This window comes from Ruegeria sp. HKCCD3925, from assembly GCF_057221175.1.
This window is the reverse complement of sequence record NZ_JBWVBI010000005.1, coordinates 391044-447145: the sequence shown is the minus strand read 5'-3', so window position 1 is coordinate 447145 and position 56102 is coordinate 391044. Positions and strand designations below refer to the sequence as shown.

At 55.7% G+C, this 56102-nt stretch carries 55 protein-coding genes and 2 tRNA genes (2 of these 57 cut by a window edge); 25 read left to right on the top strand and 32 right to left on the bottom strand.

Annotated features, from left to right (window positions below):
- Positions 1–341, top strand: partial view of a 5-oxoprolinase subunit PxpA gene (locus AC2TEM_RS14985; RefSeq protein ID WP_170423901.1) — the 3' end only. The gene continues 421 nt to the left of window position 1, outside the view; 341 of the gene's 762 nt are visible here — the last part of the coding sequence; its start codon lies beyond the left edge, outside the window; the stop codon is at positions 339–341.
- Positions 342–471: 130 nt separating this feature from the next.
- Positions 472–1719, top strand: coding sequence for a hypothetical protein (locus tag AC2TEM_RS14980; RefSeq protein WP_170408887.1), 1248 nt, complete (start codon positions 472–474; stop codon positions 1717–1719).
- A 66-nt stretch (positions 1720–1785) separates the two neighbouring features.
- Here AC2TEM_RS14980 and AC2TEM_RS14975 read toward each other — a convergent pair whose 3' ends face one another.
- Both AC2TEM_RS14975 and AC2TEM_RS14970 read right to left on the bottom strand, forming a co-directional pair.
- Positions 1786–3156, bottom strand: a complete 1371-nt coding sequence (locus AC2TEM_RS14975; protein WP_170423899.1) for a D-alanyl-D-alanine carboxypeptidase family protein — start codon at positions 3154–3156, stop codon at positions 1786–1788.
- A gap of 281 nt (positions 3157–3437) precedes the next feature.
- Positions 3438–4067: an HAD family hydrolase gene (locus AC2TEM_RS14970; protein WP_480856283.1), complete on the bottom strand. Its 630-nt coding sequence runs from the start codon at positions 4065–4067 to the stop codon at positions 3438–3440.
- On the opposite strand from AC2TEM_RS14970, the gene AC2TEM_RS14965 reads away from it, so the two are divergent.
- Genes AC2TEM_RS14965 through hemF form a run of 5 tightly spaced genes read left to right on the top strand, consistent with a single transcriptional unit; the run spans position 4014 to position 7275 of the window.
- Positions 4014–4208, top strand: coding sequence for a hypothetical protein (locus AC2TEM_RS14965; RefSeq protein WP_480856280.1), 195 nt, complete (start codon positions 4014–4016; stop codon positions 4206–4208). The two genes, AC2TEM_RS14970 and AC2TEM_RS14965, sit on opposite strands and share 54 nt — an antisense overlap.
- A gap of 25 nt (positions 4209–4233) precedes the next feature.
- The gene (clpS, locus tag AC2TEM_RS14960) at positions 4234–4575 is read left to right on the top strand and encodes an ATP-dependent Clp protease adapter ClpS (RefSeq protein WP_170396046.1); all 342 of its coding nucleotides are present in this window, start codon (positions 4234–4236) and stop codon (positions 4573–4575) included.
- A 9-nt stretch (positions 4576–4584) separates the two neighbouring features.
- Positions 4585–5547: a class I SAM-dependent methyltransferase gene (locus AC2TEM_RS14955; RefSeq protein ID WP_170423895.1), complete on the top strand. Its 963-nt coding sequence runs from the start codon at positions 4585–4587 to the stop codon at positions 5545–5547.
- Positions 5548–5584: 37 nt separating this feature from the next.
- Positions 5585–6385: an SDR family NAD(P)-dependent oxidoreductase gene (locus AC2TEM_RS14950; RefSeq protein WP_170408883.1), complete on the top strand. Its 801-nt coding sequence runs from the start codon at positions 5585–5587 to the stop codon at positions 6383–6385.
- A gap of 5 nt (positions 6386–6390) precedes the next feature.
- The gene (gene hemF, locus AC2TEM_RS14945; protein ID WP_170423893.1) at positions 6391–7275 is read left to right on the top strand and encodes an oxygen-dependent coproporphyrinogen oxidase; all 885 of its coding nucleotides are present in this window, start codon (positions 6391–6393) and stop codon (positions 7273–7275) included.
- Positions 7276–7278: 3 nt separating this feature from the next.
- On the opposite strand, the gene AC2TEM_RS14940 is transcribed toward hemF, so the two are convergent.
- Positions 7279–7695: a hypothetical protein gene (locus AC2TEM_RS14940; RefSeq protein ID WP_170396038.1), complete on the bottom strand. Its 417-nt coding sequence runs from the start codon at positions 7693–7695 to the stop codon at positions 7279–7281.
- Between the two features lie 188 nt (positions 7696–7883).
- Here AC2TEM_RS14940 and AC2TEM_RS14935 point away from each other — a divergent pair, with 188 nt between their 5' ends.
- Complete coding sequence (locus AC2TEM_RS14935) at positions 7884–8396, top strand: toxin-activating lysine-acyltransferase (protein ID WP_170423891.1); 513 nt, start codon at positions 7884–7886, stop codon at positions 8394–8396.
- Positions 8393–9316 carry a Hint domain-containing protein gene (locus AC2TEM_RS14930; protein ID WP_170423889.1) on the top strand — a complete coding sequence of 308 codons (924 nt, stop codon included), beginning with the start codon at positions 8393–8395 and terminating at the stop codon, positions 9314–9316. Before AC2TEM_RS14935 ends, AC2TEM_RS14930 begins: the two co-directional genes overlap by 4 nt.
- Positions 9317–9319: 3 nt before the next feature.
- Here the strand turns inward: AC2TEM_RS14930 and modC are convergent, their stop codons facing one another.
- The 3 genes from modC to modA are packed head-to-tail and all read right to left on the bottom strand — an operon-like array spanning position 9320 to position 11869.
- The gene (gene modC, locus AC2TEM_RS14925) at positions 9320–10411 is read right to left on the bottom strand and encodes a molybdenum ABC transporter ATP-binding protein (protein ID WP_170423887.1); all 1092 of its coding nucleotides are present in this window, start codon (positions 10409–10411) and stop codon (positions 9320–9322) included.
- On the bottom strand, positions 10408–11100 hold the full coding sequence (gene modB / locus AC2TEM_RS14920) for a molybdate ABC transporter permease subunit (protein ID WP_170423885.1): 693 nt from the start codon (positions 11098–11100) through the stop codon (positions 10408–10410). Before modB ends, modC begins: the two co-directional genes overlap by 4 nt.
- 4 nt (positions 11101–11104) lie before the next feature.
- A complete protein-coding gene (gene modA, locus AC2TEM_RS14915; RefSeq protein WP_170423883.1) occupies positions 11105–11869 on the bottom strand; it encodes a molybdate ABC transporter substrate-binding protein in 765 nt (254 codons plus the stop codon).
- A 408-nt stretch (positions 11870–12277) separates the two neighbouring features.
- On the opposite strand from modA, the gene AC2TEM_RS14910 reads away from it, so the two are divergent.
- Together AC2TEM_RS14910 and AC2TEM_RS14905 are read left to right on the top strand one after the other, a co-directional pair.
- A tRNA-Val gene (locus AC2TEM_RS14910) sits at positions 12278–12353 on the top strand.
- 89 nt (positions 12354–12442) lie between these two features.
- Positions 12443–14008, top strand: a complete 1566-nt coding sequence (locus AC2TEM_RS14905) for a DUF6538 domain-containing protein (RefSeq protein WP_170423880.1) — start codon at positions 12443–12445, stop codon at positions 14006–14008.
- 308 nt (positions 14009–14316) lie between these two features.
- On the opposite strand, the gene AC2TEM_RS14900 is transcribed toward AC2TEM_RS14905, so the two are convergent.
- Positions 14317–16689, bottom strand: a complete 2373-nt coding sequence (locus AC2TEM_RS14900; protein ID WP_170423878.1) for a 1-deoxy-D-xylulose-5-phosphate synthase N-terminal domain-containing protein — start codon at positions 16687–16689, stop codon at positions 14317–14319.
- Between the two features lie 14 nt (positions 16690–16703).
- On the bottom strand, positions 16704–17903 hold the full coding sequence (locus AC2TEM_RS14895; protein WP_170423876.1) for a methionine gamma-lyase: 1200 nt from the start codon (positions 17901–17903) through the stop codon (positions 16704–16706).
- Between the two features lie 115 nt (positions 17904–18018).
- Here AC2TEM_RS14895 and AC2TEM_RS14890 point away from each other — a divergent pair, with 115 nt between their 5' ends.
- Together AC2TEM_RS14890 and AC2TEM_RS14885 are read left to right on the top strand one after the other, a co-directional pair.
- The gene (locus AC2TEM_RS14890) at positions 18019–18474 is read left to right on the top strand and encodes an Lrp/AsnC family transcriptional regulator (RefSeq protein WP_170423874.1); all 456 of its coding nucleotides are present in this window, start codon (positions 18019–18021) and stop codon (positions 18472–18474) included.
- A gap of 140 nt (positions 18475–18614) precedes the next feature.
- On the top strand, positions 18615–19016 hold the full coding sequence (locus AC2TEM_RS14885; RefSeq protein ID WP_170423872.1) for an XRE family transcriptional regulator: 402 nt from the start codon (positions 18615–18617) through the stop codon (positions 19014–19016).
- Positions 19017–19255: 239 nt separating this feature from the next.
- Here the strand turns inward: AC2TEM_RS14885 and AC2TEM_RS14880 are convergent, their stop codons facing one another.
- Entirely contained in the window at positions 19256–24373 is a 5118-nt protein-coding gene (locus AC2TEM_RS14880) for a RecQ family ATP-dependent DNA helicase (RefSeq protein WP_480856279.1), read from the bottom strand.
- 1219 nt (positions 24374–25592) lie between these two features.
- Between AC2TEM_RS14880 and AC2TEM_RS14875 the strand changes: the two genes are divergently transcribed.
- The 3 genes from AC2TEM_RS14875 (at position 25593) to AC2TEM_RS14865 (ending at position 28165) form a co-directional block, all read left to right on the top strand.
- On the top strand, positions 25593–26480 hold the full coding sequence (locus AC2TEM_RS14875; protein ID WP_170423868.1) for a LysR family transcriptional regulator: 888 nt from the start codon (positions 25593–25595) through the stop codon (positions 26478–26480).
- Between the two features lie 106 nt (positions 26481–26586).
- Positions 26587–27210, top strand: a complete 624-nt coding sequence (wrbA, locus tag AC2TEM_RS14870) for an NAD(P)H:quinone oxidoreductase (RefSeq protein ID WP_170423866.1) — start codon at positions 26587–26589, stop codon at positions 27208–27210.
- A 58-nt stretch (positions 27211–27268) separates the two neighbouring features.
- The gene (locus AC2TEM_RS14865) at positions 27269–28165 is read left to right on the top strand and encodes a DMT family transporter (protein WP_170423864.1); all 897 of its coding nucleotides are present in this window, start codon (positions 27269–27271) and stop codon (positions 28163–28165) included.
- 1064 nt (positions 28166–29229) lie between these two features.
- Here the strand turns inward: AC2TEM_RS14865 and AC2TEM_RS14860 are convergent.
- Positions 29230–29535: a hypothetical protein gene (locus tag AC2TEM_RS14860; RefSeq protein ID WP_480790303.1), complete on the bottom strand. Its 306-nt coding sequence runs from the start codon at positions 29533–29535 to the stop codon at positions 29230–29232.
- Positions 29536–29793: 258 nt separating this feature from the next.
- Between AC2TEM_RS14860 and AC2TEM_RS14855 the strand changes: the two genes are divergently transcribed.
- Positions 29794–31068 carry a PIN-like domain-containing protein gene (locus AC2TEM_RS14855; RefSeq protein ID WP_480790304.1) on the top strand — a complete coding sequence of 425 codons (1275 nt, stop codon included), beginning with the start codon at positions 29794–29796 and terminating at the stop codon, positions 31066–31068.
- A 185-nt stretch (positions 31069–31253) separates the two neighbouring features.
- On the opposite strand, the gene AC2TEM_RS14850 is transcribed toward AC2TEM_RS14855, so the two are convergent.
- The 4 genes from AC2TEM_RS14850 to AC2TEM_RS14835 form a co-directional block, all read right to left on the bottom strand.
- A complete protein-coding gene (locus AC2TEM_RS14850; RefSeq protein ID WP_170423860.1) occupies positions 31254–33128 on the bottom strand; it encodes an amidohydrolase family protein in 1875 nt (624 codons plus the stop codon).
- Positions 33129–33197: 69 nt separating this feature from the next.
- Entirely contained in the window at positions 33198–34376 is a 1179-nt protein-coding gene (locus AC2TEM_RS14845) for a carbohydrate porin (RefSeq protein WP_170423858.1), read from the bottom strand.
- Positions 34373–35137, bottom strand: a complete 765-nt coding sequence (locus AC2TEM_RS14840; RefSeq protein ID WP_170423856.1) for a DUF3299 domain-containing protein — start codon at positions 35135–35137, stop codon at positions 34373–34375. Before AC2TEM_RS14840 ends, AC2TEM_RS14845 begins: the two co-directional genes overlap by 4 nt.
- 26 nt (positions 35138–35163) lie before the next feature.
- Positions 35164–36576, bottom strand: a complete 1413-nt coding sequence (locus tag AC2TEM_RS14835) for an amidohydrolase family protein (protein ID WP_480856278.1) — start codon at positions 36574–36576, stop codon at positions 35164–35166.
- 124 nt (positions 36577–36700) lie between these two features.
- On the opposite strand from AC2TEM_RS14835, the gene AC2TEM_RS14830 reads away from it, so the two are divergent.
- Positions 36701–37705, top strand: coding sequence for an AraC family transcriptional regulator (locus AC2TEM_RS14830; protein ID WP_170395978.1), 1005 nt, complete (start codon positions 36701–36703; stop codon positions 37703–37705).
- Between the two features lie 111 nt (positions 37706–37816).
- Here the strand turns inward: AC2TEM_RS14830 and AC2TEM_RS14825 are convergent, their stop codons facing one another.
- Positions 37817–38152: a hypothetical protein gene (locus tag AC2TEM_RS14825; RefSeq protein WP_170423854.1), complete on the bottom strand. Its 336-nt coding sequence runs from the start codon at positions 38150–38152 to the stop codon at positions 37817–37819.
- A 440-nt stretch (positions 38153–38592) separates the two neighbouring features.
- Here AC2TEM_RS14825 and AC2TEM_RS14820 point away from each other — a divergent pair, with 440 nt between their 5' ends.
- Positions 38593–38835, top strand: coding sequence for a zf-TFIIB domain-containing protein (locus tag AC2TEM_RS14820; RefSeq protein WP_170423852.1), 243 nt, complete (start codon positions 38593–38595; stop codon positions 38833–38835).
- A 94-nt stretch (positions 38836–38929) separates the two neighbouring features.
- On the opposite strand, the gene AC2TEM_RS14815 is transcribed toward AC2TEM_RS14820, so the two are convergent.
- The 4 genes from AC2TEM_RS14815 to AC2TEM_RS14800 all read right to left on the bottom strand — a co-directional run bounded on the left by AC2TEM_RS14815 (position 38930) and on the right by AC2TEM_RS14800 (position 42562).
- Complete coding sequence (locus tag AC2TEM_RS14815; RefSeq protein WP_480856277.1) at positions 38930–39496, bottom strand: hypothetical protein; 567 nt, start codon at positions 39494–39496, stop codon at positions 38930–38932.
- A 50-nt stretch (positions 39497–39546) separates the two neighbouring features.
- Positions 39547–39795, bottom strand: a complete 249-nt coding sequence (locus AC2TEM_RS14810) for a PDDEXK family nuclease (protein WP_170423848.1) — start codon at positions 39793–39795, stop codon at positions 39547–39549.
- A 32-nt stretch (positions 39796–39827) separates the two neighbouring features.
- Positions 39828–42014 (bottom strand): excinuclease ABC subunit UvrB, encoded by a 2187-nt coding sequence (gene uvrB, locus AC2TEM_RS14805; protein ID WP_170423846.1) that lies wholly within the window; start codon positions 42012–42014, stop codon positions 39828–39830.
- A gap of 77 nt (positions 42015–42091) precedes the next feature.
- On the bottom strand, positions 42092–42562 hold the full coding sequence (locus AC2TEM_RS14800; RefSeq protein WP_170423844.1) for an SRPBCC family protein: 471 nt from the start codon (positions 42560–42562) through the stop codon (positions 42092–42094).
- Positions 42563–42716: 154 nt separating this feature from the next.
- Between AC2TEM_RS14800 and AC2TEM_RS14795 the strand changes: the two genes are divergently transcribed.
- Both AC2TEM_RS14795 and AC2TEM_RS14790 read left to right on the top strand, forming a co-directional pair.
- Complete coding sequence (locus AC2TEM_RS14795; protein WP_010442452.1) at positions 42717–43028, top strand: ETC complex I subunit; 312 nt, start codon at positions 42717–42719, stop codon at positions 43026–43028.
- Positions 43029–43041: 13 nt separating this feature from the next.
- Positions 43042–43524: a GNAT family N-acetyltransferase gene (locus AC2TEM_RS14790; protein WP_480856276.1), complete on the top strand. Its 483-nt coding sequence runs from the start codon at positions 43042–43044 to the stop codon at positions 43522–43524.
- Between the two features lie 102 nt (positions 43525–43626).
- On the opposite strand, the gene AC2TEM_RS14785 is transcribed toward AC2TEM_RS14790, so the two are convergent.
- Positions 43627–43704 (bottom strand) — tRNA-Arg (locus AC2TEM_RS14785).
- A 214-nt stretch (positions 43705–43918) separates the two neighbouring features.
- Here AC2TEM_RS14785 and AC2TEM_RS14780 point away from each other — a divergent pair.
- Positions 43919–44626 carry an ORF6N domain-containing protein gene (locus AC2TEM_RS14780; RefSeq protein WP_170514072.1) on the top strand — a complete coding sequence of 236 codons (708 nt, stop codon included), beginning with the start codon at positions 43919–43921 and terminating at the stop codon, positions 44624–44626.
- A 5-nt stretch (positions 44627–44631) separates the two neighbouring features.
- Here AC2TEM_RS14780 and AC2TEM_RS14775 read toward each other — a convergent pair whose 3' ends face one another.
- Entirely contained in the window at positions 44632–44985 is a 354-nt protein-coding gene (locus AC2TEM_RS14775; RefSeq protein WP_170423840.1) for an MmcQ/YjbR family DNA-binding protein, read from the bottom strand.
- A gap of 100 nt (positions 44986–45085) precedes the next feature.
- Here AC2TEM_RS14775 and AC2TEM_RS14770 point away from each other — a divergent pair, with 100 nt between their 5' ends.
- Positions 45086–45316, top strand: a complete 231-nt coding sequence (locus AC2TEM_RS14770; protein ID WP_170396104.1) for an aspartate aminotransferase — start codon at positions 45086–45088, stop codon at positions 45314–45316.
- Positions 45317–45382: 66 nt separating this feature from the next.
- Here AC2TEM_RS14770 and AC2TEM_RS14765 read toward each other — a convergent pair whose 3' ends face one another.
- The 3 genes from AC2TEM_RS14765 to AC2TEM_RS14755 all read right to left on the bottom strand — a co-directional run bounded on the left by AC2TEM_RS14765 (position 45383) and on the right by AC2TEM_RS14755 (position 46698).
- The gene (locus AC2TEM_RS14765; protein ID WP_255612008.1) at positions 45383–45826 is read right to left on the bottom strand and encodes an excalibur calcium-binding domain-containing protein; all 444 of its coding nucleotides are present in this window, start codon (positions 45824–45826) and stop codon (positions 45383–45385) included.
- 72 nt (positions 45827–45898) lie between these two features.
- Positions 45899–46306, bottom strand: coding sequence for a universal stress protein (locus tag AC2TEM_RS14760; RefSeq protein ID WP_170395959.1), 408 nt, complete (start codon positions 46304–46306; stop codon positions 45899–45901).
- A gap of 65 nt (positions 46307–46371) precedes the next feature.
- On the bottom strand, positions 46372–46698 hold the full coding sequence (locus tag AC2TEM_RS14755; RefSeq protein ID WP_170395957.1) for an antibiotic biosynthesis monooxygenase family protein: 327 nt from the start codon (positions 46696–46698) through the stop codon (positions 46372–46374).
- A gap of 155 nt (positions 46699–46853) precedes the next feature.
- Here AC2TEM_RS14755 and AC2TEM_RS14750 point away from each other — a divergent pair, with 155 nt between their 5' ends.
- Positions 46854–47516 carry a hypothetical protein gene (locus AC2TEM_RS14750; protein ID WP_170408267.1) on the top strand — a complete coding sequence of 221 codons (663 nt, stop codon included), beginning with the start codon at positions 46854–46856 and terminating at the stop codon, positions 47514–47516.
- A 38-nt stretch (positions 47517–47554) separates the two neighbouring features.
- Here AC2TEM_RS14750 and AC2TEM_RS14745 read toward each other — a convergent pair whose 3' ends face one another.
- The 5 genes from AC2TEM_RS14745 to AC2TEM_RS14725 all read right to left on the bottom strand — a co-directional run bounded on the left by AC2TEM_RS14745 (position 47555) and on the right by AC2TEM_RS14725 (position 53040).
- Complete coding sequence (locus AC2TEM_RS14745; protein ID WP_170423838.1) at positions 47555–49840, bottom strand: glycosyl hydrolase family 28-related protein; 2286 nt, start codon at positions 49838–49840, stop codon at positions 47555–47557.
- A 136-nt stretch (positions 49841–49976) separates the two neighbouring features.
- Entirely contained in the window at positions 49977–50378 is a 402-nt protein-coding gene (locus tag AC2TEM_RS14740; protein WP_010442463.1) for a DUF4864 domain-containing protein, read from the bottom strand.
- 48 nt (positions 50379–50426) lie between these two features.
- Positions 50427–52001 (bottom strand): lysine--tRNA ligase, encoded by a 1575-nt coding sequence (locus AC2TEM_RS14735; protein WP_170423836.1) that lies wholly within the window; start codon positions 51999–52001, stop codon positions 50427–50429.
- 238 nt (positions 52002–52239) lie between these two features.
- On the bottom strand, positions 52240–52773 hold the full coding sequence (locus tag AC2TEM_RS14730) for a GNAT family N-acetyltransferase (RefSeq protein WP_170423834.1): 534 nt from the start codon (positions 52771–52773) through the stop codon (positions 52240–52242).
- Between the two features lie 9 nt (positions 52774–52782).
- Positions 52783–53040, bottom strand: a complete 258-nt coding sequence (locus AC2TEM_RS14725) for a YjhX family toxin (RefSeq protein ID WP_170423832.1) — start codon at positions 53038–53040, stop codon at positions 52783–52785.
- Positions 53041–53459: 419 nt separating this feature from the next.
- On the opposite strand from AC2TEM_RS14725, the gene AC2TEM_RS14720 reads away from it, so the two are divergent.
- Positions 53460–53882 (top strand): tellurite resistance TerB family protein, encoded by a 423-nt coding sequence (locus tag AC2TEM_RS14720; RefSeq protein WP_170395941.1) that lies wholly within the window; start codon positions 53460–53462, stop codon positions 53880–53882.
- Here the strand turns inward: AC2TEM_RS14720 and dacB are convergent.
- From dacB to AC2TEM_RS14705, 3 genes are all read right to left on the bottom strand, one after another.
- Positions 53879–55357, bottom strand: coding sequence for a D-alanyl-D-alanine carboxypeptidase/D-alanyl-D-alanine endopeptidase (gene dacB / locus AC2TEM_RS14715; RefSeq protein WP_170423830.1), 1479 nt, complete (start codon positions 55355–55357; stop codon positions 53879–53881). The genes AC2TEM_RS14720 and dacB overlap by 4 nt on opposite strands.
- Before the next feature lie 67 nt (positions 55358–55424).
- Entirely contained in the window at positions 55425–56045 is a 621-nt protein-coding gene (locus AC2TEM_RS14710; protein WP_170423828.1) for a nicotinate-nucleotide adenylyltransferase, read from the bottom strand.
- 32 nt (positions 56046–56077) lie between these two features.
- Positions 56078–56102 carry the end of an MOSC domain-containing protein gene (locus AC2TEM_RS14705; RefSeq protein ID WP_170423826.1) on the bottom strand. Its footprint extends 446 nt past the window's final position, so the window shows 25 of its 471 coding nt (coding positions 447–471); its start codon lies off the right edge, out of view — the gene reads right to left on this strand; its stop codon occupies positions 56078–56080.

The following is a 56102-nucleotide window of genomic DNA, read 5'->3' as shown; positions in this document are numbered from 1 at the left end:
TCATCATGGTGCTGGCGGTCACCAAACAAGAAGAAGCGGTGCGCGAGCTGGACTGCAAGTGGGTGGGCGAAATCTTCGCCGACCGTGCCTATAACGACGATGGCACTTTGGTGGATCGGTCACTGCCGGGAGCCGTGATACACGACCCTGCACTGGCCGGACCACGTATTCTGGAAATGGTGAAGGAAGGTGCCATCATCACCGAATCCGGCAAACGCCTTGAGACCTCAATCGATACGATCTGCCTGCATGGTGATGGCCCGACAGCAGTTCAGATCGCGCACTCGGTGCGCGAGAACCTGATCGCGGGCGGAGTCGAGGTCACAAAATTCATCCGTTAGTTACAACAACGTAACTTTGGCACCCCATCTCCAAACTGTTGCCCATGCAGGCCTTAGCGCCTAGCATGCATGGCAAGTGCATGATCTGACTACCACAAATCCAAGCAACGCGCCGCAAGGAGGTTAGCCTATGTCTTTTGATCTGATGTCCTACCAGCCAAGGGGCGACAAGAAGAACTCGGACTTCTTCACCGAATATCTTCCCAGGATTTACGAGCGCCGCATCAGCTCGGGCATTGCGGATCAGGTCGGTGCGATGCGGGCCATTGTCATTCAGGTCGAGACAGATGCGCTGTTTGACACGCTGGTCGAGCTTTATGTGATGACCCCCTATCGCCACACCGCCAGCTATTTGGGACAGACACACAAGTTCTCGGTGATGCATTCACATGCCGATTATCCGGCGCTGATCCTGATGGCTCCGCTCAGCCCGGCATTCGAGGATTTCATCCCGCGTATCAATCGTATGTACCCGCTGGCGCGCGGTAAGCCGCAGACGCGATATGTAGGTGAGATTTACGGTGCCACTGACCTGAAGGCGCTGACTGGATCGCTGGAGGATCAGAATATTCGGTTCGAATATTCTGGGGACACCGAAAATCCGTTCTACACGCTGGAAGGATACCGCTTTACGACGCCATCGGATTTCACGTGCAATCGCGTCGGCTATTCCACGCTGGATTTCAACGACACAGACAGTTTGGGGTTAGGCGACCGTGTTTTGCTGAGCGATGTGGAACAAGCCAAGCTGGATCAGGCCGCTGCGTTTGGGACGGATAGCAAAATCGCACCCCTGATGCTGGGGATCGATCATCTGGCGACACGCATTCTGGCCGGGGAACGTGAGGACGCGATCCTCGAATTTCTGACCATGGTGCCTTATTACTTCTGGGGGGCGTACAACATCTTCGACATGAACTCGTCGACCAATGTGAATCGCAATGCCAATGTGGATGACGACAAGAAATCCCCTGCCAAGGTCTTTACTGCAAACAACACGCCCTCATTCGTGAACTCTTTCGAGCAATTGCCGATGCCAACCGAGGATTTCGTGCGTAATTTCGGACGACGCTTGCACCACATGGCGGTTGAAATTCAGGACGGCGACCATGGCGCGGGTGAGAAAAATGTCGATTTCGTGGTCAACACTCTTAAAGACAAGGGCGTTCCGTTCCTGGCCCATGTGGTCGGGGAATGCAAAGATGATCCGAACCTGAAACAGATCTTCTCAAAGCACTCGAAACACACGCTGCTGATCACCGAATACATCGAACGTTGTCATCACTACGACGGCTTCTTCACCAAGGATAACGTTGCAGCCTTAACTGCGGCGGCCGGGCAAGATGAACAGTACAAACACGGCCACGTCTTCGATTGATTTGCCAAAAAATATGGGCTGCGAGGTCATCGCAGCCCAGGCCCATCCAGGAGAGAATGCCGGGTCTTATGACGGCCCGATCATGAAACACGTGACATTGCGCGCCTGTAACCGACGACAGGCCAGATCAGCCTGCTCGCGGGTCATGCCCTGAAATGTCGCGTCAAACCCACGCGAGCTTTGATTCACCTTGCGCAAAGTGCCTTCCAAAGTGGTCATTTCCGACAGCGCAGTTTTCAACAGAACCTTCTCGGCCTCATACCGTGTGGTGTAGCGGCCAACATTGACGCCCCAAAGGTGACCGCCGGAAGTGGACAAGCGGGTCACAACTTCGGGTTCAGGCTCGGGCTGTTTGGCCGGTTCGACCGAGGCCAGCACCACGTTTTCGGAAGGCTTGGCGCCATCCGACGGTGCTATGTCTGCTGCTGCAATCGCAGCAGCGATACCGTCCTGAATCCGGGTGTTGTCTTTTTCAGCCGTTGCGGCGACCGACCCCGCGACCTGAACCGTTTCGCTCGCCACCGGGCGCAACACCGGGCGCAGGCTCTTTTTCGGCGGGCCCGCTTGGGCGACCACTTGTGCACTACCCAGACCAGCATTCCCTGCATAGGCCGGGCGGGCGGGCTTACGGATTGGCGCACGCGAGGGGGCACGGCGGAAACCCATATCCAAAAGCTCGGCCACCCGGGCGTTGCGCGATGCACCTGATTTGCCACCGAAGACGGTCGCGATGATACGTTCATCCTTGCGCTTGGCCGAAGCAACCAGATTAAACCCTGCGGCGCGGGTATAGCCGGTCTTGATCCCATCGGCGCCCCGATAGGCTGCCAAAAGGCGGCGGTTGGTGTTCGGTACAGTCTTGATCCCGGCATTCGTCGATTGGCGCGAGAACAGGTTGTAGTACTGCGGGTAATCATACAGCAGGTGACGGCCCAGCGTGGTCATATCCCGCGCGGTCGACAAATGCCCCGACTCGGTCAGACCATGGGCATTCTTGAAGGTGGTCCGGCTCATCCCCATCGCCTTGGCTGTGCGGGTCATGCGACGAGCAAACGCCGCCTCGGACCCGCTGAGGGCGATGCCGATCGCGGTTGCCGCGTCATTGGCGGATTTCACCGCCGCCGCCCGGATCAGATAGCGAAACGCGATTCGCTGCCCAGTGCGCAAACCCAGCTTCGAGGGCGGCTCAGCCGCTGCCGCCTTGGTGATGCGCACCTGAGTGTCCAACGTGATCTCACCATTCCGCACGGCCTCAAACGCAATATACAGCGTCATCATCTTGGTCAGAGATGCCGGATGCAACCGCGTGTCGGCATTGCGGGAATGCAGCACTTCTCCGGTGCGTGCGTCGATCACCATGGCCGCGTAAGGGGCCGCCATGCCCTGAAGTGGTGCAAATGAAAGCAGCCACAGAAATGCTATAAGTAAAAAGCCCATTCGGGCCGGAACTGTCCGCCGAATCTGCACGATCTTTGCCTCTGTCTGCCTCGCGCCGCCGGGTTTTCCCAGTCAGCAATTTTTATTTTGATATTCTTCAGGCTAACACAGGGACGGGTTTAAAGAAACTGAAAGCTGCGTTTGAGTGGATCATATACACGATCAGATTCACGCTACATATGGTGTTTCATGCGCGCCCGGACACCATACCGGCGATTGTGCCGAATTTGAGGCAAGCCGTGTCATCGAATTTTTTGTGACTGATGTCAAACGGCAACAGGTCAGGAAATCTGATCAATCAAAGCTGAAAGATCACCCAAATCCTTCAACTCGCGGAACCGTGGGTTGGAAGTTGGGACCTCGGCCTGCTCGACCTCCCATACCAACCCGTGCGGGACATGCACGCCCCAGCACCCGGCTTCGATTGGGGCCACCACGTCAGAACGCATCGAGTTTCCGATCATCATCGAAGCGTCGGGTCCATCACCATACTGGTCAAAAATCATCGCATAGGTCGCCGCCGTTTTTTCGCTCACGATCTCGACGCCATCGAACAGCTCACCCAATCCGGATTGCGCCAGCTTACGCTCCTGATCGATCAGGTCGCCCTTGGTGATCAGCAGAACCTTATGCGTCTCGGCCACCGCCTCGATGGCCTCGCGCGCATGGGGGAGCAGTTCGATGGGATGTGCCAGCATCTCCTGCCCCGCTTCAACAAGTTGGCGGATGACGCGCGCCGGTACGCGATCTTCCGTCACCTCAATCGCTGTCTCGATCATCGACAGGGTAAAGCCCTTGATGCCATACCCATAGTGCTGGATGTTGCGCTTTTCGGCGGCAAGTAGACGTTCCATCAGGTGATCGTGATCGGCGTGATCGGCGAGCAATTCGGCAAAATATGCCTGAGTCAGCTGGAAGAAACGCTCGTTATGCCAAAGGGTATCGTCTGCATCGAACCCGATTGTTGTCAGCTTGTCCCGCGTCGCATTTCCGTCCGGTTGCTCTTTTCTCTGGCCACCGTGACGTTATATAAGCCGGGAAACAATTCGTAGTGTTAATCGAGATTCTCTTACAGCAATGCGCAAACACCAGTGGATCATGTCTGAAAAGGACGACGAAGACGACGACACGTCGGTCCTGGTGCAAACGCGCCCCAAGACCAAGCGGCCGCCGCTGTATAAGGTGTTGTTGCTGAATGACGATTACACACCGATGGAGTTCGTGGTGCATGTGCTGGAACGGTTCTTCGGCATGACCCATGCGCAAGCGTTTGAAATCATGCTGACCGTACACAAGAAAGGTGTCGCCGTGGTTGGCGTGTTCAGCCATGAGATTGCCGAGACCAAGGTCGGGCAAGTCATGGATTTCGCGCGCAGGCATCAGCACCCGCTGCAATGCACCATGGAACGCGAAGAATAACGCACGGCCATGTCCTCTCGCCTTGATCTAGCCCTGAACAGCGGGCTCAGCCTGTCGCAACCGCTGACTGTCTTGGCGCCGACCCTGGACCACGATTTGTCGGACCTTCCGCGCGAGGCGCAGATGGTGCAACCGTTCAAACCATTCCACGATCACTTTGCCACGCAGGGCTTTGTCGCAACGCCCAATAGTGACGCGCCTTGCCAGGATGCGGTCGTGTTTCTACCGCGCGCCAAGGCGCTGGCCCGGGCGCTGATCCATCAGGCCTGCAGCCGCGCCAGCGGGGTCATCGTGGTGGACGGGGCCAAAACCGATGGCGTCGACAGTTTGCTGAAAGATATCCGCAAGCGGGTTGCGATCGAGGGTCCAATCTCGAAGGCACATGGCAAGATTTTCTGGTTTCAGTCTGATGCGGACGCCTTTGCCGACTGGGCTGCGCCTGAAAACCAAATGGTTGACGGCTTCCATACCGCGCCCGGTGTGTTTTCCGCCGATGGTATCGATCCTGCCTCGGCCCTGCTGCTGAAGTCTCTGCCAACCAAGCACGGCACGCGCATCGCTGATCTGGGTGCAGGTTGGGGCTTTCTGTCCGCAAAGCTGATCGACGACACCTTGCGCAGCCTGCATCTGGTTGAGGCCGACCACACCGCCCTTACTTGTGCCCGCGCCAACGTCACCGACCCCCGTGCGCAGTTCCACTGGGCCGACGCCACCAAATGGAGCGCGCCCGAGCCGCTGGACATGGTGATCATGAATCCGCCCTTTCACACTTCGCGCAGCGCCGACCCGACATTGGGCCAGGGCTTTATCACCAGTGCGGCACGCAACCTCACCCGCAACGGTCAACTCTGGATGGTCGCCAATCGCCACCTGCCCTACGAGGCAACGCTGGCCGAGGCTTTCGCCCGTGTTGACGAAGTGGCAGGAGACAACCGCTTCAAGGTGTTCCATGCCTCTCGCCCTCGGGGCTGAGGCCCGCTAACCTGCGCCAGAACTCAGGAGGATTCGCATGTCCTTTTCCATCGCGGGCAAGACCGCAATCGTCACCGGGGGTGCCAACGGCATCGGACTGGCCATCGGACGGCACTTTGCCGATGCAGGCGCCAATGTCATGTTCGCCGATATGGATGAAAAGCGCCTGTCCGATGAGCTGGGCGAACAGGCGGATGACAGCAACATCCGTTATTTCGCCGGTGACCTGCGTGAAAAGTTGACCATCGCCAATCTGCTTTCGGCCACGCTGGATGCGTTTGATCAGGTTGATATCCTGATCAATGGTGCGCGGCAGGTGATCCCGTCGGACCCGCTGGACACCGATGACGATTCGGTGCGCACATTGCTGAACCAGAACCTGATGCCCGCGCTGCGACTGAGCCAACTAGTGGCTAAGCGATTTATCAAACAGGCTGATGGAGACGATGAGAACCCTGCCGGGTCGATCATCAACCTGTCCTCGATTGCCGCACGCCGCACCCATCCCGATCTGATGGCATATTCCGTTTCGACCGCTGCGCTGGATCAGATGACCCGTTCGTTGGCGGTTGCACTTGCGCCCAGCCGTATTCGCGTAAACTCCATCGCGCTGGGATCGGTCATGAGCGCCTCATTGCAGTCAACGCTGAAAGAAAACCGAGATTTCCGGGACGACATCGAAAAACATACTCCGCTTTCCCGGATTGCCGCTCCGAACGAACTGGTCGAAACCGCGCAATTTCTCGCGTCGGACGCTGCGGGCTTCATGACAGGCCAAATTCTAACCATTGACGGAGGCCGCACCCTGCTGGACCCTGTCGCAGCCCCGGCCCACTGATCCCAATGTTCGATAAAGAAAAAGCCACCGCCTCTGCCTGGTTCCGCCAGTTGCGAGATGACATCGTAACCGCCTTCGAAGCGTTGGAAGACAGCCACACCTCAGGCCCCTTCTCGGATTCTCAGCCGGGAAGGTTCGAAGTCAAAGAAACTAAACGGCAGTCTGACGATGGCTCCGACGCGGGCGGCGGGCTGATGTCGGTGATGCGCGGGGGCCGCGTGTTCGAGAAGGTGGGCGTTAATGTCTCAACCGTCTTTGGTACGCTGGGTGAGCGCGCGCAAAACGCGATGGCTGCGCGCAAGGGTATTCCGGGGATGAAGGACGACCCCCGGTTCTGGGCTTCGGGCATCAGCCTTGTGGCCCATATGCAGAACCCGCATGTGCCTGCGGTCCATATGAACACCCGGATGTTCTGGACTCCACATGCCTGGTGGTTCGGCGGCGGCTCCGACCTGAATCCCTGCATCGAATATGACGACGACACCGCCCATTTCCACGCCACCCAAAAAGCGCATCTCGACCCGCACGGACCCGGCCACTACCCGCGCCTCAAAGATTGGGCTGACGAGTATTTTTATATCCCCCACCGAAAGCGCGCTCGGGGTGTCGGCGGGATCTTCATGGATGACTATTGCACCGGCGACTGGCAGGCGGATTTTGCGCTGACTCAGGACATCGGTCGCGCCTTCCTGCCCGCCTTTCTGCCTCTGGTCGAAAAACGCCGGGTGCAAAGCTTTGACGACGCGGACAAAAACACCCAGCTGGTGCATCGTGGGCTCTATGCCGAATACAATCTGGTCTATGACCGGGGCACCAAGTTTGGTCTGGAAACCGGGCACGACCCCGATGCTGTTCTGATGAGTCTGCCGCCCTTGGCCAAATGGGTCTGACCGCTAAAACCCCATATCGATGGAATTATCAAAGCAGTAGTTTTGCGCCGAAGCGGCGGACAGGTTCTCACCCACCCTGTTGACGGTCAAAGAATACCCCGGATTGGTATCCGCGCCGGGCGGTGGAGTTAGCGAAAACTGCACTGTGCGAACACCTTTCTCGTAAGCTTTGGAAACATAAATCCGCTGCGAGTTTGAAACTCCCAATGTGCGAACTGCATAATCACCAATTCCACACCAATAGGTGACCGCAGCCGAGGATCCACCGACAGGCTTCACTTCGTAGGTTCCATCCTTAAGCGGCGTGATCTGGGTTCTGAACTGCGGTCTTAGTTTATAGCCAAAACCAACGCCCTGAGACTGCGCAATGGTGGGGGCCAGTATGATGGCTGTCAAAGAGAGGCATGTAAGAAAACGCATATAAAACACCCTATGAAAAACGCGATCACGGCTGAGACGACGTGGGACCAACCAGCCTATACGAATCAATATAGTCAAACCGGGCCTCAGGTCTAACTCAACCCGTAACACATCAACTTGAGTGAAAATTCTTTCTTTGAATATGTGGTGCGCTATGATCTCTGCATCAGCAGTTTCCAGAGTGGCCCGTGGAAAAGTCATTTCCCAAAGACTGGTTCGATCTTTCCGGTGAAAAATACGCCGACTTCGGTGCGTTATTTTATCTGGCTGCCCTGACCAAAACGCATCGTAACCGCAGTTTGGCACAGGTTCTCTATGCGTTCGAAACGCCGCTGAGATTGGGCCAGTATCACATCTTCCGCCAAAACGGCTTTCCGCGCGGATTCGTGACATTTGCCGGTCTCAGCCCGGAAGCCGAATATCGCTATGCGGTGAAGGAAGAGCCGCTGAGAGATGTCGATTTCGCCAGTGGCTCATCCTTCTGGATCATCGATATGGTGGCACCCTTCGGCCAAACTCGTAAGATCGTCGACATGCTGAAACGGGACATCCCGCACCCACGCGTGCGCACCAATCGCCTCAGCAGCGACCTATCCACAAAACGTATCGTCGAATGGACACGCGATGACCAGCAACAGGTGCATATGCGCCTTTACCGCGATGCCGAATTCGCCAGAACGCTCGAGCAGGAAAACGGATGACTTCGGTTGTAACCATATCGGGCGATATCACGGGCGACGTGACCGGCTTTCCTCCGAATGTCGCCTCGGGTGACCTCGATGTCACCGCAACATCGGATTTCGGGACCTTCACCGGGGCCACCTGGGCAATCTCCGATCAACCGGATTTCGGCACCGCCTCAATAGATGCGAACGGAACGTGGACCTACACCGTCGACCCGGCCTTCTTCGATAGCCTTGATGACGGAGTGATCCAGTTAGACTCGTTCGAGGTGACGGTCACCGCCAATTTCGCCAATGGTTTCTTCACCTTCAGTGGAACCCAGACCCAGATCATTGATATCACGATCGAAGGCGTTTGCTTTACCGCAGGTACTCTGATTGAAACGGCGGAAGGCCAGCGCGCCATTGAGACCCTGCGCGTGGATGACGACGTGTTGACTGCCGATCACGGAATACAGCCGATCCGCTGGATCGAAAGCAGCACCATGTCGCCCGAGCGGTTGCGCGCAAATCCTGCGATGCGCCCGGTGCGTGTGACCGCAGGTAGTCTGGGACCTGGTGTTCCATCCCGCGATTTGCTGGTGTCTCAACAGCATCGCCTCCTGATCCACGGCCCCAAGGTCGAGATTCTGTTTGGCGCACCCGAAGTGTTGGTCGCCGCCAAACATCTGTGCTCGTGGCCGGGAATAGATATTGATACCGGTGATGAGCCGGTCGAATACCTGCATATCCTGCTGGACAGGCACGAGATTTTGTTTGCCGAAGGGGCTCAGGCCGAAAGCCTGTTTCTGGGTGAAGAAACCCTCCACACGCTGTCTTCTGACGCGCTGCAGGAACTCGCCGAGATATTCCCCGAGCGCGCCTCGGACGAACATATCGGCTTCGGCCTTGCTGCGCGGCTGATCCTGCGCGAACATGAGGCGCGTGCGCTTGCCTAGGTCCTAGACAACCCGCCCCCCGACATCCTGCGGAGCCAGCGCGACGGTCTTGATCACCGCATAGCATGTACTGCCCTGCTGCAAACCCAGCGCCGCGACCGAGCGTCGGGTCACGCGCGCCAGCACAACACCCGCAGTTGTTTTGACCGACACGATTGCACCGGGCCCCTCACCTGCCCGGATCGCCTCGACCTGCCCCGACAACACATTCAAGGCTGAAAGACCCTCGGGTGGTCTACTGGACAGGATCACCTCTTGCGCCGGAATACGAATACGCAGCTCTTCGCCGATTTGATGGGCAATCCGAGGCAGGTAAAGACGAGCGCCACCGGCATCAAGTTCGGACAGGCCATCGTCGTGATGCGCCGTAACACGGACCCGCAGAACGGCCCCCACCGCGCGCACGCCTGCAGGGGCCACGGATGGGTCCGACAGAACATCGGACGCGGGACCATGCCGCACGACACGCCCGTCCTGCAGCGCGACCACGGACGTTGCAAGCCGGGCAACCTCGGCCGCCGAATGGGTCACATAAAGTATCGGGACCGAGACCTCATCCCGCAACCGTTCGAAATAGGGCAGGATTTCAGCCTTGCGCGCGTCGTCGAGCGCGGCCAGAGGCTCATCCGCAAGGATCAGGCGCGGGCTGGCCAGCAGGGCGCGGCCAATGGCGACGCGCTGTTTCTCACCCCCCGATAGCATCGCTGGGCGGCGGTCCAGCAGATGGCCAACACCCAACATCTCGATCACCCGATCCGGGTTTTCGCGTCGTGCCCCGCGCGGCGCAAACCAGCGACCATAATTCAGGTTCTGGCGTACGGTCAGATGCGGGAACAGACGGCCTTCCTGAAAGATATAGCCCAAGCGCCGTCTATGTGGCGGCAGCCACGCACCGCGATCCGTGTCGAACAACACCCAATCGCCAACCGCGACCCGCCCGGCCTCGGGTCTCAGTAGCCCCGCGACTGCATTCACCACCGTCGTCTTTCCCGAACCAGAACGCCCAAACAGAACCGTTACACCGGAAGGTGCGTCGAAATCGAGGTCCAGCTTCATCCCGGGCAGCTGGTGTTGCAGGCGGACGGACAGGCTCATGATCCGGCCACGCGTTTGGCCACACGACGGCCCACATATTCCGACAGCAAAAGCGCGCCCATGGCGACGATGATCGAGATGATCACCAACCGAGTCGCCGCCGCCTCACCCCCTGGAACCTGCAAAAACGCATAGACTGCCGAGGGCAACGTCTGCGTCTGACCGGGTATGTTCGAAACAAAGGTGATCGTGGCCCCGAACTCCCCCATCGCCTTGGCAAACGCCAGGATCGCGCCCGCAATGACCCCAGGCAGGATCATCGGCAGCGTCACCGTTCCAAAGACCAGCAGACGCGAGGCCCCCAAAGTGGCGCCTGCCTGTTCCAGTTTTGGGTCTACCGCCTCGATCGACAACCGGATCGCGCGCACCATCAGCGGAAAAGCCATGATCCCGGCAGCCAGCGCAGCGCCAGTCCATCGGAAAGCAAAAACGATCCCAAGCTCAGCCAAAGGCGCGCCCAACGGCCCCTGAATCCCAAAGGTCAGCAGCAGCAGATAGCCGGTCACCACCGGCGGCAGGATCAGAGGCAGATGAACCAGACCATTCAGCAACTGGCGCCCCGGAAACCGCCAGCGCGCAAGCGCATAGGCAATGAAAATCCCAAAGGGCAACGTGATCAGCGTTGCCCAGAACGATACGCGCAGCGACAGGCGCAATGCCTCCATCTCTGCCGGGCCCAACCATCCCATCGTACTACCCTTCGGGCAGGGAGAACCCCTGCCTCACAAATTCGGCCTGTGCGGAATTGCCTTGCAAATAGGTCAAAAGCGCGTGCGCCGTAGGTTCTGCAGTAGAAGTCAGGGCTGCTGGATACACAATTTTCGGGTGGATATCTGCCGGGATGACACCGATGACCCCGACCCGCTCATCAGCCACAGCGTCCGAGCGATAGACGATCCCCAAAGGCGCCGCCCCCGTCGCAACCAGCGCCAGCGCGGCGCGTACATTATCCGTCTGGGCGATCTTGTCCTGAACATCGCCCCAAAGTCCCAGACCCTGTAACGCGGCCTTGCCATAGATGCCCGCAGGCACCGCATCGACCAAAGCCATGGCCAGATACCCACTGCCTAGACGGGTGCTCAGGTCAAACCCCGCCTCAATCTCGGCCGTGTCAGCCCCCGGCGCACCAATCAAAACCAACCCGTTACCCAGCAACTCAATACGTGAAGCGGTATCGATCAGGCCCTCATCCTGCAGCACGTCCATCCAATCCTCGTTGGCCGAAATGAACAGATCGGCGGGCGCCCCCGCTTGTATCTGCCGCGCCAGCACCGAGGAGGCCGCGTACGACACCGTCACCTCTTGCCCGGTCTCAGCCTCATAACTTCTGGCAATCCCGTCCAGTGCGGTCTTGAGGCTGGCGGCGGCAAATACCAGCACGCCCTCGGCCCGAACCGGGGCAGCGAGTATCGCGCAGAAGGCCAAAGCTGCGATCAGACTGCGACAGGCGCCCGTCATTCTTTGCCTCCGGATCAGAGGGTTGCAATCCCTCTGGGCATATCGGAGGCAACACGTGGCAGGCAAGGCCCTTTGGCCTTACAACCAAAGCTACGGCCCATATTGAACTCAGAATTCGGTGGAAAACGAGAATCGCCCAACCCAAGATCAATATGCTGTCGCGCTTCTCTAAAACCGAAAACTCCCGAGGTAGAGCGCTCAATCGCTAAACAACGTGTCTGATCCGCCTCGTCTGAACAGCGATATTCGCATTTCGCTATTCAACCACGATATGACACACGAGTTTGCTCGATTGGTAACCGCGCCCAGTTACCTAAACGCTGATCTGAAACCTTGCGCAATTTTGCAAAAGAAATTGTGCCATACCCTCTTGCACCCACGCACGGGCTTAGCTACATGAGCCCTCACGGGTGATTAGCTCAGTTGGTAGAGCGCTTCGTTTACACCGAAGATGTCGGGAGTTCGAGTCTCTCATCACCCACCATTCTAACCTTTTGAAATAAAAGAAAACCCTTGCAAACAAGGCGCTATGTCCGTTTGAAGGTTACAACTTTGGTTACAAAAGGTGTTCCCATGGCAGGTAAGATTCGTCACCTCGTTAACCGTTCCGGGCGGTATCATGCACGTGTTGTGGTTCCGAAAGACCTGCGCGGAATCATAGGGAAGACCGAGTTGCGCATCGCTCTCGGTGGTGACTACCGCGAAGCGCTCAAACTTTTGCCGGGCGCAGTTACGCAGATTCAGCATCAGATCGCGGTGGCAGAGCAAAAGGCGAACCCAAACCAACCACAAAACGCCTCTGCCCGTTTCCCTCTCGCACCGGATCAGATCGCACACAGCCACTATCACCAGCGCATGGCCTTTGATGATCAACTCAGAAATGATCCACGCTACTCTGCCGTCGGCATTGATGATCTGCTAGTTGGCCGCCTACGCGCTGCCATAGCAGGGAATACCAATGACGTTGAGCTATGTGAGTTGGTCGGCGCGCAGATTGAACGCTTCCGGGCTGCTGGCAATTTGGACGCGGCAACGGGTAGCACCGAATGGCGAGCGATAGCCCGTGCCCTTTGCCAAGCAGAACTTGAGGCTCTTGCGCGTTCCGCAGAGCGCGATGAAGGAGATTTTACAGGCACACCCACCGCACCGATCATTGTAAACGCCCAACCTCTGGAAGACGTCCCCGAGCCGGTCAGCATCAAACAGCTCTGGAAAGACTACGTTGCGCACCGCCAACAAGCAGGGTTCATGCGGTCTGGCACAGGTCGACAACAGCCAGTCATCGATAAATTGGTCAAATATCTAAAGCACAACGACGCAACACGAGTAACAAAGAAAAACCTGCTGGCGTGGCGTGATCACCTGATGCGTGACTTGTCGGCCAAGACGGTTAGCGATGTGTATCTCTCAACCATCCGGTCACTGTTTTCGTGGGCGGTAGAGAATGAATTACTGGATGAGAATCCGGCAGCAAACGTGCGGCAGGCAAAACCTAAGAAACAGCACGCTCGGGAACGTGGATATGTAGATCCAGAGGCAAACAAGGTCTTGAAGGCAAGCCGATCCTACCAACCCAACGAAGATGAGCGCGGCTACATCAGAGAGAAATCACATCTGGTTGCGGCCAAAAGATGGGCACCAATAATATGCGCCTTCACTGGTGCGCGCGTCTCAGAGGTTACTCAGCTCCGCAAAGAAGACGTGCGCAAGATCGATGAGCATTGGGTTATTAGGATTACGCCAGATGCCGGTTCGGTTAAGACAGGTGGATATCGTGACGCTCCGCTGCATCCCCAAATCATAAGCGAGGGCTTCATTGGCTTTGTCGAAGCTGCGAAGCCCGGGCCATTGTTTCACGGCGGCACGAGACAAGAGGACTACTCACGCAAGGCGAAGCGTGTCGCAAATCAGATTGCAGCATGGCTTAGCAAGTCCGGGCTGGCGCCAGAAGGATTGCTGCCCAATCATGCATGGCGGCACCGTTTCAAAACGCAGTGCCGTGAACTTGGTATCTCTGATCGTGTTGTCGATGCCATTCAGGGCCATGCGGGGAAAACGGCAGGTGATGACTACGGTGACGTGACGCAGAAGACCAAGATCGACGCAATCAACAGACTACCTCACTACATATTGAATTAGCTCATGCGAGATTTCTCGTTGCAGTTTAGCCAGTTATAAGGCGCTCTAGTGCACCTTGTTTTATTGGTCAGAGTGAAAGGGTTCGAATCTCCGCCCCTTGCCTCCCGAAGATCGGCGCAGACGGCCAACTTATTGATTTTTAACCAAAGGAGCCATGTTTTTTCGGGCGTCGTCTCCAATCAAACCAGCCAAGTTCAGGTTCGGCAGGTTCATTGAACCCAAGAGCACTGTCTACATGGTCCGCTAGTTATCTTGGTCTATGTTCAGTGATAGTTTGTTCCACGCATTATTGCCCAGATCCAGCCCACTTATGCACGGTGAAGAGTTCTGCCATGGGTCAGGCCATTCACTTTCTCCAGGATAGCGTCTGCGTCAATGCAGTGGTGGCGATAGAGATCGCCGATTGTTCCGGTCTGACCAAAATGCTCGACGCCCATGGGGATTGTCTGATGTCCAAGCACTGCCCCGAGCCAGGATAGAGTTGCAGGATGACCATCGATAACGGTGACAAGCTTGCAGTGTGGTGGAAGGTCGGACATCAGGGTTTCGATGTGAGAGCGTGCTGCTCGATTGCCGCGCGAACGCGCTCGTTGAGCGGCGGTCCATCCAGCATTCAGGCGATCTGCGGATGTCACGGCCAATACACCTATGTCGCGACGGCCTTCGCCAATAATACCGGCAGCCTTGATTGCCTCCGGCGCGACTGCTCCTTGATAGGCGACTACAACTTCGCAATTGGGCCCGGGTTTTCGTAACCAATAGGCCCCATCAATGGCACCTTGGCGGAACTCTTGGTCGACACGTTTTCCGGGCTGTTCAATCGGGTTGGTGGTCAGGCGCATATAGACGGAGCCTCCGGTTTCATCGCGCAGCCATGTGCGCTCATCCGGTTGCCCTTCGCCGTCGCGCTGCATGTAATCAAAGGCCCATTCCATGATCACCGCCAGTTCGTCGGCAAAGGCGGGTTCAAATGCGGCCAGCCCGTCTTGGCTCATCCCTATCAGCGGTGTTCCAACGGATTGGTGTGCTCCACCTTCGGGTGCGAGTGTGACACCCGATGGTGTGCCAACCAGCATGAAGCGCGCGTCCTGATAACAAGCGTAGTTTAGCGCATCGAGACCGCGGCTGACGAATGGATCATAGACCGTGCCAATTGGGATCAGCCGCTTACCGAACAGGGAATGCGACAGACCCGCCGCTCCCAGAAGCAACATGAGGTTCATTTCGGCGATGCCAAGCTCGATATGCTGCCCCTCCGGCGTGAATTCCCATTTCGCCGTCGAAGGGATCCGGTGTTCTATGAAGGCGTCGGCTTGCTCGGATCGGGCGAACAGTTTGCGCCGGTTCACCCAAGGACCAAGGCTTGTCGTGCCTGTCACATCCGGAGAGGTTGTCACTATGCGTTCAGCCAATGGGCTGTCGCCTTTTGATAGATCGTCTAGGATCTTGCCAAACGCCATCTGGGTCGAGATTTCGCGACTGGTGTCGATTTCGATTGGCGGCACATCCAATTTGTCATCAAAATAGCGGCGCGGACCTTTGGCAAAGAACGGGGTGCTGGCCAAAAAACCTTCGAATACGTCTGGATCTTGCACCGTCGCGAGGGGCTCCCATTCTTCGCCCTTCGGCACACCCATATGCGACTGCCATGCGACGAACTGGCTGTTGTTCATCAGCCCGCCGTGATTGTCCTTGTGGCCTGCAATAGGGGTGCCCCATCCTTTGACGGTGTAGGCCAGGAAGCATGTCGGGCGATCATGATCGATGGCGGCAAATGTCTGGGCCATGGTCTCGACGCAGTTGCCACCGAGGTTCTCCATAAGGGCTGCAAGCTCTGCATCCGTCCGCCTTTCAATCAAGGCAGTCACATCCCCCTGATCCCCCAGATCGTCCATGAGACGCTGTCGCCAATTCGCACCACCCATGAAAGTCAACGCCGAGTAGTCCTGGTTGGGGCAAGCGTCGATCCAATCACGTAGGCGGTTGCCGCCGGGCTCTTCAAAGGCCGAGCGTTGAAGAACTCCGTATTTTACGCGCACGACATCCCAACTGAATGCATTGAAGATTTTCTCGATCCGTTCGAACAGTCCTTCCCGGACGATACCGTCCAGCGACTGTCGGTTGTAATCGATGATCCACCACGTGTTTCGTAGGTCGTTTTTCCAGCCTTCCTGCAACGCCTCATAGACGTTGCCTTCGTCCAGTTCGGCATCGCCAACAAGTGCCACCATACGCCCCATCGGGGCGTCTGAACCCCAGCTTTTGGCCTTGATGTAGTCCTGAATGATCGAGGCAAACGAGGTAATCGCGACACCTAAACCTACAGACCCGGTCGAGAAATCAACGTCGTCAATGTCCTTGGTCCGGCTGGGATAACTTTGCACACCGCCAAATCCGCGGAAATTCTCCATCTTCTCGCGTGTCTGATTACCCATGAGATACTGCATCGCATGAAACACCGGCGACGCATGCGGTTTTACTGCAACCCGGTCGTCAGGGCGTAAGGCTGAGAAGTAGAGCGCGGTCATGATCGATACCATCGACGCTGACGAAGCCTGATGGCCACCGATTTTGATCCCATCCACCTTTGGTCGAACATGGTTGGCATGGTGGATCATCCAATGAGACAACCACAGCAGGCGCTGTTCGACGATCTTTAGTTGGGTGGGATCAATGTGCATGGTTGTCTCCGGGTTTAGGCGGCGCTGCGAGCAGGGTAGGGCAAAGCCTGCTCTAGGTCTGCAAGGATATCTTCGACATCCTCTAGCCCGACAGACAGACGGATCAGGCCATCGCTTATCCCATGCTCAGCCCGCTCTTCCGGGGTATACGTCGAATGAGTCATTGAGGCTGGGTGTTGGATCAGTGTTTCCGCGTCGCCCAACGACACCGCACGCTGGATCATAATCAGGCGGTTCATGAATTCAATTCCTCCGGACAGACCGGATTTTATCTCGAACGCTATCATAGCGCCCGGTTGGGACATCTGTCGCTGCGCTACATCGTGCTGTGCGAAGCTCTCAAGACCGGGGAAATAAACCTCACCGACGGCGGGGTGCGCTTCGAGGAAGTCCGCGACGACTTTGGCAGAGTCACAATGACGATCCAGACGCAGGTTCAGTGTTTTTAGACCACGCAGGATTAGCATCGCGTTGAAAGGCGCCATTACCGCGCCGGTCATATCCTTCATCCCAACAAGGCGGATCTCCGCAATCTGTTCGGCGGTTCCTACTACCAGACCGGCAACCACGTCTCCATGCCCGCCGAGATATTTGGTAGCGGAGTGTAGGACGATATCTGCGCCATGCTCGATCGGGCGGGTCAGATAGGGGCTGGCATAAGTGTTATCGACGACGACCGTTGCACCGACCGAGTGCGCAATTTCGGCGCTGGCGGCGATGTCCACCAAGCGCATGTTCGGATTGGCCGGAGTTTCGAAATAGACAACGCGGGTTTTGTCAGAAACGGCCGCTTTCAAGTTCTCAGGGTCTGTCATGTCGACGTGTGTGATCGCGACCCCCCATTTCGCCAAACCGTGACGCATGAAGGCGAAGGTGCAGCCATAGAGCGTTTTGTCCACGATGACTTCGTCACCTGGCGACAGCAGGGTCCAAAGCACTGCCGTGATCGCCCCCATGCCGCTTGAGAGAGCTAGCCCGGCCTCGGCCCCCTCAAGCGCGGCAATGCGTTGTTCAAGAAGGTCGCATGTGGGGTTTGAAATACGGCTGTAGATATGACCCTCACGCTCGCCCGCGAACATCTCTCCACCAGCCTCTGCGGTTTCAAAGGTAAACGTAGACGTCAAATGTAGCGGTGGTGTCAGAGCGCCGTCATTTTCCAGCGGGTTATAAGCATGGTGAATGGCGCGGGTGGCAAATCCGGTTGAACGAGTCATTGCAAGCTCCTGATTCATGTTGAAGCCAGTTTGCTCCTTTACTTTGGGCTAATGGTTGCGAAATATACCAACATGAGTGGTTATATTGGCATATTCTGCTAAGTAAGAGGGATAAATGGACGCTAAGGATAGGCAGATCATTCGAGCGCTTCAGCGGGACGGGCGCATGACGAACCAGGATCTTGCCGACGAGGTGAACCTGTCTCCCTCACCGTGTTTGCGCCGGGTCAAAAACCTAGAAGCCAACGGAGTGATAAAGGGATACAGCGCCGACGTTGACGCTGCCGCGTATGGGATGGCCATTACCGTCTTCGTGCGTATCAGATTGGAGCGACACAACGAAACGGACGTTCAGAACTTCGAGAAACGCGTTCGGATGATCGATGAAGTTCTTGAATGCCACGTGCTGACCGGTGCAATGGACTACCAATTGCGGGTTTTGGTATCGGATCTCGAAGCCTACGAGGAATTTATTCGTCACCGAATTCATCCTATCGGTGGGATAGCCTCGATCGATACCAGCTTTGTCTATGGAACGGTAAAAAAGACCGCAATTTTTCCACCCGGATAGATGGACCCAGTTAGAATGAATTGTTGCCAATCGGCTGAACATTTTAGCTGATTGATTTTTTCCCTCCGCAATTTCCCATTCTCACCGTCGCTATATCAAAGACATGCAGCGCTTGCTGCATCACTTCTGAGAGGATAGCGATGACCAAGAAACCACACGAAAAAACAAGGTTGGCAAAATACGTCGAGCGCAGGGTGCTCGAATTGAAACCGACCAAGAGCCAGGCTGAGATTGCCACCCTGGCCGGCTATGTGAACCAGAACATGATCACGATGATCAAGCAGGGTAGCTCCAAAGTGGCACTCGATCGCGTCCCGGCGCTGGCGATTGCGCTTGATGCGGACCCTGCTTTCGTGATGCAGCTCGCTCTGGAGCAGGCAATTGGTCGGACGGCAGCTGAAGCAGTCGTGGAGGTATTCGGGGAGCCCGTCACGGCAAATGAAGTTGGCTGGCTGCAAGCGATCCGTGAGGCTTCCAATAATACCGATCCAAGGCTGACGAGCAGGTCCCAGGCTGCGATCAACGCGATCTTCGGGAGATAAAACCATGTGCGATAAGACTGACGATTTGACTCCTAACGAACGCGCCTGGCTGCGCTTCCTGCGCGATGTTAGCAATGAAAGTGATCCCGGCATTACTTTGCACCGGGTGCAGTTACTTCGGCGTCTATGCGGGCCTCAGGCGGCTCGATGAAAACCCATAGCATGACGGCGGTGAGGAATGATTGAAGTGCTGAGCTTCGTTGGATCCCTCTTGAGGCATGAAAACTGTTGGTGATTTCCTAGTTGACGGACACGAAAACGAGCTCCGGCAAAACCACCTCCCATGCATCGCGGCGGAGAGTGTGCTGGAAGGCTTCACCTGAGTCTTCCTTTCGCCATGTAAGGATAGCGGCGACTTCACCCCTATCAAATCTGGTATTTGGCGGGGGTGTGAAGGATTTGGACATACGGCTCAGCACTTGCCCTTTTTCGTTGTGTAGCAACCAGCGGTCGCCGTCCTTTACCAATAACACTGCATCGCCGACGCGTGCCGCATTAACAGCACTCAGAGAAGAGTGGCCTGGATGCAGGCGTCCAGCATAGGAAAGATCAACCATCCGCGCCTCAGCCGCCTGAAAAAAACGACGGGGACCAGGCAACGCGTTCATGTCAGGCGTCACGCTACGGGTGAGAACTGAAGGTGCTCCTGTTGGTAGGTATTCATGGTTGTCGTTGCTCATTACTACAAGGCTGCGGCGGGCACGTGTCATAGCCACATAGAACAGTCGACGGGGTGCGTCCTGATCTTCGGACCGCGAGGGCCTCTCCCACCCGCCATCGAGTATAACTACATCGTCAAATTCCAGGCCTTTTGCGCGGTGGGCCGTCAGCAGCTTTAACCCTCTTTGTTCATCCCAGCTATCACGGGACCATTCCGCGAACCATTCGACAATGTCTGGGACGGGTAGGCTGCGCGATCCAACCTCGCGTGCCAGTAGGCCCAGTCCTTCACCAATACGATCGGTCCAGCGCGAATGCGAAAGTGTGTTCAGCACTTCGGTCAACTGATTGATCGAATAAAGCTCTGAGGGTGTCTCGCGCAGGGCTTTGACAAACGACTGCATCTCGCGCATCCGCCATAGGCTAGGTATGTTTTCGTTAGCCATTTCAACCGGTATTCCGAGGTTTTCGGCAAAATCGCGCACCGGTATCAGCTTTCGCCAATCGCGCGAGATAATCGCGGCGCGTGACCATGTCCAATCTGGGTCGAGACGAGAGAGGCGGATCAACTCGTCTAGTGCGGCCATAGCCTGCTCTTCATTACCAGCGGGGCACTCAAGGATCTGCACACGGCCCTGAGCTACTGGATCCAATTTTGCCAGAGATCCACCGGCGTCAGCCTTCGTCCGGGCCTGATCTACGGTAATATCGTGGCCAAGTTTCATACGCGCGGCGGCCCCTGCGATCACGGCATTGGCGGTGGCGACGATATGACCGGTAGAGCGGTAGTTCTCGGTTAAGAAAACCGGTTTTGCGGCGTAGTCCTGTTCAAACTGGCGGATGTAGCGGATCGATGCACCGGAGAAAGCATAAATATTCTGGTCGTCATCACCCACGGCAAAGAGGCTGAGTCGCAGATCGGGATCATCCAGAGTTCTCCCTGCCACAGCAGCGATCAGCCCGTATTCATCTGGACCGATATCCTGATATTCATCTACTAAAATCCAGCGATACCCCTGTATCAGTGATTCACGCAGCGCCTCGGCCTCTTGCTTGCTGAGACCATCACCCCGAAGCAGTGCCGCAGCCTTTTGCAATAGACCTTTGAAATCGGGGACGTCGGCTGTTTGAATGCCGGCGAAACTAGCTCCGACCAGGCGCATAGCCAGTGAATGCACCGTTGAGACGGTTACTAAGGTTGAGTCATCTCCAACTAACCGGCGCAGGCGTTCACGTATTTCAGCGGCTGCGTGGCGGTTGTAGGCCAGCACGAGGATACCGCGGGGATCCTCGCGTTTGATGCGCAGCAGATAAGCGATGCGATGAACCAGGACGCGCGTTTTGCCCGAGCCTGGTCCTGCCAGCACAAGGACGTTGGTTTGTTCCCGGTTGTCACGCACAATTTTTTGCTGCACCGGATTGCCCAGGTTGTCGACAATTGCCTTATAGGTGGCACCAGTGGCCTGCCGCCGGAATTCGGTCCCCCGCCCCGGCATCCATCGGCGCATGAAGGCGTCTTGCTCCAGCACGAAATAGTCGTCGGACAAGCGCTGCGCTGTCTCAATGTTTTCCAGTCCTTTTTCCGCGTAGGCTGCCATCACATGGGTTTGGATGGTCTGTTCGTCATAGTGTTCCTCGAGTGGTGCAAAATGCTGGACGGTGAAACCACCGCCTTTGGAGCCAAGTTGCACCGTCATGGCCGGGCGAAAAATTGACAGCCCGCGTCCCAGCGTAACCACCTGCTGTTCATGCATCCACAAAAGTGCTCGGTCCATTAGGCGGTTTGCGTCTTTGATGCTGGTGCGCAAAAGCGTGTCGCCGGTAATCGTGGACAGCATCGCTCCCAGAGTGGTCTCGACCTGAATGTCCTTGCCGTGTGTGCTTTTCGGCACGAGGGTCAGAAGATGCGCCAGCAGGCGTTGTGCGCCCTGATGGCGCAACTCTGCGGTTTGAGCGATAAAGCGCCAAGACTGTTGAAGTCGCACAAGGATGCTACCGCGCACTGATTTACGCAGAGAAAGGTTGCCACGCCCTCCCTCCGTATCACGCCCATCCTGTGCCATACCGCGCAGCAGGGTCTCCACCAGATCCGGGCGAACCTCGCCATGGCCGCGCTGTCGCAATTCCTGACAGGCAATAGAGAGGTTGAATGGAATCGGTTCATCCTGTTCGGCATCGGGGGCCATTTCTCGCATAACGGCGATTAGGTCCTCTTCAAGCCGGGCGGCCTGATCCAGTCGTGTTTGCGACGCGTCGGCCACGCCAGAGTGCACGAAGATGGTTATGTTGGTGTCGTCGCTGGCAATTCCGATCGCCTCCAGATCGGTCAGCGCCTTGCGCAGTTCGGCGGAGGATAGCCCGCTAGATCCGGCTAATTCGTCAGTAGAAACACCTTCTCCCACCGGGGTGTTAACGATATGGCGCACGATTGCCAGCAGTTGTTTGCGTCGAGTGCCCGAGATTTCTACCTTTTCCAGCAAAGCCGCTGCGGTATCCACATCGCGCACGAGTAGGGAAGCAGGGAAGACTTGCACACTGTTTTCTTCGCGCCGCAACAAACTAGCTTCCTCCAGCCAAGCAATAGCGGTCTTTACGCGCGTGTCTTCAGTGTTGTTATCACGCAAGAATTCAAAGTCTTTTTCTTCTCGCACAATCTCGCCCGGAGTGGCGACGATCTTACCTTCGTCTCGAGTGCGCACATCCAACCGACGTAGTGCTTTAAGGATGGCACCTATTTCATGCCTCGCAAGGCGGGAACGGGCCGAAAGGCTGAATTGGCGTTCCACATCTTCAGTGTTGAACAATAACACGCAGCTGGCGGGGTCGCGGTCGCGTCCTGCGCGTCCTGCCTCTTGTAAGTAGTTCTCTAATGAGCCAGGCACGTCGCCGTGGACTACGAGGCGGATGTCAGGTTTGTCGATGCCCATGCCAAAGGCGTTGGTCGCAGCAATCACTCGCAATTCGCCGGTCCGGAATTGCTCCTGGATCTCGTGCTTTTCTTCGGGAGGTAGACCAGCATGGAAACGTTCGGCGCTGACACCTTGCTGTTTTAGGAATTCGGCCACGCGTTCTGTCGCACCTCGGGTCGCGCAATAAACCACGGCTCCGGAGGCGCCAGAGGCGGGCAAGCCCTGCTCGATCGCGTTCAGAATATCTGCGAGTTTCGTCGCGCGCTGGGTTTCACGCACCGAAAAAGAAAGGTTCGTGCGCGAGGCACCACCGTCCAGTAGGATCAGATCCTGATCCAGTCGTGTTTTGAAATGCTCTCTTATGTCGCGCACCACCTCGGGTTTGGCAGTGGCGGTAAGGCAAAGTATCGGAGCGGGGGCATCGCCGGAATTCTCTTTGATGAAACGGCTGACGTAGCGGTAATCGGGCCGAAAATCATGGCCCCATTTTGAGATGCAATGTGCTTCGTCTAGCACCCAAAGGCCGATCTCGCGTTGGGTCAAAGCACTGCGAACTGATTTGTTGCGGAGCTGTTCGGGTGAAATCATCAAGATCGCAGCATCGCCCATGCGCACTTTGTCCAGTGCGTCATGCCTTTCCGGAAGCGACAGTAGACCGTTGATCGTGACGGCCGAGGATATCCCAGCTCTCGCCAGACCCTGCACCTGATCAGCCATTAGTGCGACAAGCGGCGAGATGACGACGGTTAGCGCACCCGTCTTGTCGAACCGTGAAAGGGCTGGAATCTGATAGCAGACTGACTTGCCGGTTCCGGTAGGCAGGATACCCAAAACGCTTTTGCATGCCATTGCCTCCGCGACGATACGTTCCTGCAAAGGCTGACCGAATTCGTCCGCAGGTTCGGGTCTGAAAGAAGGAAAGCCAAACCAGCGATCCAGCGCGCGTTTAGGATCGTTGTTTTCGACACACCACTGGCAAGCGGCATCGTTGCAGGCGGCCTCTCGCAAGTGGCGCACAATCAATGAAGCCTCGCGGAACTGCATTCGGACCCAGGGTGGCATGACGCTGTCACCGCCAGCCACCGAAATCCACGACAAGGCATAGGCCATGGGCCAGGCGAGGTTGTGATTTTCCATCCGACTAAGAGTCTGTTCGAGCCGATGCAAACAGACTTGTCCAGCCAAAAGGCGGCGAAAGGCGTCAATAGCCTCTTGTTCATTGGGTCTGCCAGTGCCACGCACAGCAGTAAAAAGTGCGTCAAACCCTCCGCTGCGTGGGGGACGTGTGGCAAGGAAATGATAGGCTGTCAGCGCATCTGGGGTCGCGGTGTTTAGCTTGGCGAACGCCTCGATCTGGTTTTGCAGAACGTCGAAAACCAGACGTGCATCCTTTTCGGGATCGTTAACATGACCCGATTGCAACCGTCCGTCGTGATAGTGTTTGACTAAATGGTGATAGGGGTTGCGCGGGAAGGCCAAAGGATTGAGCCAGAGTGTGTCGATTGGTGCCTCTGCCAAGGCGGCAAAGCGAGGCGCAGCAGCGGCCAGGTGAGGCAGGTCGTGGTGCAAGATGTTGTGGCCGATGACACTTTTGAAACCTTTACAATATGTGTCGAGGTGCGACAGTGCTGAGGCGGAGCTGCTTTTTTCAACTAGAGCGGGTCGGGATTCATCGTTTGTTGTGGCAGCGAATGCGAATATCCGAGCGGATTTAGGATCCACCTCTAGGTCAATCGAAACGCAGCGCTCTAGAAAGCGCGAAATGTCCGCCTGACAGTTCGTTATCATTGCTCGCCATATTCTCTTTTTTGTATTCTTTCTGATAGCTACCGAATTGCCGAAAAAAAAGAAGATGCGGTTCAGATTGCTCTGCGTAATGTGGATTTCGCGCAACCGCAGAGGTTGCCCAAAGTTGACAAAGGTTTACATCCACCGATCCCGAGAGATCGGATGTAAACCTTTCGACCTCAAAAACACTCCAAAATCAGGCCAAAGGTTTACACTAAGTTTACATTAAGTTTACAGATTTCGGCTCAAAACCAGTTTTTCAGAGCAAAATGTAAACCTTTGAACCAGAGAAACCCAATAAAACATGGCTCTCTGAAAACAACACATCCGAACCAAGGCCAGAAAAGCTCTCTGAGCGACGAAAAACAGGCCAGCTAACACCTGACACACAAATAAACACGGACACAGCTCAGGCCAGAGCACAGCGCTCCTGAGACAAAACCTCATAGAGAGCAAACACACAGGTCTAGGCCAGGCAGTGTATTGAGCATCTGCGGAGCAGAGAAACCGACAATTACACTTAGAGCGGTAATTGATGCACCTAGAGAGAACACACCTAAGAGAGCGGACAAAGGTAAGAGAGCGTATGTGTCCAGGGAGAAGAGGTGTGAGAGAAAGCCCCTATAGAGAGCACGCACAGGTAAGGTGATAGATCGATCGCAGGGGAAACGTAGGAGGGAGTATCCAGGGGCGGAGCCCAATTTGCGCTTGTGTTTACCAGACCTTTTGTATGCTCCGTTGCTTCCAAGTGCTCATTGGGAAGCCGGTAACTTGCGGTGAAGCGTAATGAAGGCTGCATTTTGATTGTATTTGCAGTTATTCCTTTGGAAGTTCGTATTGCGACTTCAAGAGAGTAGCTTCATTGAACCCTTGAGGCGCCATTCCGCATCTTTTGCAATCGCCATGAGTCTTTCCTGTCGAGTTGGCTCACTAATAGCGTCGCTAACCGGTATAGGCCTGCTCTCGACAGGGCGATCCGACTTTTCATTGTTCGACCGGCTTGGAACACTTTTCGGTGTAAGCGGATTCTTAGATTTTGCCATTGCGCCTTACTCCTAGCCTCGCCGAAAATAGAGCGATGGTTATTCTCTGGCAATCGCCCGGAAATCAACGCAAGAAACACAGGCGTGTCGCCCCTTCGCACCAGTCTCGCGGTCGTATAACTTGCAGTTCGTTGCGCCCAACTGGGCGGGTCAAAAAACTACTCGAGGGCCAGGAGTTGGACAAACTGTCAGTGATGCAAGCTTTTCGCCGTATCGTTGAACGCGGTAGCTTTGCCCGTGCGGCGGAAGACCTTGGTGTTTCTCCTGCGCTTCTCAGCAGAGAAATCAAGCTTCTGGAAGAAAGTTTAGGAACCGTCCTCCTCACCAGAACGACGCGATCTATGTCACTGACTGACACCGGCAGCCTTTATTACCACGACGCAATTGGAATACTCGACGCGGTCGAGAAAACGGAGCAAACCATCAGGGATGGTTCAAAAGCAGTGCGCGGGCATCTTCGGGTGAATGCATCAAGTTCTTTCGGCCAGACCGTTATCGCCCCTATGCTTCCTGATTTTCTGGAAACCTATCCCGATTTGCGATTTACGCTTTCGATGGACGACAAGGTGATCGATATGGTCGAGGGCGGCTTCGATCTGTCGATCCGTATCCGCGCTGCCATGCCGGATTCGGCACTTGTTGCCCGACGGATCGGCGTGATGCGGCAAAGAATATTTGCGTCTCCTGACTATTTGGAGCGATGTGGGACGCCGACCCAGCCGGCGGATCTGAAAAACCACGCTATCATCGGCTTTTTGCTTGCTGATCATTTGACGAGCTGGAAGCTCTCGGCCACCAACGGTGTCACAGCACTAGAGCTTGATCCGCGCGTGCGGGTCGGCAATAGCCTCGTTTTGCGGGATCTGCTGATTGCGGGGCAAGGTATCGGAACTCTGCCTGAGTTCGTTTCTGATGCTCCTGAAGCTAGCGGAACCTTAGTGAGAGTTCTTCCTGACCACGAACTGCCTGCGCCGGAAGTATTCGCCGTTACAGCATCTCGCTTGGGAATGGACGCCAAGGTCACAGCCTTTCTTGATCATCTACGCTTGGCTCTCAGATCGTGACATTATTCAATACAGGTAAAGAGTGATGTCAAAGAGCGCGCCTTAATTGGCGGCGCAACAAATTCCATTCTCTCAGGGAACAAGTCACAGCCCTGAGAGGTATCCTATGTCACGTATTCTCGTTCTCTACTATTCAAGCTATGGCCACGTCCGCACATTGGCCGATGCCGAAGCTGAAGGCGCCAGAAGTGTTCCCGGCACTGAAGTTGACGTTCGACGTGTGCCCGAAACCGTCCCTGAAGAGGTCCGTCAGCAGGCTGGCTATGTCGTCGATGATACACCTACTGCCTTGCCGACAGATCTGGAAAGTTATGATGCATTAATTCTGGGAACACCGACCCGATTTGGCATGATGGCTGGCCAAATGAAGTCCTTCCTTGACCAAGCTGGTGGGCTTTGGGCCAGGAATGCACTGGTTGGTAAGGTCGGAGCGGTGTTTGCATCAACAGGTTCGCAACACGGTGGGCATGAAGCCACACTTCTGACAACGCAAGTCCCGCTTCAACACTTTGGGATGCTGATTGCCGGAATGCCCTACACGTTTGCTGGCCAGACTACATCAGAAGAAATCATTGGCGGCGCACCATATGGTGCCGGAACGATCGCCGGTGCTGATGGTTCCCGCACGCCTACCGAAACTGACCTGGCAGGAGCGCGGTTCCAGGGCGCTCATGTTGCAAGGATTACAGCGTGCCTCGCTGGATCAAACCTGCAAGCGGAAGCAGCGTAACCCGCGCGCCTCTGACGTCTCACTCAAATTCTCAAACGCCTTAGCCGGGAGACATACCATGTCACGCTCAACCGATATTCTTCTCACCTCACTCGCCCCAGCGGTATGGGGAAGCACTTATCTGGTAACTACCGAAGCGCTCCCGGCTGGCTATCCGATTACCCTGGCTGCGTTACGAGCTCTGCCTGCTGGCTTGTTGTTGCTCGCAGTGACGCGCTGCGTTCCACCACGCGAATGGCTCGGTCGAACTTTCATGTTAGGCAGCCTCAATTTCGCTCTGTTCTGGGTGCTCCTCTTCGTTGCTGCGTATAGGTTGCCCGGTGGTGTGGCCGCCACCCTAGGATCGTTGCAAGCGATGATCGTGATTTTGATGGCGTGGGGATGGCTGGGAACCCCAATCCGACTTGGTGCTCTCGGCGCCGCCGCGACTGGCGTAATGGGTGTGTCTCTGCTGCTGATCGGACCAGAAGCACAACTTGATTGGATCGGTATAGCAGCGGGTTTGGGAGGAGCCGCGTCAATGGCTGCTGGCACTGTTCTCAGTCGGAAATGGCAACCTCCGGTCTCGGCGCTTAGTTTCACTGCGTGGCAATTAACAGCCGGTGGTTTGATACTGCTGCCAGTCGCTCTGTTTCTTGAGCCGCCTCTACCTGCGCTCAGCGCGACAAATGTCGCCGGCCTGATTTGGCTTGGGTTGATTGGTGCTGCAGCAACCTATGCTCTTTGGTTTCGTGGGATAGCGCGCCTTGAACCTAGTGCAGTTTCGATGCTTGGCGTGATGAGTCCTTTGACTGCCGTCGCGCTCGGCTGGGTATACCTGGGACAAACGCTTAGCATCACTCAGTCTTTAGGAGCAGCCATAGTTATTGGTTCTGTTGTGGTTGGCCAGAGCGTGAGCCGAAGGGACTATTTGGGTTTGAAAAAATGGAGATCAGCAACAGCTGGATCTGTCTAATGGGTGCCGAGTCGCAAACATTAGGCCCAATGACGCAAGCGGGCGAGGAATGGCTCAGCGCCTGGCTCATGCCCGTTCGCCAGATCCCTAGAATATCGAAGTCCTAGGTTTCCCCACGGATGATTGAGGGGATGGGTTCTGGGTCAGCAGTATCCGGACGGTCCAAACCTCCTGTAGCAATGGTCACATTGTGGCCGAACTCGCTAAGTGCTGAGGGCGCTCAGGGCGTGCTTTATAACATCAGTGCTGTCTTGCGTCGAAAACTGCGTTGGACGCTGCCAGTGAGCGTCCCAGCCGGCTTGTTGATGCGCATAGGAAACTGCGGCATAGCGCGCGTGTTCTATACACATCTACTGGCCCCTTGTGCCAAACACAAAACTCTCGTGCTAAAGATAAAAGTGCATTTCGCCCTGGAAATCGCCTTGTGGGCGAAGCTGAATTTTGGTATTTTTAAGAGGCCGTTACGGCAGCACAAAGCAGCAAGCAGTCAGCCAAGAACAACGTGCTTCAATGCCTATGTTCTTTGACACCTCATACCAGACCAACAAGAAACGCCGGCGCCGGGAAAATGACCGGGCAGCGAGTCACCTATCTGGAAGGTGCAGGAAAGATCACTTTGGATCGCTCCCCGGTGGAAAGCATCGGACGCCCCAAGTGGTTGCCGCCAGTCGTATGACGAAATGGCACAGAAAGACGGTTGCAATGTGCATCGGGCTTAGATCCGGGTCACAACAACCGGTCACGTCTAGGTTGGAGGAAAGCCGGACGTGTTGCTCAGTCGAAAGACTGTAACCGCTTGGCCGCAAAGCCGGGATCGGAGCGCTGCTAGGTCAATGGAAGCCACCTAGTGTCAGAAGCTCTTCACCACCTGTTATATGCAGATTATTCCCCCAGGACATCACAGAAAAGGTTTGTGTTGTCCTGGGGGGAAAGTCCTATTTCTGCAGGGATTTTTGATAGTCATTCATTACGTGCATTTCATGCTTCTACAGGCGGAAGAAACAGAACCGGAGGGCGCGAACCCGCCGGTGCACGCTGGCGGGTTCGCGGTTTCTACATTCAGATTAACACCGAACCGCTGCGAATGTTGTCCCCGTCTGCACATTGCGGATGGTCTCGCGCAACACCGGGCAGCCTGTCACTGCCTCAATCGCCGCCACGTTGGCAACCGGCAAGGTCATGTCCGAGGACAAGAAAACCTCAGAACCGGAGGGCTCGTTTGGACCAGCCAGATAAACGCCCGGCCCATTGCGTGGTTGCGGGGCCACGAAAAACATGCGCCCGTCGATTTCCACGGTTTGCGCATCAGGGTAGTAATCGGTCATTTCAGTGCAGCCTGCCAAAATTACGAGAGCGAGAAGTTTCTTCACGATAATCAATCCTTAATTGTTGTCGCACTCTTGGACCCATATCCAACTATACGCAACCCGGTTCAGAGTTTACCAATCGACAGGCAACTGAAAGTGTTTCATTTGGTCCGTTTAAGGTCGGTTAGTGGCAGCTGTAACTACCCCAGTTGCTGCCCTATGAACGATCCACCCGCCGATGCAAGCTGTCGGGTTTCTTCTTTGGGTTGCACTTTCCTACGCGCCAGATCAGAGTTCCGAAAAAGATTCTAGAGGCCGCTCATGCGTTCAAAATTCCGGGGACATTTCGGCGAAACTAAGGAAACCATCGACGAGCTTTGGCAATCAGCGACCTTTGTGTTTGATGCCAATGTGCTACTGAACCTGTATCGTTACTCAGACTCGGCAAGAACTGAATTTCTGACATTCCTGGGCAAAATCCGTGAACGATGCTGGTTGCCGGAACAATGTGCTCGGGAATTCCTAGATAACCGGACAAACGTGATCAAAGATCAAATAAAGTCGTATGAAGACACTACAAAAGCCATTACTCAAATCAGGACTAAATTCGAAGGCAGCAAGGCCCACCCATTCATTTCTGAAGGCAGTTTTGAGGGGCTGAACGCTGCACTGTTGGCTATTGAGAAAGAACTGTCAGATGGCGAAGATGGCCAGATCAAACGAATAACCCAAGACAAAATCAAAGAAGAAATCGCTAACATCTTCGACGGATCTGTAGGTGATCCGTTCACCGATGATGAATTATCGAAGCTCTTTGAAGAAGGCAAAACTCGCTACGAGGAGAAAATCCCTCCGGGTTATATGGATGGATCAAAGCACAAAGACTTGAACACAATGTTCGCTCAACGATCCAGATACGGCGATTTAATCTGGTGGAGGCAGGCAATCCAAAAGGCTAAATCGGACGACCATTCGCTGATTGTTGTTACAGATGACCAAAAAGAAGACTGGTGGGAGATTGCGTCAGGCAAGACAGTTGGACCAAGACCGGAACTTATTAGTGAGTTTTGTAGAGAGACTGGACAAAATATCCTGATCTATTCTCCTGAGAGCTTCTTAAAGCATGCACAAAAGCGGCTTCAGGGCAGCCTGAGCGCCAAGACAATAAAAGAAGTGAAGACCGAACATGAAGCCCGTGTAGTCGCCGAACCTAAAGGGATTTTAAACAACGCACTTCGAGGTATTGGTCGTGATGAGTTCGCTGACAGTTTGAGAACAAAAAACCATCTGCCATTATGGAATGCACTGGCAGACATTGGGGAGGCGACAAGCAAGCAATCGAGAAACGCTTTGAGAATTGAGCCTAACGGCAAAATTCCAGATTTTTTGAAAGCGGAAATTGCTAGACTAGAACATGAGATAACTGAAACAGAAACTGAGATTGATGAATTAGAAACTGAGATGGCGCAGATTGATAGTCCAAATAGCAGCAATGATTACGCCGACTTGGCCTTGCTGAGAAGTGAGTTGTGGAAACACCACCAAATCACATTTGATAGATTGAAGCGGCTAAAATCTGTGTTTGAACCTCGCTGAGTTGATCGCAAATGCTCTGTTTGGTTGGGACTAAATCCGCGTCATATAGGCTAATTTCTGTTACGTCATCTGTCACAAAATCCACCCCGTTACAGCGTTACAAAACACACTCTAACTTATTGATTTTATTAAATTGGTCGGGAGTTCGAGTCTCTCATCACCCACCATCCTTTCCCCACAATGGATCAAGGTCTTACTCGACTAGCACCTCTAAGTCCGCCCGTTTTAGACATCATGGCCTTCGCATAATCACGATTTACCGTTGCACGCTCCTCGAAGCGAGCATGCACGACGCAAAAGAACAGGGCACCGTCATCTAGACCGTTGCGAGGAGTAAACCAATCAAAGGGGTCGGTGGGCTCTATCGATGCAAACTGATTAGTTGGTGGATCAACAGGTGCGATATTGGCTTCACTATTAGTGATATCATCGAGCAGTGTTGGACGGGCCGTGCCGGTATCCGGCGTGAGAATACCCATGATCTGCTCGCGACCAGCCGGAACGAAACGTCCGCTGTCCTCGACTGGAAACCGGATCGGCTGTCCGGCATAAATATCCCGCTGAACTTCACTGTTGTTAACAACAAGGGTTCCGTTAACGAGCACGTACGGAATGCCTTCTGACGGAAGACCTTGCTGACCGAGAGTATAGTTCGCCTTTTCGGTCACAGATTCCGGGTCGAAAATCGTGATGTCCGCGACCATGCCTTCTTGCATACGCCCACGCACCTGCATTGCTCGCAACCCTGTGTCACCTAAGCGCTTCGCATGGATGTAACTTAGCTGAGTGAGTGTGAGCATAAGCGGCACATTCGCTTCGCGAGCCAGTCTCAAGACAAGCGCGTGGCTGCCTGCTGACCGAGGATGCCCGGCATAGTCTTCGTAAGGAGCATCCCAACTCATCAAGTTGCCCTCGATGTCTAGCCCGGCCATACCGTCGCCCGAGATGCCATAGCCTGCGATGGTGATCCAATCATTCAGCCATTGCTCCCTTGGCGGGCTAAAAACAATTGCCGTCCGTCCCGGTTCATTCTCAGCGAAGCTCAAAAACTCGTCTTTTGTAACGAAGCGATCGAGTTGGGGATCAAAGATGGTGTCTTCGTATTTGTACCCCATCGAACCTTCCCAATTTTCGGGGGCGATGATCGAGGCTCCGTAGTTTCCCGATCCGGCGGTCCAGGGATAGTAGCTGGACCAGACGTTGTAGCCTTGGTCGCGGGCCATCTGGAGCTTTTCCTGATTTTCCCACCACCCATAATCATTGTCATGATGAATGTGCAGCGGGGCACCAAGCACCATCGCATTGACCAAGATTTCATTTACACCCGTCTGTGTTTCTGTCGGCGTCGAAGCACTGGGATGAAATCGGTGATGGACGGAAGTCAGTCTACCGTAACGCGCCGCAGCCCGCTGTGCTTCGAACATCTCATAGGTGGTAATACCTTCGCGGGCGTAACCAATGGTCGATCCCACACCAAGTGCTCCAAGACGTAGTCCCTCATCCAGCTGGGCAGTGATTTCGTTCATCTGCTCACGGTTGCTTGGTACAGAAGACCACCCCTCGACGCCGTCTTCCACAGATTGTGCCCTCAGTGCGAAGAAGTTCCGGAAGTCTATATCTCCACCTTCAAGCACGAGCCCGTCATGGACCCGCATCCGTGCGAATTCTTGTCCAACCACCGTGCCATAATTTGCCTGCGTTGAGCCCTCTCGTGCTTCATACCATTCATCAATGTTAGCGGCTCCGACCTCAAAATCCATTTGAGTTGTGACGCCATCCCTAAGGTTTACTTTTATACCCCAAGGGTCCAACCCGTGTTGCTCAAGGTCGATAAATCCGGGTGACACAACGTGCCCTGTCGCATCGATGGTCTGGCTGCCGTTAATATCTTCGTCGGTAATCGCAGTGATCCAGCCGTTGCTAATTCCAACGTTTGCAATCTGGTCGAACCCGGTTTCCGGGTCCATGACCCGACCGTTGAGAATGACGATGTCGTAAGTCTGCGCGGCGCCTAGTGTCGAAAAAACAGACAACGTGCCCGCCAGAAACAAGGTACGCATGGATGGATCCTCCCTTTTATCGACAAAACTGAATGTTTTGTTGTTTTTGGAGTCTGCTTTCGCCCCACCTCAGAAAACGATCCGAGTTCTTAGACCGAACAGCATAATGCTATCCTGCGTGGGGTTCAGCAGCGGGTCAGATATGAACTGCAGTGATGGCGTGATCTGCAGCCCGGGTGATATTGAAAAACGATAGAATGCTTCGAGCGTGAACTGATCACCGTCTATGCCCCTTGCCTCGGCCCAGTTCAGTCCCAGCCCGGCCAGATCGGTATTACGACCGTAATATCCCAGACCTGCAGAAACGGACCGATCATAAAGCGCCGCTGTCCCTTTTGAGGCCCCTGCCCTGAAGAATGGCATCCATTTATTGCCAACAAACCAAGCCGCTGAGAAGGCAGCCCCATAATCTTCAGGGCGGCTACCATCGTCGGCTGCATCCGCATGCCAAAGGGTCAAATGGATATTGTCAAAGTAGATGCGATCAAAGCCGGAGGTGTAACCAAGCTCGAGTGACTTGAAGAGATTGCCATCGCTAAACACATCAAAGTTTGGATCAGACGGGTCGGCGTTTGCGTCTGAGATGCTCGCAACAGCGTAGAAGTTTTCGCTCAGCTTTACCCCACCGGCAATGCCAAGGCCTTGATTGGGTGTGTTGATAGTCGGGTTGGTATTGAAAGACAGGTTCTGGAAACCGCTGTATGGGCTGACCAACCCGTAAATGTCCACAAAGTCCGTTACATCAATCTGCCCGACTTGCAGTGTCCACGCGCCGTTCTCGGCCCTTTGCGTCCAGAACAGATTGGTCAGCAGCAAACCATTATCGTTGAAGGCTGTCCCAGTGATCGAAAGTGCTCCGCCATCCAGCCCGAGGAATTGCGGGGCAACATCAGTGTAACTGTGCCGATCTTCGATCTTGAATGTCAAAGAGCCGCGTTCAGTTGCCTGCCAACTACCGTAAAAACGCGCAATTCCGCTTGCCGCTTCGCCGGTTCCAAGATCAGCATTCGTGGATTGGCCCAATGCCAGGTAATCAATATTGAAGCGAAAACCGTCCTCGGCCAGTCGGTCTTTCCACTGAAACCAACCTGGTGCGATATTGCGTGGAAAATCGGAACGGTATTGCGGATCGGTTAGCCCATCTCCGGGCTCTAGATCAGCTTCAACCGAAGATGGTCCGGATAGTCCTTGGGCCGACGCTGCGCCAGCAAAGGCAATACTCAATGCGCCAAACAGAAGTCTTATCATTCAGACGTCTTTGCCCCGCTGGTCTTGCGAGCTCCCGCCGCCCGGATGCGATCGGCGGCGCGCTGCCTCCATTCAAGCCTGTCTGCTTCAGTCTCCAGAGTTTCGACACGTTCCGTCTCCAACTGGAACGTCGCATTCATAGGCATAAGGCCGTCCACAACCATCATGTTCTGAACAGAAGGATTGATGGTCAAAGTGCCCGTCAGCCGAACGGGTTCGTGGAAATAGCTGGGCGTCCAGTCGCCGTTCAGCCGTACACGGATCATTTGGTTGGGCGGAGGTGGAGGCATGTGACTGCACATCCCGCGTTCCGGCACCAGATACGCGACAGGTCGCCCGTCCGGATCACTCGGAGCGGGAATGGCAAAGCCCGCGAGTGTGATTGTTTGACCGTCGAATTGCGGATTTCCGTTTGTACCAGCCTTTCTTCGACGTTCTGTTACGACCTCTCGCTGATCGAGTAGCCAGTCGACATCAATACCATCTGCCACCAAGGCATCCTCAGTCTCGGTCAGAAGCTCTTGCCATTTCTGCCTTTCTTCATCGCTACCAGATTCCCGCTGCAATCTGCCGCGCAGTCGTACGACGTAAAGGACATCGTCGAATTGTTCAGCGCTAAGTTCGCGATAGGGGTCTTCAAAGACCTGCGCGGACGGGTCAGGCAGGTCAGACCAGTCTAACGCGGTTCCTGGCGTCGCAATGACAGGATGAGCACACCAAACCAACCCTGCGAATACTACGGAGCGGAAGCAATGTCGCATAAATACTCTCCGGCTGTTCAGACAGGTCAATCCAGTGTGTTTTTATAGATGACGCCGTCCTTCATGATCAGGCGGATCGTATCTGGGCTTTCAGGCCTCGGGTCGGCACCGAACCATTGATCACCCGTGCCAACAACCGAGAAGTCTTCAAGTGGGTTACCATCGATGAGCAGGATATCCGCATAAGCTCCTTCCTCGATAACGCCCAGTTTTCCGGCGGTATACGGGTTCATAAAGTCACCTGACAAAGCGACCACCTCACCACCCGTCGATGTCAACGTCACCATCGACGTGTAGGGTCCAAAAAACTCATTGTTCAGGTGCTTCTCGTAGGCAATCTGGATATTGCATGCCTCGACCGAACCAACACAGTCGGTCTGGAACCCTCGCTTCACCGGGCATTCCTTCATATTGTCGATGTAGCCCGCAAATGTGGCCGAGGCGGATTTTGCCTTAGCAAGACTCGACGGGACATTTGCCACTGCCGGAATATCTAGCAATCCGGGATCGAAGGCCGTCAGGTTGGTGGTAATGTATGCCCCTTTTTCGTTCATGACTTGGGCAATTTCACAGTCAAACGAGAAGCCATGTTCGATCGACATCACACCCGCATCTAGCGCGCTCAGGATTGCTTCCTTCCGATAGGAATGCGCCATGACATAGCTGCCATACTCGTTTGCCACCTGCACCGCAGCTTTGATTTCCTCAGGCGATCCAGCCAGCAACTGCCACGGATCGAAGGCCGATACGACGCCACCAGATTGCATGAACTTCAACTGCGTCGCGCCCATGCGGAAATTGTTGCGTGCGAACTTGTAAACGTCATCAACACCGCTAATTTCCTGCGCCAAGTTCAGCCTGCTCATGTTTGTTTCAGACCCGGGCGGTGCGGTGAAATTCGCGAAGTCAGCGTGACCACCTCGCGTTCCGATAAATGCACCAGATGGAAAGTAACGCGGGCCGTCAATTTGGCCTGCGTCAATTGCGCGACGTAACCCGCCATTGGCGCCACCCGCATCCCTGACTGTGGTGAAGCCCTGCATCAAATACATCTCGGCCATCCGTGCACCGTGTATGGCAAAGTCCTCCCACGTTGTGTTGGCCTCCATCGCAGGTAACGTCGGCCCCATCAGCATGAGGTGCGCGTGCAGTTCAATAAACCCGGGGGTCAGTGTCCGTCCCTCTCCGTCAATGACCGTGGCGTTGGGGGCATCGATCGCATCGGTTGATACGGCCTTAATCAGATTACCCTCGACTAATACGCTGGCATTCTCGATACGCTGTTCATTCACGCCATCGAAGACATGCACATTGGTAAACAGCGTTTGGGGTTCTTCTTGATCCTGAGCCTGCGCGGACGTTGGAAAAGAAAGAGCTGCAGCGACAATTACCGTCGAGCAAAGGGACAATCGTAGGCCGGACATAAGTACTCCCTTCATATTCGTGTTTTGCAAACTGTAGTCCGGAAAATCTTGGCTCGGTTGCCACTTTCGAATTAGGATGTTCGAATGTGATTGAAAAAATGGCCACTTCTTAAAACTAATCCAGACAAGGGTGACGAGCTTGCCTTTCAACTCCACCTCTCAAGAGCATAGCGAGGGCTTTATTCGCCTCTCCTTAGCTGCTCCGTTCCTACAATATCTCACCGAACGTAAGATCAATCCGCAACCAGCATTGGATCAGGTCGGCCTGAAAGCCGAACTGTTGTCTGACCCAGCCGTGTTCGTGCATTCAGAGTTGGTCTATGGTTTGGTAAATGCCTTCTCAGAAGTGTCAGGAGATCGATACCTTGGCCTGAAAGTAGGGGAGACGTTTGACCTGCAAGAGTGGCCTCCGTTCGCTCAGGCCCTGCAATCGACAAAGACGCTGTTCGAGTTCTTTACCCGTTTCGTGGGGCTTGTACCGCAGGAATCCAATTCTGTGCGACACAGCCTTGTCGTAGAAGCGGACAAAGCGACTTATCGAATCGAAAGACAACAAGAGCCTACTGTACCGCCGATTCAGGTGACCGGTTTTGGTGCCGCAATCTATGTACGCCTATTGCAGACCGTCGTCGGAGATGCCTGGGATTCTTCTCGTGTGCGATGGGAAAGCAGATACATCAACGGACTACCTATCGATTACAAAGGGATCGAGGTCGGCCTTGGGACCGATCCCGGAATGCAGATTAGCTTCCCTGTAGAATGGTTGTTTTTGCACCATGTCTCTGAGGGCTCTGCCAAGCCCATCGCCTCACCGCGACAAGATGAAGAAGTAACCGTAGTAGCTGCTTTGCGATCTGTTTTACGCGATAAGCTGGATGAAACCGATTTGGGACCAGAGGTGGTGGCTGGATTGTTGGGAATACAGCCGGAACGGTTTCTGAAAGCGCTTCAGCAACAAGGCACAACGCTGCCCCGCGAAATCAAACGGCTGCGTGTCGATGTCGCCAAGGAACACCTCGGAGAAGACAAAATGACAATAGCTGAGATCGGTCTAATGCTCGGCTACTCCGACAAATCCCATTTCACACGCTTTTTCAGGGGCCAGACCGGAATGACACCGACCAAGTTCCGCCTGGGTTCGTAATTATGTTGCAAATGCTTGGATCAGCTGTGCGAACTCGACCTCGCAACAAAAGCAAAGGCGCGACCAGACTGCCGTCTCGACCGCGCCTTAAACCATTCTATTCGAACGCCATTATTGGCCCGTGGTCTCTACGCACGTTCCCTTGCCCCATCCTGACTTGCTGCCAGAGGCAGAGTAATCAAACGTGCCCTTCTCAGGGTGAACGTTATAATTCAGCGTGTAATCCTCACCGACATACAGATAGGTCAGGGTGTCGAGACCGGGAAACACATCCACATCCTTGTCGATATCCCCGATCGTGATGTGGCCCTTTTGCTGGCCATCATACTTCACAAGCCGAGCGGCCATTTCCGGGTGTTCCGCATCCGGTGCCTCACATTCAAACACCCGCTCCTCAGCGAATGCGGCTGCGGGCAGTAGGGCAAGAAGAAGAGCTGCCTTTTTCATTGATTTCCAATCTGTATTCGATCTGTTGCACTGCGGCGGCTATTGACGATTTTGGGCGGAATTTTGTCCAAACTCGGGTCGTTCTGCGGTCTCGTTGCACGCATCTCGTTAGACCAATTCACGTTTGGGTTTCGCCTGCGTTTTGAGGTGAGCCCTAAGCACATTTCCATCGCGTTTTGGGGAGTATCCAACCCAGCATTGAGGGCTCGAAGACAGAGACAATGGGTCTATGCACCCATCAGCTGCTGAGAAATTTCTTAGGGTTCGTCATGGCAACCATTTGGAACCTCAATTTGTGAATTCCAATGCTGAAGGGGGCAGCGCGGGACCGGGCCAACTCTGCCCTACAGCTTTGCCCATAGCGGGACGTGCGGTCGCAGTAGGGTGAAAAACCCTGCGCGCGCTCCCATCTGTTCAGGACAGAAAAAGGAGAGCGTCTGATGCAATGTCCGATTGATGGAACTCAGCTGGTAATCACCGAGCGGAGCGGGGTCGAGATTGATTATTGTCCGCAATGTCGTGGCGTGTGGCTGGACCGTGGAGAACTGGACAAAATCATCGATCGCTCTGCCGACCATACGCCGCCGCCACCGCCGCAGCGGGGTATTGATGACCGATCTGATCACGGATACCGTAAAAAGAAGAAACGCGGCGGCTTTCTGGATGAGCTGTTTGACTTCTAATACGTTGGCACCGTGATCTGAGTGGGTTTTATCGGTTGTTGTATAGTCACGGGTGAGATGGGTACGAGCACCCATCCTACGCTTGCTACAAAAATCAGTTCATCATTTGATCGTGAGCTTTGCAGATCAGCCCTACGAGAAACTGATCATTCAGCCCTTCATCATCGGACTTCAAACTGAATTTATAGGTCCCATACCTTTGGTTGTAGCCAAGATAATCACACTTAGATTCTTCGATTGACGCCAAAATCTCTGCTTCCAGAGGTAATTTAACCTCAAGAACCATCGTCGATTTTCTAGGATGAAAGACACAAAAATTTCTCGAACGACCTTCGATTTTAGGTCCAATATAATGTTTGGCAAAATTTAGCTCAGAGTTAGATATCTGATCTTTCATTAAAGTGAAAATCCGTTCGACAACACCAATCGACGCTGAGGATGCGCGCTCAACCCAATATGAGCGATCTACCTCAACGTACTCGTCGAGTTCCTTATCGCCTCCATAATACTCTTGCCGGGTATCCAAGATTTTAGAGAACATGATACTCAATCCGAGATCGTTTTTTGTGGCCGAAAGCTTAATTGCAACTATCGGCACTGAGTTTCCTAGCAGTGTGATAACGTTGAAGAAGCGTCCAGTGATTTCTTCTGCAATCAACACGCAAACGTGATCGATCCCTTTGTAACGCGAACGCTGCAAATCCCAATACTCTATTGCTCGATAATGTGAGAAGGATCAGTTTTGCCAAGTTGAACTTCCACGCAGTAACGAGTCGGTTCACCATCCTGAAGAAGAAGATCTAGAAAGCCGCCACCAACCTGCGGTACTTCTACGCCGACCAAATCCAATTCACCTAGCCCGAGACACCCCGGTGACTTCTTTATCAGTTCTGCGATCTGTTTTTCGCTAACACATTTCTCGTTCTTGAGGTTGATCTCGTTAAGTATATCTAACTTCATACCTTTTCCTAAATATTAGTGGAGCAAATTCTTCACCGCTTCCGTCTCTTCACATTCCCACCCCGCTGCCCCGGCCTGCCAGCCGTTGACCGCCCGCGCGATTTCACCGCGTCTTCCGAGGCTTTCTCGACCGCCCATTGGCGCGCCATGGGGTCGTCGGCGACGGCCAGATCGACCGCTTCCAGACGTTTGATCTCATCCCGGATATTGGCGGCCTCTTCGAATTCCAGGTTCTCGGCGGCTTTGCGCATCTTCTCGCGCAGACCGTCCAGATGCGCCTCGAGATTCGCGCCGTGCATCGGTTTGTCGATGGTGGCGGTGACGCGGTTCATGTCGACATCGCCTTCGTAGAGACCGGCCAGAACGTCCTCGACATTCTTTTTCACCGTTTCCGGGGTGATGCCATGTTCCTGATTATAGGCCAGCTGCTTGGCGCGGCGGCGGTTGGTCTCGCCCAAGGCGCGCTCCATCGAGCCGGTGATCTTGTCGGCATACATGATCACCCGCCCATCGGCGTTGCGCGCGGCGCGACCGATGGTCTGGATCAGTGAGGTTTCCGAGCGCAGGAAACCCTCTTTATCCGCGTCCAGAATGGCGACCAGCCCGCATTCTGGGATGTCGAGCCCTTCGCGCAGCAGGTTGATGCCGACCAGAACGTCGAAGGCCCCAAGCCGCAAATCGCGCAGGATTTCGATGCGTTCCAGCGTGTCGATGTCCGAGTGCATGTAGCGCACTTTGATGCCCTGTTCGTGCAGGTATTCGGTCAGGTCCTCGGCCATGCGTTTGGTCAGCGTTGTCACCAGCGTGCGGAATCCGTTGGCGGCCACCTTGCGCACCTCGTCCAGCAGGTCGTCCACCTGCATCGACACCGGGCGGATTTCGACCTCGGGGTCCAAGAGGCCGGTGGGGCGGATGACCTGTTCGGTGAAGACCCCTCCAGTCTGTTCGATCTCCCACTTTGCAGGGGTCGCCGAGACAAAGACGGATTGCGGGCGCATGGCGTCCCATTCCTCGAACTTCAGCGGGCGATTGTCCATGCAGGATGGCAGGCGGAACCCGTGTTCGGCCAGCGTGAACTTGCGCCGATAGTCGCCACGGTACATGCCGCCGATCTGCGGGACGCTGACATGGGACTCGTCGGCGAAGACAATCGCGTTGTCCGGAATGAATTCGAACAGGGTTGGCGGCGGTTCGCCCGGCGCACGGCCCGTGAGGTAGCGCGAGTAGTTCTCGATCCCGTTGCAGACGCCGGTGGCCTCAAGCATTTCCAGATCGAAGTTCGTACGCTGTTCCAGCCTTTGAGCTTCCAGCAGCTTGCCCTCGCCAACCAGCTGATCCAACCGGATGCGGAGTTCCTTTTTGATCCCAATGATCGCTTGATTCATCGTTGGCTTCGGCGTGACGTAGTGCGAATTCGCATAGACCCGCACCTGCTCCATCGTTGCCGCGCGTTCGCCGGTCAGCGGGTCGAACTCGGTGATGGTTTCCAGTTCCTCGCCGAAGAACGAGAATTTCCAAGCACGGTCCTCAAGGTGGGCCGGCCAGATTTCCAGGGAATCGCCACGCACCCGGAAGGACCCACGCTGAAACGCCTGATCGTTGCGGCGGTATTGCTGGGCGACCAGATCGGCCATCACCTGTCGCTGGTCATATTCGTGACCTACCTTCAGGTCTTGCGTCATCGCTCCATAGGTCTCGACCGAACCGATACCGTAGATGCACGAGACCGAGGCGACGATGATCACGTCATCGCGTTCCAGCAGCGCCCGCGTGGCCGAGTGGCGCATCCGGTCGATCTGTTCGTTGATCTGCGATTCTTTCTCGATGTACGTGTCCGACCGCGGCACATAGGCTTCTGGCTGGTAATAGTCGTAATAGGAAACGAAATACTCGACCGAGTTCTCTGGGAAGAAGCCCTTGAATTCCCCGTACAGCTGCGCTGCCAGCGTCTTATTTGGCGCCAGGATGATCGCAGGCCGCTGCGTTTCTTCAATCACCTTGGCCATGGTGAAGGTCTTGCCCGTCCCGGTCGCACCCAGCAGGACCTGATCTCGCTCACCATCATTCACACCGCCTGCCAGCTCTTTGATCGCCGTCGGCTGGTCGCCAGCCGGGGCGAACTCGGTGTGCATGACGAACTGCTTGCCGCCCTCCAGTTTCAGGCGCGCGCGCACGTCGTCTGCGGTCAGTTGAGTCTTGTCGGAATGGGCATAAGGCATGGGCGGGCTCCGGGTCAGGCCCCTACATTTGTTCTTATTTTGTCCATCTGCAAGGGCTGATCTGGATTCATTTTCAGCTAAGCGGTCCGGGGATGGGCGTCGGGGTGCGTTTGAACCTTCGCCGCCAAGGCCGACAGGTTCTCGGCCAGCACGCGGCCCATCATGATCTTCAACAGGGTTTGTCCCATTAACCAGCCCAACGGTCCATATTTCATACGAAAATCCATACTCCAGATAACACGGCTGCGCGTGTCGGACAGCGGTGTGATGGCAATCGCCGCCTGTGCTTCGCGCAGAGGCATCGCCATCTGCGACAACCGCACGGCGTAGCCGCGGTCAACCTGCCAATCCATCACCTCTTCGACCAATGATGTGCCGTTCGCGAAGTGACACCGGCGCTGTGACCCAACACCATCCGATCCGGCAGTCAAAGCATCAACCGATATCACCTGCGGGGCAAACTCATCGATATGCATAAAGCGGCGGAGGATGGCCCAAATCTCATTGGGTCGGGCGTTGATGTCGAGGTGGCGTTCTTGGTGAAGCATCCTGCTGTCCTTTTATGTCTGCGCGCTTTCTACCCCGAACTAATGACAATACCTGTCATTAGGCAGTCCATGCGACCCGCGACAATTGTCATCTTGTCCCGGCGCGCGCTCTGACGCATAAACAGCTTCAGCCAAGTGAGTACGGAGAGGCGACATGCGCGCACGGATTTACCAGCCTTCGCGAAACGCGATGACCTCGGGGATGGCCAAAACCCGCAAATGGGTTCTGGAATACGCCCCGGCTTCTGCGCGTGAGGTCGATCCGCTGATGGGCTGGACCTCGTCCAATGACACCCAAACGCAGGTGCGTCTGAAGTTCGATACCAAGGAAGAGGCGCTGGACTATGCCAAAGACAACGGCATCGACGCGCAGGTAAGCGAGCCGCACAAGCGCAAGCCGAACCTGCGGGCGCGCGGCTATGGTGAGAATTTCGCCACTGACCGGCGCGCTCCCTGGACCCACTGACAAGGCCCAGTGAATGATCGACATCCGCCAAGCAGACCCCGGCGCCAAGGATCTGCGCCCGATCATTCTAGCGCATCTCGCCCATAGCTGGGACGCGACACCGCAAACCTCAAATCATACGCTGGACATTGATGCCCTGCGCGAGCCGGGCATTCGCTTTTGGGCTATTTATGAGGCGGGTAAGCCCTTGGGTTGTGGTGCGCTTAAGGCGCTGCCGGATGGCACTGCCGAAGTTAAATCGGTGCACGTGGTTGCTGCTGCGCGCGGCCGAGGATTGGCGCGTGTGATCATGAACCATCTTGCCGATCTGGCCCGAGCCGAGGGCGTTTCCGCACTTGTCCTGGAAACTGGCGCAAATCATCTCTCGGAATATGACGCAGCACGCAAGCTATATGAAACATTGGGATATTCCTATTGCGGTCCTATCTACGGCTATGACGCCGATCCAAACAGCGCATTTATGCGGTTGGACCTTACGTCCAGCCCAAAACGCTGAGGGAAAAGCTGAAAGCACCCGCTTGGTGCAGTCTGACCGACCGCTTTGAATTCAGATATAAGGGCCATACCCTTGCCCCGTTTCGAAAAACATCTGAAAAAATGGCGAGCCGTGGAGGACTCGAACCCCCGACCTGAGAATTAGAAGTTCCCTGCTCTAATCCAGCTGAGCTAACGGCCCGGTCTTGTTCCGTTTGTATCAGTCAATCCATTAGGATTGTCAACTTGATAGAGGGCAAGCTTGTTCTTTCAAAAAAGTTATTTCCATCAGGGTATTGGCCGAATCTGGCAGACCTCTCGGCAAGAGACATCGAACCTAGCTGCAGTTCAAACTTGCAGCCCAGCGCTCCCTGCGTCACGTTTGAAATCACAAATTGTGATTCCAAACGGATATGATGACGAACCCGGAAAACCTGCCCAGCCCTCAAGAGGTCCAAAACGCCATTCATCGGGTGCGCGGTGTACGCGTGGTTCTAGCAGAAGATCTGGCGCAGTTTTACGGGAAATCCGTCAGCGCCTTCAATCAGGCCGTCTCGCGCAATAAGGATCTGTTCGAAGGCTACCGCTTTCAGCTTTCCGACGCAGAGGTCGCGGATTTGCAATCACAGAATGTGATCTCAAAACCCGAAGGCCGCGGTGGCCGACGGGTCAATCCGTGGGTCTATACCGACTACGGCGTAGCTATTGCCTCGACTTTGTTTAAAGATCCGCGCGCGATCAGGATCACGCGGATGATCACCGAAGCCTTTGTTGACGGCACCAATGCGCTAGCGGAAACCCCGCGCAACCCGCCTGAGATTCTGCCACCGCAAAATGCCCCTACGCCGTTGCTTCCAAATGGGGATCAACTGCGTGATCTGGCAGAAAACATCCTTGATTCCGGACAGCAAAGCCTTGTGGACTACATCGCCAATCCCACCACCAAACGGCAGCAGGCGGTGGCAGTGATCATGAAGACCCTCGCTGAAACGGCGGGCGAAGAGGTTCGCACACAACATGACCGTCTGCGCCTCAGCATCGCCGAACGGCTGGCCAGCGGAGACTATGCCGACGATGATGACCGGAAAAAACTGCTTGAGCTGCTGCACGCCATGAAAGACTGACCGCCTTAAAGGCCCAGCTCTGCCCGCGCCTTTCTGGTCAGCTTAGCAACGACCAGATCGTATGAGATTACAATATGATCTCGCAGCGATGCGTCGCTCATGCCACGTTCATCGTAAACCTGCAGCCATTTCATACCTCGCGATGCCAGATAGGGCGCTGGGCGGATACCTGGCTCATCTCCGAGGACCTCAAAGGCAAGATCGGTGGCCTTGAAGGTAAACGCATCCTTTCCGTCGTTCCAACCACAGATGGCAAAGACTTTGCCGCCTACTTTCCAGACATCTGCGTTGCCCCACTGCACGACATGGCTGGTGGCTTTGAGGTCCGAGCAAAAGGCATTGAATTCATCACGAGTCATCGCGGCGACTGTGGCGCTCTGGTCAGGACAAGGCAAGACCCGCTTTGCGGGCGCAACTTTCTTTACCCGGCATTAACCTAGCTGCGCCAAATCATAGGTGATGTATAACTGCAATTCTCCCCTCTCGCCTGAGGTTTGGCTCAGTGATCTATTCGCCTCAAAGGCGGTGCAGCAAGGTGGCGTAATCCGTCGCAAGGCGCGCGATATAGAGCGATTTGCCGGGATGGAGCGTTTTATGGCCGAAATCAATCGTCGCGGTTATCAAGTGGCGGAAAACTCGGGCCAGATCGTAATCTTCTGCAACCGCGCACCCGTGCGTTGGCTCACCTGAGCCACGCAACGCTTTCTTGAAAAGAAAGCGCCCCGAAATCTTTTCAAGATTTCGCCCCCCACCGATTCAAGGCTTCAAAAACTTTGCCGTTCCGACAGTGCGCTGTTTCGGGGTCTGAAGATTCCGGGGATTGGCTTGGATATCTCCCGGCATCGCGACATTGCGTGGTTTCTGCAAGGCAAACGAGCCACAGGCGACACCATCGCCATCGGGGTCATTGCGCTTATGATATCCGGGCCTTCCTTCGCGAAAAGGCCCGAAACCCAGCATCTCCACCGCATCACACCCAGCCAGCGCCACCAGATGGATCACCGCTTCATGACGTTCGTAGTCTGAAACGCGCAGGTAGACACCGATTGCGATCATTCCTGTGGTTAAGGGCAAGGCCAGCACCATCAGTAGAATACGCACCGGAGACAGAGCCTGCCTGCGCAACGCGTCTGCCCGCCGTTGCCGCCGTGTAAGACGAGGGTTCGGATCGGTGTCTTTCGTTTGTTTCCCGGTTGTCATGCCATAGGTCTTACACGCGGTATGTGGCAAAGCCATGGCCGCAATCGGGGTCGGCTTGGAAAAAGCTCGACCTTATCGCACCACATGCACGGCACATTTGGCGTGGCGCACCACATGGGTCGCGGTTGAACCCAACAACAGGTCCTGCATCCCCGGGCGGTGCGAAGCCAAGATGATCAGGTCAGGCTTATTCACTTCGGCCCAGTCCAGAATCGTTCGCCCGGAATGGCCTTCAACCACCAGCCCCTTCGCATTCGGGACGCGCGCCGCCAGAGCATCAAGCTCGGTCTGGATGGCCTTGCGGGCTTCGGACAGATACTCGGCGGGCATGTACGAGATCGCATAATCCGGAATGTGCTCTACCACATGCAGCAGCGTAACCGCAGCCTCGGGCGTCGACAGTAGTTCTGCCAGCTTCAACGCTGCCGAGCTGTCCCGTTCGGCATCAAAGGAAATGGGAACAAGAATGTTATGATACATGGCTCGCGCCTCCGTAGTTGTGCCGCTATACTGCGCGACCGGTGGCGGCCGTGCATTGACTCAGATCAGGTCTCACCGAATGTCTCGGCGACGTCGTACATCACGGGTTCAAAGCTCTTGCACAGCTCGTTAACCCTGCGATTCCGCTCTCGCATTTCCGGTGTGCGCAACATCGCCAGAAAATCCTCCCGACGCTCCCATTGTGAATAATTGGCAATCCGCGTCTGTGCATCATTCACATGCAATCCGGCTGAAATGAAACCCGGCTGTTTCGAAATGAACTCGGCATAAGCATCGGTCAGCGCCTCAAGAAGGTCCTGGCAGGTTCCGGGGGTCATCTCGAAGGTGGTGATGACAGTCTGATAGCTGTTGGTTTTGGAAATCTGCGGCATAAGGCTCCTCCTTTATAGCTGACCCGAGCCTAGCACAGCTTTTGAAAACGCCACCCTTTTCCTGCACATAGACAATGTTTTTGGATCAAAAAATCTTTCTCAAAGATGAACAAGAAACTAACCATCCGTTAACCATGTCTGCCGATGCTGCCCCCATGGCTCGTCTGGTTCTCGTCATTCCGCTGCTTTTTATGGTGTGCACTCCGGCATGGTCCGGTGCGTGGCTCCGCGAGAAGGGGTCAAGCTTCACCGCGTTATCTGTGACCGCTTTCAAAGAGGAAGACGTCTACAAGTACAAATCCTCGCTTTATACCGAGTGGGGATTGCGGCCGAAACTCACGATCGGACTAGATGCCGAGGAGCATCAGGATTTGTATGGGCACGCGTTGGTCTTTGCCCGCGTGCCGGTTGCAGACATGGGGTCAGCAGGGCGTCTGGCGGCCGAGTTTGGCGTTGGCGCGCACCATCGCCAGTACAGTAGTTGGGCAATGTACAAAGCAACACTTTCCTACGGCAAAAGCATTCAAACCGGATTGGGAGGCGGATGGATCAATGTCGACGCAGCGCTCGAAAACCGCACCCATGAGGCAGTGATCCGCAAATTGGATTTCACGGCCGGTCTGTCCTCGGGTCGACGGTTTGACCCGCTCCTGCAGATCGAAACTTCTTATGTTTCGGACCGACCATGGTACTGGAGGGTGCGACCTTCGCTGATGTATCGCCCAAAGACGGGCAGACTCACCTGGATTCTGGGTGCCGAGCGCAATTCGGCTGATGATAACATCGGGATCAAATTTGGATTGTGGCGCAGCTATTAAAGATGGGCCGCCTACATACAGGCGGCCCACCACATCAATCAGGTATCAATCCGCAGAATGGTCGAAACCGCACCACGCAAGCCTTCGGACCAGCGCAGGCGGATATCGCTCTGGCCTGATCCCTGTCGCAACTCGACATATGGCGCGGTATAGCGCACCGCATTCAACGATGTCCTGAGGCTTCCCAGGGCAACAACCGCATCACACCCGCGCGCCCTGCCCCCGAACGGCAATTGGCCCTGCGAACTGACGGTCCAGGCTGATGACGGTGAGCTTTGCGTGTGCTGCAGCCGCAATGGATTGGCGCAAGGCGTATCGATGCCGTGGAACGTATTGTTCTCGAAACACACCCTCTTGTGCCTTTCCGGGTCGAGATCGGCAAAACTGGTATCGACCCGGTCCACTCGGTCGATCCGCACGTTGTTGACGCGGAACTTGTTGCCGGTCACGGTCAGCCCGTTCAGGAAATGCCCCGTGCCATGGGGGCGGATCACCAGATAGCTGAACCAGGGGGCAACATCGCTGGCATAAAAGATGTTATCCGTGATGCTCAGCGCGCTGAACGAGAAGCTGGTGAAGTAATCCGGGTTGGCATCGTGCTCGTTGGTCCATTCGATAAAACAGTTATCGACATAGTTCTCGGCGATGGACGAACTGTTATAGCCGCCGATGATCACCAACCCAGCGTTGCGCACCCCGTTCGCGACGTTGTCGCCCTGGAAGAAGTGGTTGCCCAGCACCAGATTGTTGTCGCCGCTCAGCACCGCGAAATGATGGAACCGCGTGGCCCGGTTGTGGCGCAGCTTGACGTCGTTGGCATTAGCGTTCAGCGCGATTGAGCTTCGGTCCGGCACGTCCAGACTTTCCTCGGTCGACAGGAACTGACAGCCATCGATCAGCATCCCCTGACATCCGCGCCCGATTGATGTGATACCCCGGTCCTTCGGGCGACTGATGAAACAGTCTTTCAGTACAAAAGTGTTCCCGCCCGGAGACAGCCGGATCGCGCTGCACCGACCGTTACACTGGAACTCGATCCCTTCCATGTTGAACTTCTGCAGCGCACTGAAACCGCTGAAATCCAGCAGGTACTTGAACGATGTGAAGGTGAAGGTCTGCGTCCCCGCAGCATCATAGGTCGGCGCGCTCAGCGTGATCTCACCCGTGCTTTCGTTTTTCGACCGCACATAAACCTCGCGCCCAACACCACTGCCGGTGACCAGCGAGCCCACAGGGATATTGGCCACATTGGCCACATTGGTCAGCGTATCGGGATCAGACGGGCTGTAAGTCGCGATCGAAGTGAAGGTTTCGGTATCCCAGGCCGAGCTGCTTTTGACGTCAAACTGCCCGTTGCGCACCACGCGACGGGTGGCATAGCCTGTCCGGTTCGGCACTGCCGCCGCCATATCGATGGGTTCGGACACCGCAATCTTGCGCCCGCCCAGATCCAGCGATTCATGGTCCGAGCTGTTCAGCAACGCCTGAAACGCTTTTTTAAACGCCAGCATTTCATCACCAAAGGCGGTGATATAGGTGGGCAGATCGAAATTCTTGGTCAGCAGCAACATCTTGTCGACCGGCATCGTGACGGTGCCGTCAAATGCGACCTCGGACGCCATGTTAGTGTTCTCTTCCAGCCGGAACTCACCTTGCGGAATATAAACCTTGCGCCCGTTCGCTGCCTGATCCGCCGCCTCAAACGCTGCCGAGTCATCGGTGACCCCGTCACCCACAGCGCCGAAATCGCGCACGTCGACCAGACCAATCAAATCGCGCAGGAAGACCGAGGTCACATCATTGATCTCGATATCATCCACCCGCACCACCGCACCGTTGGTGCCTTCGATATCCAATCCAAAATGGCCATAAAGCACCGCATTGCCCCAGGGCATGTCCACGCCGGGCCGCAGGCCTGTGCCCACGATGGCCGTCACCTCATGCACAGTGCCATAGCCGGTCAGCTGCACCGCCGGACCCTGCTCGGCCAATCCGTCCACATGCGCATCTCCGGCTCCTCCGGCCCAGCCGGCAATCCGCACCTCGGGAAGCGGCCCGCTGATCGCCTTCACCCGCGCCTTGATCTGCAGATAGCAGCCCGGCAACAAAGGTGTCTGCCCCATATAGCGCAGCCGCTGCGGTTCTGCCGTCTTATAAATCTCCAGACAGCCTGCGAAATCCGCATCCGCCGGAACGAACACCCCCGTGCCCGACCCCTCATAGGTCGGTGAGCCAGGCGTGCCGTCGCCACTGGACCAGACCCCAAGACCAGCCGCATAGGCGGGCGGCATGAACACGATGCCGTCGGTGATTGCCTTGTTCATGTAAAATCCCTTTCCCAATCGCGCCAAGCACGCGCGCCAAAACCCGAAACCGCCCGGGCCCTGAGCCCAAGCGCATGGGTCTGAGTATCGAAAAGGGATTAATCGCGGCTCTTACCACCGTGACGGTGGTGTTGCCTCAGGCCGCCGGGTCGGAGTTGCCCAGCAACTGTACACCGTTGATCTTCCAGCCGTTTTCCTGCCGGATCATCTGGTAGTCCAGCAGATGCACCCGTCCGTCACCATCAGTGATCATGACCTTCTGCCACAGGGCTCCGCTAATTTCGCGCAGCTCCAGAAACCTCACATCCGCAGGCCGCCAGACCATAGGATAGCCGCGGCGCACCATGATCCCGAAATTCTCGGGATCGCCGAACAGCCGCTGGATATTGGGGCTAGCAAAGGTGAAGGCGGTGGCAAAGTCATCCGCCTTGAAGGCCTGAATCTGCGCCGAGATATTGGCCTCAATCTCGTCACTCTGAGCAAAAGCTCCGGATGCCAGTCCGGCACTCAGGGATACAGCAAGCAATAGTCGACGCATGGGGCCACCTCCTGATGCAAGGGTAGCCCCACACTGGAATTGGTCAAATCAGACCAATTCCCCGGCCAGCGCCTTGTCGATCAGAGCAATCGTCTCTGGCACGCCATAAAGCGCGATGAACCCACCAAACCGAGGCCCTTGCGAAGCCCCCAGCAGCACTTCGTAAAGTGCCGTGAACCAGCCGCGCATCGGATCGAACCGCTCACGCCCGATGGAATAGACCACCGATTGCAGTGCCTCGTCTTCCATCGGCCCGTCATAGGCTTCCAAGGCCGCCCTCAATGCTTCCAGCGCCTCACGCTCCTGATCCGTCGGCGCGCGATGCTGGCGCGTCGGCTTGACGAAATCGTTGAAGTACCTCACTGCAAAGCCCGCCGCCTGATCCAGATCGGGATGGGTCTCGGCAGTGGCCTCGGGCGCATAACGGCGGATAAAGCCCCACAGCGCCTCCTTGTCCTCGGCCCCAGACACGGACGCCAGATTCAACAGCATCGCAAACGGAACCATCAGGGTGGATTCCGGAACGTCGCCACCATGGATATGCCAGACGGGATTATTCAGCTGAGCCTTCAGGTCCTGTCCCGGATAGGCCCGCAACTGTTGATGATATTCATCATACGCCTTTGGGATCACATCGAAATGCATCCGCTTCGCCGTTTTGGGCTTCTGATACATGAAATAGGCCAGCGACTCGGTCGGTGCATAGGTCAGCCATTCGTCGATCGACACGCCATTGCCCGAGGACTTTGATATCTTCTGCCCGTTCTCATCGAGGAACAGTTCATACGAGAAATGCTCAGGCGCACGACCTCCCAAAGCCCGGCAGATCGCGTCATAGATCTTTTCGTTGGTGGCATGTTCCTTGCCATACATTTCAAAATCAACGCCCAAAGCGGCCCAGCGCGCGCCAAAATCAGGCTTCCACTGCAGCTTCACATTGCCGCCAGTCACGGGCAGCGTCCATTCCTTGCCATCCTCGTCATCGAAGGTGACAGTGTAGGTATCGGCGCAAACCTTCTTCATCGGCACATACAGAACCCGCCCGGTCTCGGGATGGATCGGCAGGAAGATCGAGTAGGTCTGCTGACGTTCTTCCCGCAGGCTTTTCAGCATGATGGCCATCACGTCGTCATACTTCTCAACGGCGCGCTTCAGGATCTCGTCGAACTGGCCCGAGCGGTAAAACTCACGCGCCGAATAGAACTCATACTCGAACCCGAATGTATCGAGGAACCGGCGCAGCATCGCATTGTTATGCTCACCAAAGCTGTCATATTCACCAAACGGGTCCGGCACCGAGGTCAGCGGACATTGCAGATAATCCTGCAGCGCCTCGGGGTTCGGCACATTGCTGGGCACTTTCCGCATCCCATCCAGATCGTCCGAGAAACAGATCAGCTTGGTCGGGATATCCGACAGCGCCTCAAACGCGCGCTTGACCATCGTGGTCCTCGCGACCTCACCAAAGGTGCCGATATGCGGCAGACCCGAGGGGCCATAGCCCGTCTCAAACAGCACATATCCCTTCTCCGGAGCGCCCTGCTTATACCGTTTGAGCAACCGCCGCGCCTCTTCAAACGGCCACGCCTTGGACGTCATCGCGGTTTCACGCAGATCAGACATTTGGATACTCCATCGGGAAACGTACCAGACACCCCATGCGCCCGGACCGGCCCCTGTTATTGTGCAGGTGCAGTATGAGTCAATAAAGGGTGGTGATTTTCATGCCTCTACGCGCATGAACGTCATGCAATCAATATCTGGTCTGGATTAGGAATGTCCGCTATGCGGACAAACCAGACATTCTCCAATTCGAGGCGAATGTCTGGTTCAGATTTTGCGTTGCGTATACGCTATTCGATCAGCCGTGCTGCGACGTATCCCACCAATGCGCATCCATGAACTGCGGGATCGCCTGCGTTATACCGCTCAATTTCCCTACGGTGCCTTCAGTCAACTCAAGCGACATCCATGCCTCGGGGGCTGTCAACAGGTCCGGATAAGGCGTCTGTTTGTCGGTTGGGACAAACCCGTAGCGGGGATAGAAGGTCGGGACACCCAACACGAACACGGCGTCAGTCCCGATAGATTTTAGGTGCTCGATGCTGGTCTCCATCAATTCTTTCCCGACACCTGTACCCTGACGGTGCGGCGACACCCCGCAAGGGGCCAGAAGGTAGCATTTGGTATCGCGGTGGTCCGTGAATGCAAATGGCGTGAAAAGCACGTTGCCCGCAAGTTTCCCCTCTCGCTCAACACTGATCGAGATTGTGTCCGGATGGTCGAGAATGTCTTTGGCAAGCTGTGCAATCGCCTCCCCCTCGGCTTCACCGTCTGCTTTGCCAAATGCCTGTCGGTGGATGTCCAAAATGGCGTTGATGTCTGTTTTTTTCATAGTGTTCTCCTATCGTTGGTTCATTTGAGCCCGCACGGATTTGATCCCCAGCGCAGACGCGCGATAGGGGGCACCGTTTTTCGAGCGGATCAGGCGTTTTTTGAGAAGGCGCTGAAAGATATTGAGGGTGCAGTCAGACAACACATGACCGCTGCGCGTATAGCAGGTGACATCATGTATTTTGCCGTTTGGCTGGCGTTCATATCGGATGGACCCGCCAAGGGCGAGTTCATGCAAAACACGTTGCTCGTGCTTTGAGATGTTCATTGGGATGTCTCGATTTTACGAAAGTACAGAAACAGGGCACTCAGCGTTGCGCGTGAGTGTGCCTATCAATGTTGGTGTTCCTGAATTTGCTTCGCCAGGAACGGGCGTTAGGCCCGGGACTCTTTCATAAAATCTCCATAATGCGAGGCGCTGCGCCTCAGACGAGACGGTCAAATAGGCATTCAATCTAGTCGCGTCAATATGGGCGGCGGTCTTTTTTGGGGAGGCGGCGTGTCTCAATGCAGACTTTCGCCGCGACACGCGTTTGTGGGAGGAAGGGCTCTCAACGGACATACACGTCACAGCCGAAATCACCCAACCTCACCGATCCCAATCATTGCACCCCCAAAACTACCAGTTGAACCTCGCCGCACCCCCTCCTATCGTGCGGCAACAAACGTTTCATTCAGGACGACACCATGACCGAGCAAACCCCACATCCGATGTCCCCGCAGGATTGCCTTGTGGCGATCATGGTGGCGATTTCCGCCTCGGACGAGAACATCCGAACTGCAGAGCTGGTCAAGATTGAAGGCGCGGTCAACATGCTGCCGGTGTTTGCAGGCTACGACATCGACCGAACCCGCCGCGTCTCGCAGATCGTGTTTGATTTGTTTGAGCAGGTTGACGGGCTGGATGCCCTGTTCGGACTGATCCGTGACAACCTGCCCGAACGCCTGAACGAAACCGCCTACGCGCTGGCCTGTGATGTCGCCGCCGCTGACGGCACTCTGGCCGAAACCGAACTGCGTCTGCTGGAAGAAATCCGGTACGAGCTCAGCATCGACCGCCTGCACGCTGCCGCTATCGAACGCGGGGCACGGGCGCGGCATACGACCTAGCTGCCGTAGAGCGTACCCCACCGCTCAATCAGATTGCGCTGCAAAGTGCGAGACCGTCGGTTCCAGGCCCGCGCGCCGTTCGGGCGCTCGCGCGACGCACGCGGGATCGTGGCGCGGTGCGCGGTGTCGGCGGTGAAGATTGCAAACGCCAGATCCACTCCATCTGCCGTTGTCATGTAACCGCCAAGACCCGAGACGAAGTTCAAAGTACCCGTTTTTGCGTCGACCTTGATCGGATGATCCTTGACCGGCTGCCCGTTTTTGTCGGCCAGCGTAAAGGACCGAAGCAACGGCCGCAGCTCCTCTGATTGCCCCGCCGCCACCAGCGTATTGACCAGACCGGAGGGGGCCATACGTGAGGAACCGCTAAGTCCGGAATGATCTACCATCGCGATCCCATCTGCGCCAAAACGCTCTGCCGCCCACAGGTTCATTTCTGCGGCCGAGTCCTCAAGGCTCTGCGGCGCAACCCCGCGCGCCTTGGTGGCCGCCAAACCCACCATTTCGGCGGTTATATTGGTCGAATATCTCAGCATCCCCTTCAGGATGCTTTCCAACGGATCGCTCTGATGCACCACCAGTTCGGTCCCTTGCGGTGCTTGCCGCGTCACCTGCACCCGGCCCAGTACAATCCCGTTCACGCGTGCCAGCGTGCGGAACACATCTCCGGCATAAAGCGCAGGCTTGCGTACCGGCAGCCAGCGTGCCCCGCCATTGCCTAGCGCGCCTTTGGCCACGGTCCAGCGATCCTGCCGCGCGCTTGGCTGATAGGTGTAGATCGGCAGGCTGCGGTTCTCGACCCGCATTGATGCCATATCTACCGAAGGCGTATAATTCGCGCTGCGCGCATCCATGGTTACACCATAGCCGGTGCCCTCGCGTTTCCACTCGAAATGCACACGGTTGAAATTCAGGGAAATCCCGCTGATCGACGGGCTATAGCCCAGATGATCCGGCTGCCCCGGATCAATGCTGAAGACGTAGGGCAGCGCACCATCAAAGACTTTGAACGCGCCCTTCACCTCGGTGATCCCGGCCTTGCGCAGATTGGCTGCCATTGTGGCCAGCGCGTCTGTATCCAGCAGCGGATCACCGCCACCCGCAAGGATCAGGTCGCCTTTCAGAATACCATTTTCCACCGGTCCATCCGCGATCAAGCGCGTTTCGAACCGATACTCCGGACCCAGCACATCCAGCGCATAAAGCGCGGTCAGCGCCTTGGCGACGCTGGCTGGTGGTAGGCTTTGGCCCTCGCCGAACACCTCCAGCGGCGTTCCGGTTTCCACGTCGGCCACGGCGAAAACAACCTCGCCCTTCAGCCCCGCTGCCTGAACCAGTCGCTCGGCCCCGCTGGGCTGCGGGCCACGCAGCACAGGGCGCAGAGACACCGAAGGCGCCTCGGCCAGACCTGCGCCCGGAACCAGAGACGCCCCTAATCCACCCAGAAACAAACGACGCGAAATTCGATCGACCATGGGTCTATTAGAATCCCAGAGCTTAAATGCAGACAATCACTTGATTAAGATTATGCGCCAAGTGGAGTCATTCGGGCAACACCCCATCGCTCCAATTCCCGCGATTGCGCAACTCGGTCGAACTGACGTCAACCATCGGCACGTTCACAAAACACCACGCCGGAGCATCCGCCCGCCCCAGCAAATGCCGCGCCTGCCCGTCGATACGGTACTTGGCATAAAGCCGAGCCGCCGGAGACATCCGCGCCGAGATCCGATCCCCCGGCCGCGCCACAACGCCCACAGGCACGCTGTCCATGATCTGCCGCCAGTCCTTCCAGCGGTGAAACTGCGCCAGATTGTCCGCGCCCATCAGCCAAACGAACCGAACCTGAGGATAAAGCCGCCGCAACGCCGACAGCGTATCCGCCGTCGCCCGCGTGCCCGTCAGCGCCTCGATATCCGTGACCTCAACGCGCGGATGCTGCATCACGTCCCGCGCCGCCTCAACCCGCCGCGCCAGAGGCGCAGGCCCCCGCTCCTTAAGAGGGTTCCCCGGAGACACCAGCCACCACACCCGATCCAGCCCGAACGCCTTCATCGCTTCGCGCGTCACATGCACATGACCTTGATGCGGAGGATCAAATGACCCTCCGAACAACCCCACGACCTGCCCGGGCCCCGCATATGGAATGGTACTGCGTTCCATCCTCTGCTGATGTTCAGAACTGAGAGGTGTTGTCAATCAATCGGCTGCACCACATCG

Excerpts from the sequence above, each read along its gene's own strand:
- AC2TEM_RS14980 (WP_170408887.1), top strand. The coding sequence starts at position 472 with ATGTCTTTTGATCTGATGTCCTACCAGCCAAGGGGCGACAAGAAGAAC.
- AC2TEM_RS14975 (WP_170423899.1), bottom strand. The coding sequence starts at position 3,156 with ATGGGCTTTTTACTTATAGCATTTCTGTGGCTGCTTTCATTTGCACCA.
- clpS (WP_170396046.1), top strand. The coding sequence starts at position 4,234 with ATGCGCAAACACCAGTGGATCATGTCTGAAAAGGACGACGAAGACGAC.
- AC2TEM_RS14955 (WP_170423895.1), top strand. The coding sequence starts at position 4,585 with ATGTCCTCTCGCCTTGATCTAGCCCTGAACAGCGGGCTCAGCCTGTCG.
- AC2TEM_RS14950 (WP_170408883.1), top strand. The coding sequence starts at position 5,585 with ATGTCCTTTTCCATCGCGGGCAAGACCGCAATCGTCACCGGGGGTGCC.
- hemF (WP_170423893.1), top strand. The coding sequence starts at position 6,391 with ATGTTCGATAAAGAAAAAGCCACCGCCTCTGCCTGGTTCCGCCAGTTG.
- AC2TEM_RS14940 (WP_170396038.1), bottom strand. The coding sequence starts at position 7,695 with ATGCGTTTTCTTACATGCCTCTCTTTGACAGCCATCATACTGGCCCCC.
- AC2TEM_RS14930 (WP_170423889.1), top strand. The coding sequence starts at position 8,393 with ATGACTTCGGTTGTAACCATATCGGGCGATATCACGGGCGACGTGACC.
- modC (WP_170423887.1), bottom strand. The coding sequence starts at position 10,411 with ATGAGCCTGTCCGTCCGCCTGCAACACCAGCTGCCCGGGATGAAGCTG.
- modB (WP_170423885.1), bottom strand. The coding sequence starts at position 11,100 with ATGGGATGGTTGGGCCCGGCAGAGATGGAGGCATTGCGCCTGTCGCTG.
- modA (WP_170423883.1), bottom strand. The coding sequence starts at position 11,869 with ATGACGGGCGCCTGTCGCAGTCTGATCGCAGCTTTGGCCTTCTGCGCG.
- AC2TEM_RS14905 (WP_170423880.1), top strand. The coding sequence starts at position 12,443 with ATGGCAGGTAAGATTCGTCACCTCGTTAACCGTTCCGGGCGGTATCAT.
- AC2TEM_RS14900 (WP_170423878.1), bottom strand. The coding sequence starts at position 16,689 with ATGCACATTGATCCCACCCAACTAAAGATCGTCGAACAGCGCCTGCTG.
- AC2TEM_RS14895 (WP_170423876.1), bottom strand. The coding sequence starts at position 17,903 with ATGACTCGTTCAACCGGATTTGCCACCCGCGCCATTCACCATGCTTAT.
- AC2TEM_RS14890 (WP_170423874.1), top strand. The coding sequence starts at position 18,019 with ATGGACGCTAAGGATAGGCAGATCATTCGAGCGCTTCAGCGGGACGGG.
- AC2TEM_RS14885 (WP_170423872.1), top strand. The coding sequence starts at position 18,615 with ATGACCAAGAAACCACACGAAAAAACAAGGTTGGCAAAATACGTCGAG.
- AC2TEM_RS14880 (WP_480856279.1), bottom strand. The coding sequence starts at position 24,373 with ATGATAACGAACTGTCAGGCGGACATTTCGCGCTTTCTAGAGCGCTGC.
- wrbA (WP_170423866.1), top strand. The coding sequence starts at position 26,587 with ATGTCACGTATTCTCGTTCTCTACTATTCAAGCTATGGCCACGTCCGC.
- AC2TEM_RS14865 (WP_170423864.1), top strand. The coding sequence starts at position 27,269 with ATGTCACGCTCAACCGATATTCTTCTCACCTCACTCGCCCCAGCGGTA.
- AC2TEM_RS14855 (WP_480790304.1), top strand. The coding sequence starts at position 29,794 with ATGCGTTCAAAATTCCGGGGACATTTCGGCGAAACTAAGGAAACCATC.
- AC2TEM_RS14850 (WP_170423860.1), bottom strand. The coding sequence starts at position 33,128 with ATGCGTACCTTGTTTCTGGCGGGCACGTTGTCTGTTTTTTCGACACTA.
- AC2TEM_RS14845 (WP_170423858.1), bottom strand. The coding sequence starts at position 34,376 with ATGATAAGACTTCTGTTTGGCGCATTGAGTATTGCCTTTGCTGGCGCA.
- AC2TEM_RS14840 (WP_170423856.1), bottom strand. The coding sequence starts at position 35,137 with ATGCGACATTGCTTCCGCTCCGTAGTATTCGCAGGGTTGGTTTGGTGT.
- AC2TEM_RS14835 (WP_480856278.1), bottom strand. The coding sequence starts at position 36,576 with ATGAAGGGAGTACTTATGTCCGGCCTACGATTGTCCCTTTGCTCGACG.
- AC2TEM_RS14825 (WP_170423854.1), bottom strand. The coding sequence starts at position 38,152 with ATGAAAAAGGCAGCTCTTCTTCTTGCCCTACTGCCCGCAGCCGCATTC.
- AC2TEM_RS14820 (WP_170423852.1), top strand. The coding sequence starts at position 38,593 with ATGCAATGTCCGATTGATGGAACTCAGCTGGTAATCACCGAGCGGAGC.
- AC2TEM_RS14810 (WP_170423848.1), bottom strand. The coding sequence starts at position 39,795 with ATGAAGTTAGATATACTTAACGAGATCAACCTCAAGAACGAGAAATGT.
- uvrB (WP_170423846.1), bottom strand. The coding sequence starts at position 42,014 with ATGCCTTATGCCCATTCCGACAAGACTCAACTGACCGCAGACGACGTG.
- AC2TEM_RS14800 (WP_170423844.1), bottom strand. The coding sequence starts at position 42,562 with ATGCTTCACCAAGAACGCCACCTCGACATCAACGCCCGACCCAATGAG.
- AC2TEM_RS14795 (WP_010442452.1), top strand. The coding sequence starts at position 42,717 with ATGCGCGCACGGATTTACCAGCCTTCGCGAAACGCGATGACCTCGGGG.
- AC2TEM_RS14790 (WP_480856276.1), top strand. The coding sequence starts at position 43,042 with ATGATCGACATCCGCCAAGCAGACCCCGGCGCCAAGGATCTGCGCCCG.
- AC2TEM_RS14780 (WP_170514072.1), top strand. The coding sequence starts at position 43,919 with ATGACGAACCCGGAAAACCTGCCCAGCCCTCAAGAGGTCCAAAACGCC.
- AC2TEM_RS14775 (WP_170423840.1), bottom strand. The coding sequence starts at position 44,985 with ATGACTCGTGATGAATTCAATGCCTTTTGCTCGGACCTCAAAGCCACC.
- AC2TEM_RS14770 (WP_170396104.1), top strand. The coding sequence starts at position 45,086 with ATGTATAACTGCAATTCTCCCCTCTCGCCTGAGGTTTGGCTCAGTGAT.
- AC2TEM_RS14765 (WP_255612008.1), bottom strand. The coding sequence starts at position 45,826 with ATGACAACCGGGAAACAAACGAAAGACACCGATCCGAACCCTCGTCTT.
- AC2TEM_RS14760 (WP_170395959.1), bottom strand. The coding sequence starts at position 46,306 with ATGTATCATAACATTCTTGTTCCCATTTCCTTTGATGCCGAACGGGAC.
- AC2TEM_RS14755 (WP_170395957.1), bottom strand. The coding sequence starts at position 46,698 with ATGCCGCAGATTTCCAAAACCAACAGCTATCAGACTGTCATCACCACC.
- AC2TEM_RS14750 (WP_170408267.1), top strand. The coding sequence starts at position 46,854 with ATGGCTCGTCTGGTTCTCGTCATTCCGCTGCTTTTTATGGTGTGCACT.
- AC2TEM_RS14745 (WP_170423838.1), bottom strand. The coding sequence starts at position 49,840 with ATGAACAAGGCAATCACCGACGGCATCGTGTTCATGCCGCCCGCCTAT.
- AC2TEM_RS14740 (WP_010442463.1), bottom strand. The coding sequence starts at position 50,378 with ATGCGTCGACTATTGCTTGCTGTATCCCTGAGTGCCGGACTGGCATCC.
- AC2TEM_RS14735 (WP_170423836.1), bottom strand. The coding sequence starts at position 52,001 with ATGTCTGATCTGCGTGAAACCGCGATGACGTCCAAGGCGTGGCCGTTT.
- AC2TEM_RS14730 (WP_170423834.1), bottom strand. The coding sequence starts at position 52,773 with ATGAAAAAAACAGACATCAACGCCATTTTGGACATCCACCGACAGGCA.
- AC2TEM_RS14725 (WP_170423832.1), bottom strand. The coding sequence starts at position 53,040 with ATGAACATCTCAAAGCACGAGCAACGTGTTTTGCATGAACTCGCCCTT.
- AC2TEM_RS14720 (WP_170395941.1), top strand. The coding sequence starts at position 53,460 with ATGACCGAGCAAACCCCACATCCGATGTCCCCGCAGGATTGCCTTGTG.
- dacB (WP_170423830.1), bottom strand. The coding sequence starts at position 55,357 with ATGGTCGATCGAATTTCGCGTCGTTTGTTTCTGGGTGGATTAGGGGCG.
- AC2TEM_RS14710 (WP_170423828.1), bottom strand. The coding sequence starts at position 56,045 with ATGGAACGCAGTACCATTCCATATGCGGGGCCCGGGCAGGTCGTGGGG.